The 55,893-nt window shown below is 68.6% G+C and carries 57 protein-coding genes and 2 pseudogenes (1 of these 59 only partly in view); 31 read left to right on the forward strand and 28 right to left on the reverse strand.

Annotated elements, in window-relative coordinates:
- Window positions 1-110, forward strand: a pseudogene (locus BS329_RS44695) (HNH endonuclease); the annotation flags it as partial.
- 551 nt (window positions 111-661) lie between these two features.
- Here BS329_RS44695 and BS329_RS23860 read toward each other — a convergent pair.
- Window positions 662-1,030 (reverse strand): nuclear transport factor 2 family protein, encoded by a 369-nt coding sequence (locus BS329_RS23860; RefSeq protein ID WP_076163486.1) that lies wholly within the window; start codon window positions 1,028-1,030, stop codon window positions 662-664.
- A 93-nt stretch (window positions 1,031-1,123) separates the two neighbouring features.
- Between BS329_RS23860 and BS329_RS23865 the strand changes: the two genes are divergently transcribed.
- Window positions 1,124-2,056, forward strand: coding sequence for an RNA polymerase subunit sigma-70 (locus BS329_RS23865; RefSeq protein ID WP_076163487.1), 933 nt, complete (start codon window positions 1,124-1,126; stop codon window positions 2,054-2,056).
- Here BS329_RS23865 and BS329_RS23870 read toward each other — a convergent pair.
- From BS329_RS23870 to BS329_RS23890, 5 genes are read right to left on the reverse strand one after another with little or no spacing between them, the layout of a single operon-like run.
- Complete coding sequence (locus BS329_RS23870) at window positions 2,026-2,994, reverse strand: acyl-CoA dehydrogenase family protein (RefSeq protein ID WP_076163488.1); 969 nt, start codon at window positions 2,992-2,994, stop codon at window positions 2,026-2,028. The genes BS329_RS23865 and BS329_RS23870 overlap by 31 nt on opposite strands.
- On the reverse strand, window positions 2,991-3,920 hold the full coding sequence (locus tag BS329_RS23875) for an acyl-CoA dehydrogenase family protein (RefSeq protein WP_076163489.1): 930 nt from the start codon (window positions 3,918-3,920) through the stop codon (window positions 2,991-2,993). Before BS329_RS23875 ends, BS329_RS23870 begins: the two co-directional genes overlap by 4 nt.
- Complete coding sequence (locus BS329_RS23880; RefSeq protein ID WP_076163490.1) at window positions 3,917-5,050, reverse strand: acyl-CoA dehydrogenase family protein; 1,134 nt, start codon at window positions 5,048-5,050, stop codon at window positions 3,917-3,919. Before BS329_RS23880 ends, BS329_RS23875 begins: the two co-directional genes overlap by 4 nt.
- Window positions 5,050-5,883 (reverse strand): enoyl-CoA hydratase, encoded by an 834-nt coding sequence (locus BS329_RS23885; protein WP_076163491.1) that lies wholly within the window; start codon window positions 5,881-5,883, stop codon window positions 5,050-5,052. Before BS329_RS23885 ends, BS329_RS23880 begins: the two co-directional genes overlap by 1 nt.
- Window positions 5,880-7,370: a FadD3 family acyl-CoA ligase gene (locus BS329_RS23890; RefSeq protein WP_076163492.1), complete on the reverse strand. Its 1,491-nt coding sequence runs from the start codon at window positions 7,368-7,370 to the stop codon at window positions 5,880-5,882. Before BS329_RS23890 ends, BS329_RS23885 begins: the two co-directional genes overlap by 4 nt.
- A 234-nt stretch (window positions 7,371-7,604) precedes the next feature.
- On the opposite strand from BS329_RS23890, the gene BS329_RS23895 reads away from it, so the two are divergent.
- The 4 genes from BS329_RS23895 to BS329_RS23910 are packed head-to-tail and all read left to right on the forward strand — an operon-like array spanning window position 7,605 to window position 11,283.
- Window positions 7,605-8,723: an acyl-CoA dehydrogenase family protein gene (locus BS329_RS23895; RefSeq protein ID WP_076163493.1), complete on the forward strand. Its 1,119-nt coding sequence runs from the start codon at window positions 7,605-7,607 to the stop codon at window positions 8,721-8,723.
- Window positions 8,720-9,487: an SDR family oxidoreductase gene (locus BS329_RS23900; protein ID WP_076163494.1), complete on the forward strand. Its 768-nt coding sequence runs from the start codon at window positions 8,720-8,722 to the stop codon at window positions 9,485-9,487. The genes BS329_RS23895 and BS329_RS23900 overlap by 4 nt, the downstream gene beginning before the upstream one ends.
- Window positions 9,480-10,100: a TetR/AcrR family transcriptional regulator gene (locus BS329_RS23905; RefSeq protein ID WP_076163495.1), complete on the forward strand. Its 621-nt coding sequence runs from the start codon at window positions 9,480-9,482 to the stop codon at window positions 10,098-10,100. The genes BS329_RS23900 and BS329_RS23905 overlap by 8 nt, the downstream gene beginning before the upstream one ends.
- A gap of 4 nt (window positions 10,101-10,104) precedes the next feature.
- A complete protein-coding gene (locus BS329_RS23910; RefSeq protein ID WP_076163776.1) occupies window positions 10,105-11,283 on the forward strand; it encodes an acetyl-CoA C-acetyltransferase in 1,179 nt (392 codons plus the stop codon).
- On the opposite strand, the gene BS329_RS23915 is transcribed toward BS329_RS23910, so the two are convergent.
- Complete coding sequence (locus BS329_RS23915) at window positions 11,267-12,412, reverse strand: MFS transporter (protein WP_208619265.1); 1,146 nt, start codon at window positions 12,410-12,412, stop codon at window positions 11,267-11,269. The two genes, BS329_RS23910 and BS329_RS23915, sit on opposite strands and share 17 nt — an antisense overlap.
- A gap of 68 nt (window positions 12,413-12,480) precedes the next feature.
- Here BS329_RS23915 and BS329_RS23920 point away from each other — a divergent pair, with 68 nt between their 5' ends.
- A complete protein-coding gene (locus BS329_RS23920; RefSeq protein ID WP_076163497.1) occupies window positions 12,481-12,933 on the forward strand; it encodes a winged helix-turn-helix transcriptional regulator in 453 nt (150 codons plus the stop codon).
- A gap of 148 nt (window positions 12,934-13,081) precedes the next feature.
- Here the strand turns inward: BS329_RS23920 and BS329_RS23925 are convergent, their stop codons facing one another.
- From BS329_RS23925 to BS329_RS23940, 5 genes are read right to left on the reverse strand one after another with little or no spacing between them, the layout of a single operon-like run.
- On the reverse strand, window positions 13,082-14,404 hold the full coding sequence (locus BS329_RS23925) for an NAD(P)/FAD-dependent oxidoreductase (RefSeq protein ID WP_076163498.1): 1,323 nt from the start codon (window positions 14,402-14,404) through the stop codon (window positions 13,082-13,084).
- Entirely contained in the window at window positions 14,397-14,633 is a 237-nt protein-coding gene (locus tag BS329_RS41980; protein WP_005164337.1) for a ferredoxin, read from the reverse strand. The genes BS329_RS23925 and BS329_RS41980 overlap by 8 nt, the downstream gene beginning before the upstream one ends.
- 30 nt (window positions 14,634-14,663) lie before the next feature.
- Window positions 14,664-15,269: a ferric reductase-like transmembrane domain-containing protein gene (locus BS329_RS23930; protein WP_084750136.1), complete on the reverse strand. Its 606-nt coding sequence runs from the start codon at window positions 15,267-15,269 to the stop codon at window positions 14,664-14,666.
- Entirely contained in the window at window positions 15,262-15,993 is a 732-nt protein-coding gene (locus BS329_RS23935) for a DUF4142 domain-containing protein (RefSeq protein WP_244197272.1), read from the reverse strand. The genes BS329_RS23930 and BS329_RS23935 overlap by 8 nt, the downstream gene beginning before the upstream one ends.
- Before the next feature lie 22 nt (window positions 15,994-16,015).
- Window positions 16,016-16,567: a hypothetical protein gene (locus BS329_RS23940; protein WP_244197273.1), complete on the reverse strand. Its 552-nt coding sequence runs from the start codon at window positions 16,565-16,567 to the stop codon at window positions 16,016-16,018.
- A gap of 268 nt (window positions 16,568-16,835) precedes the next feature.
- Here BS329_RS23940 and BS329_RS23945 point away from each other — a divergent pair, with 268 nt between their 5' ends.
- From BS329_RS23945 to BS329_RS23955, 3 genes are all read left to right on the forward strand, one after another.
- Window positions 16,836-17,387, forward strand: a complete 552-nt coding sequence (locus tag BS329_RS23945) for a sigma-70 family RNA polymerase sigma factor (RefSeq protein WP_076163501.1) — start codon at window positions 16,836-16,838, stop codon at window positions 17,385-17,387.
- Entirely contained in the window at window positions 17,384-18,130 is a 747-nt protein-coding gene (locus tag BS329_RS23950) for an anti-sigma factor family protein (RefSeq protein WP_076163502.1), read from the forward strand. Before BS329_RS23945 ends, BS329_RS23950 begins: the two co-directional genes overlap by 4 nt.
- 666 nt (window positions 18,131-18,796) lie before the next feature.
- Window positions 18,797-19,354 (forward strand): sugar O-acetyltransferase, encoded by a 558-nt coding sequence (locus BS329_RS23955; RefSeq protein ID WP_076163503.1) that lies wholly within the window; start codon window positions 18,797-18,799, stop codon window positions 19,352-19,354.
- 3 nt (window positions 19,355-19,357) lie between these two features.
- Here BS329_RS23955 and BS329_RS23960 read toward each other — a convergent pair whose 3' ends face one another.
- The gene (locus tag BS329_RS23960; protein ID WP_076163504.1) at window positions 19,358-19,825 is read right to left on the reverse strand and encodes an Lrp/AsnC family transcriptional regulator; all 468 of its coding nucleotides are present in this window, start codon (window positions 19,823-19,825) and stop codon (window positions 19,358-19,360) included.
- A 103-nt stretch (window positions 19,826-19,928) separates the two neighbouring features.
- Between BS329_RS23960 and BS329_RS23965 the strand changes: the two genes are divergently transcribed.
- Window positions 19,929-20,405 carry a DUF2000 domain-containing protein gene (locus tag BS329_RS23965; protein WP_076163505.1) on the forward strand — a complete coding sequence of 159 codons (477 nt, stop codon included), beginning with the start codon at window positions 19,929-19,931 and terminating at the stop codon, window positions 20,403-20,405.
- A 90-nt stretch (window positions 20,406-20,495) separates the two neighbouring features.
- Here BS329_RS23965 and BS329_RS23970 read toward each other — a convergent pair whose 3' ends face one another.
- The 5 genes from BS329_RS23970 to BS329_RS23990 are packed head-to-tail and all read right to left on the reverse strand — an operon-like array spanning window position 20,496 to window position 24,693.
- A complete protein-coding gene (locus BS329_RS23970; RefSeq protein WP_076163506.1) occupies window positions 20,496-21,287 on the reverse strand; it encodes an alpha/beta fold hydrolase in 792 nt (263 codons plus the stop codon).
- A gap of 31 nt (window positions 21,288-21,318) precedes the next feature.
- A complete protein-coding gene (locus tag BS329_RS23975) occupies window positions 21,319-22,365 on the reverse strand; it encodes an NAD(P)H-dependent flavin oxidoreductase (RefSeq protein ID WP_076163507.1) in 1,047 nt (348 codons plus the stop codon).
- The gene (locus BS329_RS23980) at window positions 22,362-23,087 is read right to left on the reverse strand and encodes a CoA-transferase subunit beta (protein ID WP_076163508.1); all 726 of its coding nucleotides are present in this window, start codon (window positions 23,085-23,087) and stop codon (window positions 22,362-22,364) included. Before BS329_RS23980 ends, BS329_RS23975 begins: the two co-directional genes overlap by 4 nt.
- Window positions 23,084-23,944: a CoA transferase subunit A gene (locus BS329_RS23985; protein ID WP_076163509.1), complete on the reverse strand. Its 861-nt coding sequence runs from the start codon at window positions 23,942-23,944 to the stop codon at window positions 23,084-23,086. Before BS329_RS23985 ends, BS329_RS23980 begins: the two co-directional genes overlap by 4 nt.
- Window positions 23,944-24,693: an enoyl-CoA hydratase family protein gene (locus BS329_RS23990; RefSeq protein WP_076163510.1), complete on the reverse strand. Its 750-nt coding sequence runs from the start codon at window positions 24,691-24,693 to the stop codon at window positions 23,944-23,946. The genes BS329_RS23985 and BS329_RS23990 overlap by 1 nt, the downstream gene beginning before the upstream one ends.
- Before the next feature lie 89 nt (window positions 24,694-24,782).
- On the opposite strand from BS329_RS23990, the gene BS329_RS23995 reads away from it, so the two are divergent.
- The 3 genes from BS329_RS23995 (at window position 24,783) to BS329_RS24005 (ending at window position 27,994) form a co-directional block, all read left to right on the forward strand.
- Window positions 24,783-25,580: an SDR family oxidoreductase gene (locus BS329_RS23995; protein ID WP_076163511.1), complete on the forward strand. Its 798-nt coding sequence runs from the start codon at window positions 24,783-24,785 to the stop codon at window positions 25,578-25,580.
- The gene (locus BS329_RS24000) at window positions 25,577-26,482 is read left to right on the forward strand and encodes an SDR family oxidoreductase (protein ID WP_076163512.1); all 906 of its coding nucleotides are present in this window, start codon (window positions 25,577-25,579) and stop codon (window positions 26,480-26,482) included. The genes BS329_RS23995 and BS329_RS24000 overlap by 4 nt, the downstream gene beginning before the upstream one ends.
- 579 nt (window positions 26,483-27,061) lie before the next feature.
- Window positions 27,062-27,994, forward strand: a complete 933-nt coding sequence (locus BS329_RS24005) for a hypothetical protein (RefSeq protein ID WP_076163513.1) — start codon at window positions 27,062-27,064, stop codon at window positions 27,992-27,994.
- 114 nt (window positions 27,995-28,108) lie between these two features.
- Here BS329_RS24005 and BS329_RS24010 read toward each other — a convergent pair whose 3' ends face one another.
- Window positions 28,109-28,975 (reverse strand): GNAT family N-acetyltransferase, encoded by an 867-nt coding sequence (locus BS329_RS24010; RefSeq protein ID WP_076163777.1) that lies wholly within the window; start codon window positions 28,973-28,975, stop codon window positions 28,109-28,111.
- Between the two features lie 66 nt (window positions 28,976-29,041).
- On the opposite strand from BS329_RS24010, the gene BS329_RS24015 reads away from it, so the two are divergent.
- Both BS329_RS24015 and BS329_RS24020 read left to right on the forward strand, forming a co-directional pair.
- Complete coding sequence (locus BS329_RS24015) at window positions 29,042-29,887, forward strand: SCO6745 family protein (RefSeq protein ID WP_076163514.1); 846 nt, start codon at window positions 29,042-29,044, stop codon at window positions 29,885-29,887.
- A gap of 40 nt (window positions 29,888-29,927) precedes the next feature.
- Entirely contained in the window at window positions 29,928-30,413 is a 486-nt protein-coding gene (locus tag BS329_RS24020) for a pyridoxamine 5'-phosphate oxidase family protein (protein WP_076163515.1), read from the forward strand.
- A 4-nt stretch (window positions 30,414-30,417) separates the two neighbouring features.
- On the opposite strand, the gene BS329_RS24025 is transcribed toward BS329_RS24020, so the two are convergent.
- Complete coding sequence (locus BS329_RS24025) at window positions 30,418-31,581, reverse strand: steroid 3-ketoacyl-CoA thiolase (RefSeq protein ID WP_076163516.1); 1,164 nt, start codon at window positions 31,579-31,581, stop codon at window positions 30,418-30,420.
- Between the two features lie 244 nt (window positions 31,582-31,825).
- Between BS329_RS24025 and BS329_RS24030 the strand changes: the two genes are divergently transcribed.
- The 3 genes and pseudogenes from BS329_RS24030 to BS329_RS24040 all read left to right on the forward strand — a co-directional run bounded on the left by BS329_RS24030 (window position 31,826) and on the right by BS329_RS24040 (window position 34,826).
- Window positions 31,826-33,052, forward strand: a complete 1,227-nt coding sequence (locus BS329_RS24030; protein ID WP_076163517.1) for a cytochrome P450 — start codon at window positions 31,826-31,828, stop codon at window positions 33,050-33,052.
- Window positions 33,053-33,077: 25 nt separating this feature from the next.
- Window positions 33,078-33,755 (forward strand): annotated as a pseudogene (locus BS329_RS24035) (transglutaminase-like domain-containing protein).
- A 48-nt stretch (window positions 33,756-33,803) separates the two neighbouring features.
- Window positions 33,804-34,826 carry a YhjD/YihY/BrkB family envelope integrity protein gene (locus BS329_RS24040; RefSeq protein WP_076163518.1) on the forward strand — a complete coding sequence of 341 codons (1,023 nt, stop codon included), beginning with the start codon at window positions 33,804-33,806 and terminating at the stop codon, window positions 34,824-34,826.
- Between the two features lie 9 nt (window positions 34,827-34,835).
- Here BS329_RS24040 and BS329_RS24045 read toward each other — a convergent pair whose 3' ends face one another.
- Genes BS329_RS24045 through BS329_RS24055 form a run of 3 tightly spaced genes read right to left on the reverse strand, consistent with a single transcriptional unit; the run spans window position 34,836 to window position 38,039 of the window.
- Complete coding sequence (locus BS329_RS24045) at window positions 34,836-35,996, reverse strand: thiolase domain-containing protein (RefSeq protein ID WP_076163519.1); 1,161 nt, start codon at window positions 35,994-35,996, stop codon at window positions 34,836-34,838.
- On the reverse strand, window positions 35,993-37,048 hold the full coding sequence (locus tag BS329_RS24050; protein ID WP_076163520.1) for a thiolase domain-containing protein: 1,056 nt from the start codon (window positions 37,046-37,048) through the stop codon (window positions 35,993-35,995). Before BS329_RS24050 ends, BS329_RS24045 begins: the two co-directional genes overlap by 4 nt.
- Before the next feature lie 7 nt (window positions 37,049-37,055).
- Window positions 37,056-38,039, reverse strand: a complete 984-nt coding sequence (locus tag BS329_RS24055) for a Zn-ribbon domain-containing OB-fold protein (RefSeq protein WP_076163521.1) — start codon at window positions 38,037-38,039, stop codon at window positions 37,056-37,058.
- A gap of 98 nt (window positions 38,040-38,137) precedes the next feature.
- On the opposite strand from BS329_RS24055, the gene BS329_RS24060 reads away from it, so the two are divergent.
- Window positions 38,138-39,697, forward strand: a complete 1,560-nt coding sequence (locus BS329_RS24060) for an acyl-CoA synthetase (protein ID WP_076163522.1) — start codon at window positions 38,138-38,140, stop codon at window positions 39,695-39,697.
- A gap of 118 nt (window positions 39,698-39,815) precedes the next feature.
- Here the strand turns inward: BS329_RS24060 and BS329_RS24065 are convergent, their stop codons facing one another.
- Window positions 39,816-40,604 (reverse strand): crotonase/enoyl-CoA hydratase family protein, encoded by a 789-nt coding sequence (locus BS329_RS24065; protein WP_076163523.1) that lies wholly within the window; start codon window positions 40,602-40,604, stop codon window positions 39,816-39,818.
- Between the two features lie 58 nt (window positions 40,605-40,662).
- On the opposite strand from BS329_RS24065, the gene BS329_RS24070 reads away from it, so the two are divergent.
- A complete protein-coding gene (locus BS329_RS24070; protein ID WP_208619266.1) occupies window positions 40,663-42,279 on the forward strand; it encodes an acyl-CoA synthetase in 1,617 nt (538 codons plus the stop codon).
- A gap of 24 nt (window positions 42,280-42,303) precedes the next feature.
- Window positions 42,304-43,410, forward strand: a complete 1,107-nt coding sequence (locus BS329_RS24075) for an NAD(P)H-dependent flavin oxidoreductase (RefSeq protein ID WP_143253188.1) — start codon at window positions 42,304-42,306, stop codon at window positions 43,408-43,410.
- A gap of 77 nt (window positions 43,411-43,487) precedes the next feature.
- Here the strand turns inward: BS329_RS24075 and BS329_RS24080 are convergent, their stop codons facing one another.
- Window positions 43,488-44,294 (reverse strand): S1 family peptidase, encoded by an 807-nt coding sequence (locus BS329_RS24080; RefSeq protein ID WP_084750139.1) that lies wholly within the window; start codon window positions 44,292-44,294, stop codon window positions 43,488-43,490.
- Between the two features lie 124 nt (window positions 44,295-44,418).
- On the reverse strand, window positions 44,419-45,672 hold the full coding sequence (locus tag BS329_RS24085; RefSeq protein ID WP_076163526.1) for an APC family permease: 1,254 nt from the start codon (window positions 45,670-45,672) through the stop codon (window positions 44,419-44,421).
- Between the two features lie 73 nt (window positions 45,673-45,745).
- Between BS329_RS24085 and BS329_RS24090 the strand changes: the two genes are divergently transcribed.
- From BS329_RS24090 to BS329_RS24130, 9 genes are all read left to right on the forward strand, one after another.
- Complete coding sequence (locus BS329_RS24090; RefSeq protein ID WP_076163527.1) at window positions 45,746-46,522, forward strand: GntR family transcriptional regulator; 777 nt, start codon at window positions 45,746-45,748, stop codon at window positions 46,520-46,522.
- A gap of 182 nt (window positions 46,523-46,704) precedes the next feature.
- Window positions 46,705-47,817, forward strand: coding sequence for a TIGR03364 family FAD-dependent oxidoreductase (locus BS329_RS24095; protein WP_076163528.1), 1,113 nt, complete (start codon window positions 46,705-46,707; stop codon window positions 47,815-47,817).
- Window positions 47,811-48,485, forward strand: coding sequence for a phosphonatase-like hydrolase (locus tag BS329_RS24100; RefSeq protein ID WP_076163529.1), 675 nt, complete (start codon window positions 47,811-47,813; stop codon window positions 48,483-48,485). Before BS329_RS24095 ends, BS329_RS24100 begins: the two co-directional genes overlap by 7 nt.
- A 16-nt stretch (window positions 48,486-48,501) precedes the next feature.
- Window positions 48,502-49,521 (forward strand): 2-aminoethylphosphonate ABC transporter substrate-binding protein, encoded by a 1,020-nt coding sequence (locus tag BS329_RS24105; protein WP_076163530.1) that lies wholly within the window; start codon window positions 48,502-48,504, stop codon window positions 49,519-49,521.
- Window positions 49,518-50,579: an ABC transporter ATP-binding protein gene (locus tag BS329_RS24110; RefSeq protein WP_076163531.1), complete on the forward strand. Its 1,062-nt coding sequence runs from the start codon at window positions 49,518-49,520 to the stop codon at window positions 50,577-50,579. Before BS329_RS24105 ends, BS329_RS24110 begins: the two co-directional genes overlap by 4 nt.
- Window positions 50,576-51,430 carry a 2-aminoethylphosphonate ABC transporter permease subunit gene (locus tag BS329_RS24115; RefSeq protein ID WP_076163532.1) on the forward strand — a complete coding sequence of 285 codons (855 nt, stop codon included), beginning with the start codon at window positions 50,576-50,578 and terminating at the stop codon, window positions 51,428-51,430. Before BS329_RS24110 ends, BS329_RS24115 begins: the two co-directional genes overlap by 4 nt.
- Window positions 51,408-52,205, forward strand: coding sequence for an ABC transporter permease (locus tag BS329_RS24120; RefSeq protein WP_076163533.1), 798 nt, complete (start codon window positions 51,408-51,410; stop codon window positions 52,203-52,205). Before BS329_RS24115 ends, BS329_RS24120 begins: the two co-directional genes overlap by 23 nt.
- A gap of 37 nt (window positions 52,206-52,242) precedes the next feature.
- Window positions 52,243-52,713 carry a hypothetical protein gene (locus BS329_RS24125; RefSeq protein WP_076163534.1) on the forward strand — a complete coding sequence of 157 codons (471 nt, stop codon included), beginning with the start codon at window positions 52,243-52,245 and terminating at the stop codon, window positions 52,711-52,713.
- Window positions 52,714-52,756: 43 nt separating this feature from the next.
- The gene (locus tag BS329_RS24130; RefSeq protein ID WP_244197274.1) at window positions 52,757-53,272 is read left to right on the forward strand and encodes a hypothetical protein; all 516 of its coding nucleotides are present in this window, start codon (window positions 52,757-52,759) and stop codon (window positions 53,270-53,272) included.
- Between the two features lie 96 nt (window positions 53,273-53,368).
- On the opposite strand, the gene BS329_RS24135 is transcribed toward BS329_RS24130, so the two are convergent.
- On the reverse strand, window positions 53,369-55,039 hold the full coding sequence (locus BS329_RS24135; RefSeq protein WP_076163536.1) for a fumarate hydratase: 1,671 nt from the start codon (window positions 55,037-55,039) through the stop codon (window positions 53,369-53,371).
- Between the two features lie 369 nt (window positions 55,040-55,408).
- Window positions 55,409-55,893: the 3' end of a sigma-70 family RNA polymerase sigma factor gene (locus tag BS329_RS24140; RefSeq protein WP_076163537.1), read on the reverse strand. Its footprint extends 547 nt past the window's final position; only the last 485 of its 1,032 coding nucleotides appear in the window; the start codon falls outside the window, past its right edge; the stop codon is at window positions 55,409-55,411.

Consider the following 55,893-nt stretch of genomic DNA (forward strand, 5'->3'; position numbering starts at 1 on the left):
GCAACGGCGGCATGACCATCACCACCCCCAGCGGACACACCTACCAGGCAACACCAGAGCCCCTGCACGACCCACGCACGGTGGAGGAGGACGACACCCCGCCCTTCTGACCAACGCGCCCCGGGCACGCCGCAATCGGTCGCCTGCTTGCGGCCTGCTGAGAACGCGCCTCGCGGCGAGCGACCACAAATAGATGACCGAACGCGGTCTGAGGTCGCAGATGGGGTGAGTGTGGATTCGCTTTCTAGTGAAGGGGTACGGCAAAGTTCGCGTCGGTCACCGAGGCTGGCGCACTGGACCGTGTGGATTCGGGTCATTCAACGCACCGAAATCCACGCGGTGAGAGATGCGGTCCGGCATCGGGCCGGACAGCGGCCCGCGCCCGGGCACGCCACCTTTGCCTGACCCCTCAATAAGTCCCACGCGGGCGCTTGCGTCTGAGGGACAGTGACCGCGGCCTTCACAGACTTCAGGCGGGGCGCCGCCGTCACGTACGTCCCAGTGTCACCAGGGATCACAGAGGTGGTGGCGAAGGCCCTTTTCCCTACCCTCAGGGGAGGCAAGGAGGCCTTCACCGTCAGGTGAATGCGTACACGCGGCGGCCACGCCACCGTCGCCCTTCCCTTCACCAGCCAAATCCGCACTAACGACCCACCATGCCCTATGACCCCGCCGCCGCCTCCCGAGCCGCGTCGAAAGGAGCCCGATCGAACACGATCCGCATCTCCACGATCTTCCCCTCCCGCACGGTCACCAACTCGGCCCCGGGCGCGCTCGCCACCGGCAAGGTCGCCGTGTCGTACATCAGCAACGCCGTCGTCTCGTCCCCGAATGCCGCGAGCAGGGTCGAGCCGGTCAGGATCCGGGTGAAGGGCCCCATGAACCCGCGAAACGCTTCCGCGCCGTCAAGGCGTCCGGACGGCGCGTGACACACGATGTCGTCGGCGACGTAGGTCATCGCGGTCTCGAAGTCCTTGCCGGTCCAGGCTCGGTGGTAGGAGAGCGCGGCGTCCAAAGCTGGGCTGGTCATGACGGTTCCTTTCGTCGACGGTCACCAGGTTGGACACCGCCCTTGCCCGAAACGGAACGGTGCGCGGCGAAAAGGTCGTGACAAGATCGGCCGGTGAGCACCAGGACCACGGACGAGCGGGCGTTTCGCGAGCTCGCCGACACCTACCGTCACGAGCTGCACCTGCACTGTTACCGCATCCTCGGCTCTTTCGCCGACGCCGAGGACGCCGTCCAGGAGACACTGCTCGCCGCTTGGCGCGGCCTCGACGGCTTCGAGGGCCGCTCCTCGCTCCGCACCTGGCTGTACCGCATCGCCACCAACCGCTGCCTCAACGTCCTGCGCGACGCGGGTCGCCGTCGCCCGCCCGAGCCGGTGCCACCGTTCGACCCGCCGGAGCCCAGCCGCCGAAGCGAGGTCACCTGGCTACAGCCGTACCCGGACGAACTCATCGAGGACAGTGAGCCCGGGCCCGAAGCGCGCTACAGCACTCGTGAGGCTGTCGAGCTCGCGTTCATCACCGGCCTCCAGCTCCTCCCGCCCAGACAGGCCGCCACCCTGGTCCTGCGGGACGTCCTGTGCTTCCCCGCCGACGAGGTAGCGAGCATGCTCGCTACCACCGACACCGCGATCAAGGGCATGCTCCAACGCGCCCGCGCCTCGCTCGACAAGCACCGGGCCCGCGCGGCACACCGCCCGTCACCACAGGAGCGCGCGCTGACCAGGCGATTCGCCGACGCGTTCACCGCAGGCGACCTCGACGGCGTCATCCGCCTGCTCACCGACGACGCGTGGCTCGCCATGCCGCCGGCGCCGCACGAGTACCACGGCCTCGACGCGATCGCCGGCTTCCTGCGCGTCACGATGGCCGTGCCGGTCTGGCGGGGCTTCACCATGACGCCGACACGCGCGAACAACCAGCCTGCCTTCCGCTGCCGCCACGGCGACAGCCCGGCCGGGCTGATGGTCCTCACCCTCGACGGTGAGCGCGTCCGGGCCATCACCCGGTTCCTGGCTCAGCCGGAGCCGCGCACCCGGCCGAGATGATCGCCCGGCGAACCGAAAAGGTGCGCCGCGCCGTGCGCTCGCTTGAAATAGCGGTGCGCCGGATGTTCCCAGGTGATCGCGATCCCGCCGTGCAGCTGGATCATCTCGCCCGTCACCGTCGCCAGCGCCTCCGAGCAATGCACCTTCGCCACCGCGGCCAGCCTGCTCGACTCCGGGGCCGCGTAGGCCGCCGAACGGGCGGTCTCCACCAAGACGTAGAGGTCCGCCATCCGGTGCTTCAGCGCCTGGAAGCCGCCGATCGGCCTGCCGAACTGGTGCCGCTGCCTGCTGTACTCCACCGTCAGCTCGAACGCGCGTGCCGCGGCTCCGGCCTGCTCGGCGGCGAGCACCGCGCACGCGACGTCTCGGAGCGCGCCGAGGTCGACCGATCCGATCAGCCGGGCGGGCGCGCTGTCGAAGTGCACGCGAGCCAGCCGCCGGGTTTCATCCATCGCCGGGGTTCGGACGCGAGGGGCGTCGGAGACCTCGTAAAGCGAACCCCCGGCGAGGACCAGCAGAATCTCCGCCTCGTCGCCGTGCAGGACATAATGTGCCTCACCGTCCACAGTGGACTCGGAGGCGACACACGCCGGTACGTCCCATCGGCCGTCGGCACCGGTCCAGGCCACCGCCCCGACGGCACCTTCGGCGAGCCGGGGGAGCAGGCGCTCGCAGGCCTCGTCGTTGCCGGTGGCCAGCAGGGCGTGCACGGCGAGCACGGCCGAACCGAGGAACGGGACGTCGGCGAGTACTCTGCCCAGTTCCTCGGCGACGATCTGGAGTTCCGCCATTCCGGCACCGAGACCGTTGAACCGTTCGGGAACGGCCAGCGCCGCCACTCCGATCTGTTCGCACAGCTCCGGCCAGGGGTCCGCTTCCCGGTCCAGCAGCTTCCGGACGCTGTCCCGCAGCGCGTCCTGCTCGGCGGTGAACGTCACGACAGCACCCGCTCCCGGTGAAACCGTGGCGTGCCCCAAGCGCCGACCAGGGCACGGACCCGGGTCAGCCGCAGGCCGAGCGCGTGTTCCGCGGTGTAGCCGATCGCGCCGTGAACCTGTAGCCCGGTCCGGGCGGCGAGGTGCGCGGCGTCGCCGCACGCCACCTTGGCCGCGGAGATGTCGCGCCGGTCCAGGGTGACGGCCGCGCCGAACAGCAACGGTTCGGCCAGCGCGAGTCCGGTCGCGACGTCGGCGAGCAGGTGTTTGACCGCCTGGTACCCACCGATCTCCCGTCCGTACTGCTTGCGTTGTGCGGCGTACGCGACGGACGTGTCGAGCAGCCATCGCCCCGCGCCGAGGAGGTGCGCGGCGGTGGCGAGGCAGCCCAGTTCGAACGCGTGGTCCGCGTCGAGCGCCGTGCCGAGGTCGTCGCCCGCCACCGGCGGGAACAGCCGCCGTGAACCGTCTATGGAGGACAAAAGCGGGCCGGGAGTGAACGCGCGCAGCCTGCCGTTCTCGACCGCGAGACGTGCGTCGGCGACGTCGGCGTCCAAGGCGTACGGAACGTTCGGCGCGAACGCCACCGACGCCAGCGTTTCGCCCGAAGCGACCGAGGTGAGCAGTTCGTCGTCCAGCAACGACGGCAGTACGGCCACGGTGTCGGTCCACGGGCCGGGAACGGAGTGGTAACCCAGCCGTTCGAAGCCGACGGCCAGATCGACAGGGGTGGCACCGAGCCCGTCGTACCGTTCGGGGACTGCCAGGGCGGTCACGCCGAGCTCCGCCAGCCGTCGCCAGATCTTGAGACCAGGGCCGGGATCGCCCGCCGCCCAGGACCGATTGGCCGAATCGGTGTCCAAACCGGACAGAAGATCGTGCAGGCTGCGGGAGAACTGCTCCTGCTCGACGGACAGCGCGAACCTCATCGGGCCCCCTTCGGCAGGCCGAGCAACCGTTCGGCGACGATGGACCGCTGGATCTGGTCGGTGCCGCCGTAGATCGGGCCCGCCAGGGAGAACAGCCAGCCGTCGCTCCACCGGCCGCGCAGTTCGGCGTCCTGGCCGAGGACGTCGAGCGCGGTTTCGTGCAGGGTGACGTCGAGGTGGGACCAGAACAGCTTGTTGACACTCGATTCCGGCCCGAGTTCGGCGCCGTCCGCGAGACGGGTGACCGTGCCCAGGGTGTACAGCTGGTAGGCCCGCGCGCCGATCCACGCGTCGGCGACCCGATCGGCCAGGTGGGCGGGACGTCCGGCATCGGCCCACAGTGAGACCAGCCTGTCGGCCGCGGCGAGGAACCGGCCGGGACTGCGCAAGGACAGCCCGCGTTCGTTGTTCGCCGTCGTCATCGCGACCCGCCAGCCCTCGCCCGGCGCGCCGATCACGTCCTCGTCGGGGACGAAGACGTCGTCGAAGAAGATCTCCGCGAACCCCGGCTCGCCGTCCAGTTGGGGGATCGGCCGGACGGTGACCCCCTCGGACCGCAGATCCACCATCAGATAGGTGAGACCCTTGTGCCGTACCGAATCCGGATCACCGCGGAAGAGACCGAAGGCCCGGTCGGCGAACGCCGCCCGCGAACTCCAGGTCTTCTGCCCGCTGACCAGCCAGCCGCCGTCGCAGCGGGTCGCGGTGCTCCGGAGCGCGGCGATATCGCTGCCCGCTTCGGGTTCCGACCATGCCTGGGCCCAGACTTCTTCCGAGCGCGTCATCTTCGGCAGGATGCGACGTCGCTGTTCTTCCGTGCCATGGGAGAACAGCGTGGGCGCGAGCATGAAGATGCCGTTCTGGTTGACCCGCGCGGGCGCGCCGGCCGCGTAGTACTCCTCCTCGAACAGCACCCACTCCAGGAGGCTCGCGTCCCGACCACCGTACTCGCGCGGCCACGAGACCACCGACCACCGGGCGTCGGTCAATTTCGCTTCCCATGCCCGGTGTTGCGCGAATCCCTCGGCGGTGTCGAACGACCGCAGCGGCTCGGCGGGAACATTCGCGGCGAGCCAGGAGCGGGCTTCGTCACGGAAAGCGAGTGCCTGCTCGTCCAAGTCGAGGTTCATCACGAACGCGCGTCCCGCATCGAACGCGCGTCCTGACCGCCCAGGGAATCCCCGCCGGACATCTCGGCGTTGTGCGCGTGCGCGAAGTGGTGCAGGCCGAACACGGAGTCCATTCCGGACCGCAGGCCCATCAGATCCTCGGCCTGGTTGACGGCCTTCTTGGCGAGTGCGAGACCCATTCGCGGCATCACCGCGATCTTCTCCGCCAGCGCCATCGTCTCGGTTTCGAGGTCGGCGCGGGGGACGACGCGGTTCAGCATGCCCCACTCCTTGGCCTGCTGTGCGGTGAAGCGCTCACCGGTGAACAACACTTCCTTGGCCGCACGCGGACCGAGGACCCAGGGATGCGCGAAGTACTCGACACCGGGAATCCCCATGCGTACCACGGGATCGGCGAAGAACGCGTCATCGGAGGCGACGATCATGTCGCACACCCAAGCCAGCATGAGCGCGCCCGCGATGCACGCACCCTGCACACTCGCGATGGTCGGCTTCGGGATCTCGCGCCACCGGCGGCACATGCCGAGGTAGACTTCCGACTCGCGGGCGAACCGCTGGTCGCCGCCCTCGGCGCCGACATGGTCCCACCACAGGACCGCCTTGCGCTCGAAGGAGACGTCCACGTCGCGTTCCGGGGTGCCGATGTCGTGCCCGGCGGAGAAGTGCTTGCCTGCCCCGGCCAGCACGATCACCTTGATCACGGGGTCGTCCACAGCGCGGGTGAACGCGGCGTCGAGCGCGTAGGTCATCGCCGAGTTCTGCGCGTTCCGGTACTCCGGCCGGTTCATCGTGACGACGGCCACCGGCCCGCGTCGCTCGTACTCGACGGTCATCCGTTCTCCTCCCGCAACACACGTTTGAGTACTTTCCCGGACAGGGTGCGCGGAAGATCCGCCACGAACTCGATGTACCGGGGGAGCTTGTAGTTGGCCAGATCGCGCTTGCAGTGCGCCATTACGTCCTCTGTGGACAGTTCGGCTCCGGGACGAAGCCGGATGTAGGCCTTGCCCGCCTCGCCGTACACCGCGTCGGGAACGCCGATCACCGCGGATTCCGCGACACCGTCCAGCCGGCCGAGTGCCTGCTCGATCTCGGCCGGGTAGACGTTGAACCCCTTGGAGACGTACATGTCCTTGATCCGGTCGACGATCCGCAGGTAGCCGCGGTCGTTGAGCACGCCGACGTCGCCGGTGTGCAACCAGCCTTCGGCGTCGATGGCTTCCGCGGTGGCCGCCGGATCATCGAGGTAGCCGAGCATCACATTCGGCCCGCGTAGCAGGACTTCGTCGTGTTCGCCCAGTTTCACCTCGAAACCCGCGGTCGCGCGGCCGGAGAAATGTGCCACCAGTTTCGCGTCGTCCTCGGGGCGGGACATCGTGGCGACCACGGCCTCGGTGAGCCCGTACGCGGTGAGCACGGTGTCGAAACTCAGTTCGGTCTGCATCCGTTCCACCAGTGCGACGGGCACGCTCGCCGCCCCGGTGACGGCGAGCCGGAGGCTGGACAGATCGTGCGCCCCGCGTTCCGGTGCGTCCACCAGGGCCTGGTGGATCGTCGGCGCGCCCGGGAGCACGGTGATCCGCTCGGTTTCGATGAGACGCAAGGTCCCGCGGACGTCGAAGGTGAGCTGCGGGACGATCGTCGCACCGCGCAGGAGGGCCGCGAGAATCCCTGCCTTGTAGCCGAAGCTGTGGAAGAACGGGTTGATCACCAGGTAGCGGTCCTGTTCGGTCAGGCCACCGCAGTCCGCCCAGGCCTCGGCGACGCTCAGTGCCTGCCGGTGGCTGCTCATCGCGCCTTTGCTGCGGCCGGTGGTCCCGGAGGTGAACAGGATGTCGCTGACGCCGCCCGGTTCCGCGGGACTGACGAAGTCGCTGTCGAGGCCGGTGAGCGCGTCCCACTCCGTGACGCCGTCGACCGGTTCTTCGACGCCTTCGACCGGGATGCGCACCACGGTGCCGGGGCGAGCGGAGCCGAGGTCCGCCAGCCGGTCCGTGCCGAGGAACGTGCCGGTGATCGCCAGCGCGGAAACCCGCGCGCGCTCGAGGACGTCGATGGTCTCGCGGGCGGTGAAACGGGTGTTGACCGGGACGAGCGCCGCTCCGGCGTACAGCGCGCCGAGCCCGGCGACGACCCAGTGCCAGGTGTTGGGGGAACAGATGGCGACTCGTTCGTGGCCCTCGAAGAACCGCGCCGCCTGCCGCACCCGCCGCGCCAGTTCGGCATAGGTGAGCCGGACTTCGCCGTCGACGAGTGCTTCTCGTCCGGCGAAGCGTTCCACGGCCCTGTCGAGCGTCGCCGGGATGGTTCCTTCGACCATTGAAGTCTCCCTAGCTTCTCGCCGGCCTGCGCGCGGCCGCGATCGTGTCGCCAGGACGCGGTTGACCGACGAACTCGCCATTTGGCGCCCTGCCGCGTCGAAAGCGGGGCCTGTCGGCCAGGGCGCGCGCTCTGTCGTCGTCCGAGTGCCGCGGAGTCCGCATCATTTCTCCCTAGCAAGTGCTTGGTAGGGTAGCCTACGCAGCAGGCTCTGGTTTGGCTAGAGGAGGCATGCGTGACCCAGGACGGCTTTCGTGACCGTGTGCGCACCTGGCTGGCGGGCAACCTGCCGCCGGAATTGCGCGGTCTGGGCGGTCCCGGCCGGGAGCACGAGGCGTTCGACGAACGTGTCGAGTGGGAACGCAGGCTCGCCGCCGCGGGCTGGACCTGCGTCGGCTGGCCGGTCGAGCACGGTGGACAAGGCGCGACGCTGGAGCAGCAGGTCGTCTTCCACGAGGAGTACGCGCGGGCCGGTGCGCCGGCGAGGGTGAGTCACCTTGCGCAGGAACTCCTGGGCCCCACGCTGATCGCGTTCGGCACGCCTGAACAGCGGAAGCGGTTCCTGCCACCGATTGTGGCCGTCGAGGAACTGTGGTGCCAGGGCTATTCCGAACCCGGCGCCGGTTCCGACCTCGCCGCCGTGTCGGCCACCGCGACCCTCGAAGACGACGAGTGGGTGCTCAGCGGCCAAAAAGTGTGGACGTCGCTCGCGCACGTGGCCGACTGGTGTTTCGTCCTCGCCCGCACCGAACCCGGCTCGAAGCGCCACAAAGGATTGTCCTATTTGCTCGTCCCGATGCGGCAGCCCGGGGTCGAGGTCCGCCCGATCCGGCAGCTCACCGGGACTTCGGAGTTCAACGAGGTGTTCTTCGACGGCGCCCGCACCGCGAAGGACCTGGTCGTCGGCGAACCCGGCGACGGCTGGCGGGTGGCGATGGGCACGCTTTCCTTCGAGCGCGGCGTCGCGACGCTCGGACAGCAGGTCGGCTTCCGCCGGGAACTCGAGGAACTCACCAGGATCGCGCCGGACGACCCGGTCGTCGCCGAGCGGATCGACCGTGCCTGGGTCGGCCTGGAGGTCATGCGGGCGCACGCGATCCGTACCCTCGGCGACTCCTCGCCCGGCGTGGCCGAAGTGTCCAAACTGGTCTGGGCGAACTGGCACCGGGACCTGGGAGAGCTGGCGATGCTCGTCCGCGGCGCGCGGGGCATGCTCGCGGAAGACGGCCTCGACGCCTGGCAGCGCCTCTTCCTCTTCACCCGCGCCGACACGATTTACGGCGGCTCCAACGAAATCCAGCGCAATGTCCTCGCCGAGCGCGTGCTCGGGCTTCCCCGGGAGGTACGACCGTGATTCCGGTTCCGAAATACCCCGAAGGCGCCGGCCTCCTGCGGGACAAGGTGGTCGTGGTGACGGCGGCGGCCGGTACCGGGATCGGTTCCGCGGTGGCGAAACGCGCCAAGGAGGAAGGCGCCCGCGTCGTGCTCAGCGACTGGCACGAACGGCGTCTCGCCGAGAAGGCAGCCGAACTCGGCGACGTCCACGCGATCCCCTGTGACGTCACACAAGAAGAACAGGTCCAGGCGCTCATCGACGGTGCGGCCGAGCGCTACGGCCGGATCGACGTGCTCATCAACAACGCGGGCCTCGGCGGCACAAAGTCCATAGTGGACATGTCCGACGACGAGTGGTCCCGGGTCATCGACGTCACCCTCAACGGCACGTTCCGCGCGACGAGGGCCGCGGTCAACCGGTTCATCGCCCAAGGCGACGGCGGGGTCGTCGTCAACAACGCTTCGGTGATCGGCTGGCGCGCGCAGGCCGGGCAGGCGCACTACGCGGCGGCGAAAGCGGGCGTCATGGCGCTCACCCGGTGCGCGGCCGTCGACGTCGCCGAGCACGGCATCCGCGTCAACGCCGTCGCGCCGAGCCTGGCGATGCATCCGTTCCTGGCCAAGGTGACCAGTGAGGAACTGCTCACCGAACTCACCGCGCGCGAGGTCTCGGGGAGGGCGGCGGAACCCTGGGAAGTGGCGAATGTGATGGTGTTCCTCGCCAGTGAGTACTCCTCGTACCTCACCGGCGAGGTAGTGTCCGTGAGTTCCCAGCATGCGTGAGGTATCAGTGAAAGCCACCCCGGGTTCCCGCCGCGCCGAACTGCTCGCCCTGGCGGCGGAACTGTTCGCCGAGCGCGGTTACGTCTCCACCACGGTGCGGGACATCGCGGACGCGGCCGGGATCCTTTCGGGCAGCCTCTACCACCATTTCGACTCGAAGGAGTCGATGGCGGACGAGATCCTCACCGGATTCCTCGACGAACTCTTCGGTGCCTACGCCGAGATCGTCGCGGAAGGCAGAGGCCCGAGGGAGACCCTCGAAGCCGTCGTCGTGGCCTCGTTCGAATCCATTCACCGGCGGCCCGCCGAGGTGGCGATCTACCAGTCCGAAGCGAAGCACCTGACGCAGTTGCCGCGGTTCGGCTACCTCGCCGACCGCAACACCGAATTCCGCGAGCTGTGGAACGGGATCCTCACCGACGGCATCGCGGCGGGCGTCTTCCGCGCCGACCTCGACGTCGAACTCACCTACCGGTTCATCCGCGACACCGTCTGGGTCGCGGTGCGCTGGTACAACCCCGAAGGCTCGCTGAGCGCGGACGACGTCGCGCAGCAGTACCTCGGGATCCTTTTGGACGGAATCGCAACGGCGAAACGGAGGCGGCGTGGCTGAATCGATGAGCCCTCGGCGGGAGAACGTGCCTCGGGCTGAAGCCTACGTCCTGGACGCGGTCCGGACCCCGGTCGGCAAACGCGGGGGCGCACTCAGCGGCGTCCACTCCGCCGACCTCGGCGCCCACGTCATCCAGGCCGTCGTCGAACGAGCGGGGGTCGACGCCGACCTGGTCGACGACGTCATCCTCGGCTGCACCGACACGCTCGGCCCGCAGTCCGGGAACATCGCGCGGACGGCGTGGCTCGCGGCGGGATTCGGGCATCACGTACCGGGTGTGACGATCGACAGGCAGTGCGGTTCGAGCCAGCAGGCCGTGCACTTCGCCGCGCAGGCGGTGCTGTCCCGGACGATGGACCTCGTGCTCGCCGGTGGCGTGCAGAACATGAGCGCGATCCCGATCAGCGCGGCGATGCTGGCAGGGCGGGAGTACGGCTTCGATGATCCTTTCTCCGGCTCGAAGGGCTGGCAGGAGCGCTACGGCAGCGTCGAGGTGTCGCAGTTCCGCAGTGCCGACATGATCGCCGAGCACTGGGACCTGACCCGCGAAGCGATGGAGGAGTACGCCTACCGCAGTCATCAGCGCGCGATCGCGGCCATCGACGAAGGGCGGTTCGCCGCCGAGATCGCGCCGTTCGCCGGTGTCGGCCTGGACGAGGGGCCCAGGCGTGACACCACTTTGGCGCGGATGGCCGGACTGAAACCGCTGAGCGAGGGATCGCGCATCACCGCGGCCGTGGCCAGCCAGATCTCGGACGGCGCCAGCGCGACGCTCATCGCGTCCGGAAGTTTCATCGAAGAGCACGGCCTCACCCCGCGCGCCAGGATCCATCACCTTTCGGTGCGGGCGGCCGATCCGGTGTGGATGCTGACCGGGCCGATCCCGGCGACCGCGCACGCGCTGCGGAAAACCGGGTTGCGCATCGAAGACATCGACCTGTTCGAGGTCAACGAGGCGTTCGCGAGCGTCGTCCTGGCGTGGATCGAGGAGACGGGCGCCGATCCGGACCGCGTCAACGTCAACGGCGGCGGTATCGCGCTCGGTCATCCCATCGGGGCGACCGGGACGAAACTGTTCGCGACGCTGCTGCACGAACTCGAACGGCGGGGCGGCCGCTACGGGTTGCAGACGATGTGTGAAGGCGGCGGGACGGCGAACGTCACGATCATCGAGCGGCTCTGACGCTCCACACGATGAGTGCCAAGGCGCTGAAACCCGCGCCCAGCAGGCAAACCCCGGTCCAGCCCGCGACGGCGTAGACGGCCGTGGAGCCGATGGCGCCGATGCCGCTGCCGACCGAGTAGAAGATCATGTACCCGCCGATCAGCCTGCTGCCGGCGTCCGGCCGGAGCGGGTAGATCAGCGTCTGGCTCGTGACGTGCACGGCCTGGACGGCGAGGTCGAGCAGGACGGCGCCTGCCACCAAGGCCCACAGTGACGTGCGCGTGAAACCCAGTGGCACCCACGAAAGCAGGAGCAGGCTCAGCGCCATCCCGGTCGTCCACCGTGCCCGGCCGCGATCGGCGAGCCGTCCGGCGGGGGCCGCCGCCAGCGCGCCCGCCGCCCCTGCCAGCCCGAACGCGCCGATGGCCGTATGCGACAGGCCGTCCTCGCTCAGCGGTAAGGCGACGGAACTCCAGAGAGTGCCGAAAGCGGCGAAGATCAGCAGCGCGAGCGTTCCGCGCGTCCGGAAGACACGTTCCTCGATGAAGAGGGACAACGTGGACCGAAGCAGTCGCCCGTAGCTCATGCCCGCTCCGGCGGGGACCGCGCCGGGAAGCACGCGGTACAGCACGACCGCGATCACCACCGTCACCCCCGCGGACACGACGTACACCGCGCGCCAGCCCGCGAGGTCGGCCAGCGTGCCCGAAACCGTCCGCGCGAGCAGGATCCCGAGGACGACGCCGGTCGTCACGAGACCGACCACCCGCCCGCGTTCGGCCGGGGCGGCCAGCGAGGCCGCGAACGCGACGAGGAGTTGCGTGACCACCGCGAGAACGCCGATCGCCGCCATCCCGGCGAGCAGCACCACACCGTTCGCGGCCGTGGCGGCGACCAGCTCGGCGATCGCCAGCGACGCCAGCATCCCGGCGACGAGCCGCCGCCGGTCGAGCAGGTCACCGAGCGGCACCAGGAGGAACAGGCCGAGGCCGTAGCCGAGCTGGGTGAGCGTGACGATGCCACCCACGGTCGACGCGGCGATCCCGAGATCGGCGCCCATGGTGACGAGCAACGGCTGGGCGAAGTAGATCGTGGCGACGGCCGTCCCGGCGGCCACGGCGAACAGCAGGACGACACCGCGATGCACAGACCCTCCAATTGGTTTCAACTTGCTACCAGTCGGACGGTAGAGCATCGTGGTTGTAAGATGCAACCATGGTGAAGAGGACCACGTTCGACGAAGCTTCTTGCCCGGTGGCGCGCTCGGTCGACTCGATCGGCGACTGGTGGTCACTCCTGATCGTGCGCGACGCCTTCGACGGCGTCCGCCGCTTCGGTGAGTTCCAGCGCGGCCTGGGCGTCGCGAAGAACATCCTCTCGGCCAGGCTGCGAGCGCTCGTCGGGCACGGGGTGCTCGACGTCGTCCCGGCTTCGGACGGGAGTTCGTACAGCGAGTACGTCCTGACGGCGAAGGGCCGTGATCTGTTCCCGGTGATCGTCGCGCTGCGGCAATGGGGCGAGGCGCATTTCTTCGGCGCCGACGAACCGCGGTCGGCGCTGGTGGACCGCGCCGATCAGCGTCCGCTGCCGGCGTTGGCGGTCCATGCCGCGGATGGGCGCGTCGTCGGTCCGGACGACACCGTGGTGGTGAAAGCGCCGATCTCGTGACGTGACCGCACCTCTCGCAAGTAGTCGGCTACTTGCGAGAGGTGCGGGAAGCCAAGGGGTGGCGGTGGGTGCGGAGGCCCAGCAGCCCACCGCCACCTGAGGGGACCGCGGCCGCCGCGCGCGGCCCCGGCCCGGTCGCGTACCCGGGTCACCCGGCGGGAACGCGAGCCCAGGGCATCCTTTCCGGCGCGGGAACGGCCTCGGTCGGGGTTTCGGAAAGGAAGTCCCGCTCGAACGGGGCCAGGATGTCCTCCCCGATCGGCGTCGCGGCCAACGAAGGAGTCGCGGGGGCCGGGAACACCGGCTCGGGCACCGGCAGCCGCCGGTCGAGTTCGGCGGTCCAGTGGATCATCGCCTTCGGCCGGTCCCAGCCCGCCGCGCCGATGAGCCTGCCGTCGCGGACGAAACCGGTGACGCGATCGGACAGTTCGATCGTGTCCTTGCCCAGCGACGGCATCCCGACGGTCTGCAGCCGCGCGTCGTAGAGCGACGACCAGGCACGGGGGAGCGGCGTGTACGGCCGCGCGTTGCCCCGGCCCAGCATCAGGCTTTCCGCCGCCGCGCGCCCGGATTCGACGCCGTTCATCCAGTGCTCGACCCGTCGCGGGGTCTCGTCGATCCGCAGGTTCGGCCATTTCGCGACGTCACCGGCGACCACGACGTCCTCCGCCCCGACGGCGAACAGGGTCGATTCGCACAGGACGCCGTCGTCGATGGTCAGTTCCGAACCGCGCAGCCAGTCCACGGCGGGCACACTGCCGATCGAGAGCACCACGCAACTGGCCACCAGGAACTGGTTGTTGGTCAGGTGCAGCCCGACCGTCTCCTTGGTGCTGATCCAGTTCCGCACCTCGGTGTTCATCGCCAGCTTGGCGCGGTGGTGCTGGTGTTCCTTGGTGAGCGCCGACGCGATCCGCTCCCCGAAGCGGTGCAACGGCGCCTTCGCGTGGCCGATGAGTGTGACGTCCCGGCCCAGATACCGCATCGACGCGGCGAACTCGTTCCCGATCAGGCCGCTGCCGATCACCACGACGGCCTTGTTGCTGTTCCCCAGGGCTCGCCGCACGGCGAGGGAATCCTCCACGGTGCGCAGCACCCGGACCCGGGGGTCGTGGCGCGGCGAGCCGGGGAGGTGCCGGGGGTGGACGCCGGTCGCGACGATCAGGCCGTCGTACCAAAGGGATTCCCCGCCCGGCAGGTGCACCGTGCGTTCCTTGGTGTCGAGCCAGGTCGCGCGGGTGCCGAGCCGCCAATGGACGTCCAGGTCCAGGTACGGCTCCAGGCTCGCCGCCACCGGTTTCACCCCGCCGGTGATGAGTTCCTTCGACACCATCGGCCGGTGATACGGCTTGCGCGGCTCGTCGCCGACCAGCACGATCTCGCCGTCGAAACCGAGTTCCCGCAGGCGTTCCGCGGAACGGAGCCCGGCGACGCCCGCACCGACGATGACGATCCGATCCCCGTCACTCATCGTCGTACGCTCCCTCTCCCTTGACTCTGATGGCTTGTTTCGGGCAGAGCCGGGCGGCGGAAATGGCCTGGTCCAAACCGTCCCGGTCGACCATCCGGCGGATGCGGAGCTTGCCGTCCGGCCCGATCTTGAACGTCGCGGGCGCCTCCATCTCGCAGAAGCCGAAGATCTCGCACCGCTCGTTGTCGACGCTGACGCGGGTGCCGCGCCGCACACTTCCGAAGATCATTTTCCGTTCCTCCAAGCCGTTTCACGGCGATCAGACGAGTTCCTCGACCAGGCCCAGCCGTTCCAGGTACCGGGTCGGCATGAACCGCAGCGTGGTCAGCACCACGACCGGGACCAGCAGGGTGATCCCGCCGAACCACAGGAGGCCGAGGTGCCCGTTGGCCATGGCACCGAAGAACGCGTGCAGCGCCGTGATCGCGACCGCCGGATAGGCGAGCCGGTGGATCCACAGGAAGCGCCGGTAGGAACTGAACCGGCTGATGCCGCCGGTCAGCGCGACGGCGATCATGACCTCGAGCCCGATGACGCCCAGTTCGTGCCGCGCCAGCGTGCCCGGCAGGAGCGGGATCGTGACCTGCGCCAGGGTGAAACCGTCGGGCAGGAACAGGAACGACATCGCGTGCACCACACCGAACGACAGCGTCAGGATGCCGAGCACCATATGCGAGTTGCGCAGGGCCTTCCGCCCGGTCAGCGACTTGATCCAGCCGGTCGCGGTGAACACGCCCCAGCACAGCGTGAGGCACATGAAGCCGTAAGAGATCCGGGCGGAGGTCTGCGCCATGCCCTTGATGCCGGGGTCCGTGTCCGACTTCTGGGTCAGGACGATCACCACCTCGGACCACTGGTCATACATTGCTCTCTCCTGGGGCACTGGGAACCGGGTCCGGTTCGGCGGCGGCCGCGCGGTCGCGGGTCCGGATGTTCTTGCCACGCAGGGTCCGGAGGCCGAAGAACAGCCCGCCACCGAGCACCACCGCGAGCAGCAGGCCGAGGCCGAAGTCGCCGTACCCGACGTCCATCGCGGCGTTGGCCGTATTCGACTGCGGCACCGGCGCTTCCGGCAGCAGCGACTGGTCGACGACGCCGGTGCTCTCCAGCAGGGTCATATGCCGCAGCACCGCCTGGTTGGCCGTGGTGGCGTAGTCGCGCACGACATCGTTGCGGGTACCGGCCCTGACCTGGGCGATGACGGGGAACAGCACCCCGTGCGCGTACCGGAGCCGGGTGGCGAAGATCCGGTCGAACTCGCTGTCGTCGCGGGCGGCCTTCATCTCGCCGAGCCACGCCGACTGCTGGTCCGAGGGTTCGTCCGGCAGTGCGATGCCGAACCGGTCGGCGATGGCGTGCGTCGCGGTGTCGAGCCTGCCGTGGTCGATCATCAGTGTCCGGCCGACTTCGCGGGTCCGCTTGCTCTTTCCGCGCTCCTGCGCCCACATCCCGGCGGGCATTTCCCACAACCCGGCCAGTTTGACGTTGACGATCAGGTTCTCGTCCGCCGCGGACAGTTCTTGGGCCTGTGCGTCACCGACGGGGCCGAGCAGCGTCGCCGCGGCCGTCGTCAGCAGGACGAGGAGCAAGCGGGAGAGCACACCCGGGGGGTCAGAGGCCGAGGTCATCGGCCTGCCAGGTGTCCGCGGTGAGCAGCACTTTCGTGCCGTCCGGCTTGACCGGGAACCACGCGTCGTCGACGCCCTGCCCGCCGGTGTTGCCGGGCATCGCGTCCTTCGCGTTGCGGTACAGCGGCCAGCCCGCGAGCGTGACCTGGTCCGTACCGTCGTCCCTGGTCACGGTGCCGACCAGGGCGCGGTCGATCCCGGTGACCACGAGGTCGCCGTCGGCCTTGGCGGGAATCCAGGTCCTCGAGCAGGTTTCGGTGCAATTCGACTTCGGCGGATTCACCGTGTCCTTGTCGTAGCGGTAAAGCGTGAAACCTCCTGTGTCGGTGACGATCGGTCCGAGGTCGAACAGGATCGCCGCCGTGACACCGGGGGCGGGTTCGGCCGCGGGGTCGGGCATTCCCGGGATCTGCCCGGTACCGGCGGTGGAGGCCGCGCCCGGAGAGCCGTTCGGTCCCGCGGTACCGGTGGTGCAGGCCGCGGTCGACGCGACCGCGGCCAAGGCGAGGGTCAGAGGTATGACCGAGCGTGACACGGGGTTCACGGAAATCCTCCTGTCGGGGCCAGAGGAGAACGCCATCGCCGCGGGGCGACGGTGTGCGGGCAGGTTCAAGTCCACTGTGGATGTTCATGCGCCACAGTGGATTCGGCGGTGCGGGGGACAGCGCCGGGTCGGGGGTCTTCGGTAGGGGATACGGTCACGAAGCGGAAACGGTTCAAAAAACTTTCCCGGGCGCCGGAACCGGGGACGGAACGGTTTTGGCACTGGACTTATCGCCCCTGAGCGCACAAAGATGTGCCGCGTGGGACGCCACTCTCGGATACTGCGGCCAATAGTCGATCATGAACCCGTGTCGAACGGGCATGACGACCTCATCAGGGCGTTGTACCAGGAGTTCGGGTCGAGCCTGATGGCGTTCGTGCTGAAACTGACCGGACACGATCGCCAGTGGGCCGAGGACGTGGTCCAGGAGACGCTCATCAAGGCGTGGCGCAACGCCGGCAAGCTCGACCGGCAGCCGGAAATGCTGCGTGCCTGGCTTTTCACCGTCGCCAGGCGCATCGTCATCGACGGCTGGCGGAGCCGGAGCGCCCGCCCTCAAGAGGTGGAGGAACTCGAGTCGGATTCGATCGGAGTGCCGGACGAATCGGAGAAGACGCTCGCGGCCATGATCGTTTACGAGGCCCTGCGCGATCTTTCCCCGGAACAACGTGAAGCCGTCCAGCAGACCTACCTGCGTGACCGCACCGTGAACGAGGTCGCGGCGACGCTCGGGGTTCCGCCGGGTACGGTGAAATCGCGGATCCACCATGCCGTGCGTGCGCTGCGCAGGGCGTTGCAGGAGCGGGGGTGAGCGAGGTGTCCGGAGCGCCGCACACGGATATCGCCGCCTACGTCCTCGGTGTCCTCGGCGAGGAGGATCACGCCAGGTTCGAGGCGCATCTGCTGGAGTGTCCCGAATGCCAGGTCGAACTGGTGGAGATGTACCACCTGCCCGACATCCTGGACATGGTCAAGAAGAGCTGGCCGGACCCGCCCGTGAAGGGGCCGGGGCCGCGGGTGCTGCGGATGCTGCTCGCCGACGCCGCCAAGGCAGGCCGCCGGCGCAAGGTCATCCGGCTCGCGGTCGCTGCCGCCGTGCTCGTGCTCGTCGTCGGCGGACCGCTCACCGTTCTTTCGCTCACCGATCGTGAACCGGTCATCACGCAGGCCGCGCCCACCGTCATCACGTCGGTGGTGCCGTCGTCGCCGTCCAGGGAACCCGGCCCGGACGGCGGCGCCGCCCCGTTCGGCTGGTCCGAGGCGGGCAACGCGGTCGCCGCCGAGGTCACGGTCCAGGAGAAGGAGTGGGGCAGCGCGGTCGAACTCGAACTGCGCGGCCTCACCGGCCCGATGACCTGCCAGCTTTTCGCCTACTCCCACGGCGGAGAGGCCTACGTCGTCAACAACTGGAGCGTGCCGTCCAAGGGATACGGCGTTCCCGGTTCCCCGGATCCCCTCGTCATCACCGGTTCGACGGCATTGCAGAAGGCCGACATCGAACGCTTCGAGGTCCATAAGCGGGACGGCACCGTACTGGCCATCGTGCGCCGGTAGTTCTATAACGGAAAGATAACGTCGGGGTCGCGTTTTGAACCGGCTTCCGACCGGAACCGTATCTCTCATTAGCCGGATCTCCCCCGGCGGGCGAACAGAAGGTTCGCCGCGAATTCGGCGGCCCCGAATGCGGCGAATGCGTCGCTCATGCCTGCGTACGACTGGTGGTTCCCGGTGCCCGGAAACGAATGAGGTGAGCAAGTCGTGGCACGGCCTGTCGATCGCGGTCGGTGGACTGGTGGTGTCCACCACGACCGCGGCACCAAGGTGCGGCCGAACGTCGACAAGCCGGAACCGGGTGAGAACGCGTCGGGAACCTTTTCACGAAAGCGGATTCGGGCAGCGACAGCCTGCTGGGCGCCGGTACCACCTGCGAGAACGGTGACGTCTGGCTCGGAACGGTAATTCCCCGAAAACAATCGGGTCGTAGTCGTCCTCGGCTCACTCCGACAGCCGAGGCGGTTCAACGGAAGCGAGAACCGGCGAACAGGAGGAAATACTCCGGCCCGGCGGGTCCCCCCTACACCTCACCCACCCGCCGGGCCGGCCCTACTCGGAAAGCGATCGACACAACCGAAGAACGCTCCGCAAGCGTTTATCCGCCCTGCCGGCGGCTTCCCGAGAGGGCGGCCCGCCGGCAGGGCTCTTTCCGGTACGTTTGGCGGCATGGGTGAGCAGAAGGACCGCATGCTGCGAGGCGAGCTGTACCGGGACAACGACCCCGAACTGGTCGCGGACCGCGAACGCGCACAGGGGCTCGTCGACCGGTTCAACGGCACGGGCGCCGAGGAGACCGGTGAGCGGGACGCGGTTCTTCGTGCACTGCTGGGAAAACTCGGTGAGGGTTCCTGGATCATGCCGCGGTTCCAGTGCGACTACGGCTATCTGATCGAGATCGGCGCCAACAGCTTCCTCAACTACGACGCCATCCTGCTCGACTGCGCCCCGATCAAGATCGGCTCGGACTGCTCGATCGGCCCGCGCTGCCAGCTGCTCACCGCGCTGCATCCGATGGAGGACCACGAACTGCGGCGGCAGCGCTGGGAATCGGCCGCGCCGATCACCATCGGGAACAACGTCTGGTTCGGCGGCGGCGTCATCGTGTGTGCCGGGGTGACCATCGGGGACGACGTCGTGGTGGGCGCGGGCAGTGTCGTCACCCGGGACCTGCCGTCGAAGGTGTTCGCCGCGGGCAATCCGGCCCGCGTCATCCGGGAGCTTTGAGACCTATCCGGTCACCGGAGTGATCCGCGTGCGCCGGACGTGCTCGAAGACCATCGAGGTCCGCACGTCGGCCACCTCCGGCCGTTCGGTCAGCTTGTCGATCACGAAGGCGTAGAGGCTCTCGTTGTCGGGAACGGCCACGTGCAGGATGAAGTCCTCGGTCCCGGTGGTCACGTAGAGACCGGCGATGTCGGGCAGCGCGCTGACGAAGTTCCGGAAGTTCTCGATGTTCCGCCGCGACGGTGGGCGCACCCGGATCGCGATGAGCGCCTGTACCCCGCGGCCGATCGACGGCAGGTCCACGTCCAGCAGCGCGCCGCGGATCACGCCACGCTCGCGCAGGCCGCGGGTGCGGTCGAGGGCCGTGGTCGGCGAAACGCCCACCGCGGCGGCGACTTCACGGTTGGTCTTCCGTGCGTCCGACTGCAATTGGGCCAGGATCGCCTGATCAAGTTCGTCCAGATGCGCCATGTCGAGCCTCCCGCCGTATTAAGTACGAACTCGATGGACTGTACCCGTATGCGGACTTAGCTTGACCTTGTTCATCCGTTGATGTGAGCAGGAGACCAGCTGTATGTCCGAGCACGATACGGCCGTCGGGTTCACCCCCGAGGAGATCGATCCCACCGCGTCCACCCGATCGGCCAGGCTGAAATGGGTCATCGTGGTCAACAGCGACCTGCCGCCGGGGCGCGCGGTCAACGCGGCCGTGTGCACCGCCGTGGCCACCGCGACCGGGGTGAGCGGCCTCCTTGGTGATGACGCGTTCGACGCCGACGGCGAGCGGTACACGGGCCTGCCGTGGACCGGATGCTCGATCCTCTCGGCCGACGCCGAGAAGCTGCGGGCCATCCGCGCCAAGGCCGCGGCCTCGCCCGGCTGCCATGTCGCCGACATGCCCGCGGTCGCCCAGCAGATCCGGGTCTACGCCGACTTCCTCGCGACGATGAAGGAGTTCTCGACCGAGGAGATGGACTACTGCGCCGTCGGCATCGTCGGACCGCGGAACCGGATCGACAAACTGGTCGGGAAGCTTCCGCTGATGGCTTGAGTGGGGGTGCTCACGACGCCTGAAGTACCGGAAGGGGTCCCCTTGAGTTCCTGGCGCCTAGCGCAGGCAAGGGGTCCGGCCCGGCCGGTCTCACGACTCGAGGAGGTCTCGGAGTGCTTCGGTGAACTGGACCGGATTCCGTTGCGGCGCCAGATGAGCCCCCGGCATCTCGGTGAACGGCAGGCCCAGTTCCAGCGCGAGGATCTTCGCGGGGTGGTAGTGGTAATGCCCTCGGCTGCCGACGCCCGCGACCGGGAAGATCTCGGTCCTCGCCTTCCGCAACGCCCGCAGATCGGGAAGGTAGTCGAGGATTTCGGCCAGCTCGCGGCCGAACAACCGCTTCCAGTCCTCCTCGTTCGGCAGCCGGATCGCGCGCAGTTCGGGCAGCGCGGCACCGGCGATCCCGTCGGTGAACCGTTTGAACGCCCCCATCAGGTCGCCCGCCTGCGCGAGCCGGACCTGCGCGTTGGCCTCGTCGAGCCAGCCGAGCGCGTCCGGGAGCAGCTGGACGGCCGGCGGTTCGTGGGCGACCAGCACACTCGCCGCGTCCGGGTGGCGGGCGACGAGGTCGAGGCCGATCAGGGCGCCCGCGCTGGTCCCGAACACCCGCGCGGGCCCGCCGCCGACGTGCTGAAGGACGGCGTAGGCGTCGTCGGCCTGCTTCGGCACGCTGACCGGGCCGGTGCTGGTGTCGGTGCTGCGGAAGTGGCCGCGCCGGTCGTAGCTGACGACGGTGTGGTCGTCGGCGAGCAGCTTCGTCATCGCCCGGAAGGTGTCGGCCGAACCCAGCCCGCCGGCGATCAGGAGCAGAAGCGGCCCTTCGCCGGTGCTGCGGACGTACAGCTCACCGTCCTCGACCGGACAACGACTCTCCGAGATCATGGCCGAAGTCAAGCACAGCGCGTCCGTCCCCTCATCCGGAGGCCAGCCCCCGCAGGATGCCGGTGGCGTCGGCCACGATCGTCTCGATCAGCTCGCCGACTCCTGGCAGGTCGTCCAGCAGGCCGACGACCTGCCCGGACGCCAGCACCCCGGCGCTCCGGTCGCCCTCGACGAGTCCGGCGCGCAGCAACATCGGCGTGTTGGCGGCCATCAGGACCTGGGACCACGTCCGGTCGCCGCCGCGTTTCATGCGCAGTCCTTCGGTGGCCAGCGAGCGCCACGACAGTCCGGTCAGCCTCCGGAACTTCGCGGCGTTGCGGGTGGCCCGGGTGAGCCCGCTCACCGGACCGGCGGACTCGAGCGCGTCGACCAGTTCCGTGCGGAGCACGCGATGCGGCATCCCGTCCACCTTCCGGGTGACGACGGTGCCGTTGAGGTCACGGGCGAGGTAGTCCTGCTTGATCTCGTCGGGAACGGTGCTCTCCCGCGTGAGCAGGAACCGGGTGCCCATGGCGACCCCGGCGGCCCCGTACGCGAGAGCGGCCGCCAGCCCCCGGCCGTCGAAGAAGCCACCCGCCGCGACCACCGGGATGTCGACGGCGTCCAGGACCGAGGGCAGCAGCAGGGTCGTCGCGACCCCGCCGGTGTGCCCGCCGCCTTCGCCGCCCTGCATGATGACGGCGTCCGCGCCCCAGCCCGCGACCTTCTCCGCGTGCCGCGCGGCGCCGACCGACGGGACGACGAGGACGCCGTTGTCCTTCAGCCGCGCGATCATGTCCTTCTTCGGCGCGAGCGCGAAGGAAGCGACCCGGACTTCCTCGCTGATGAGCAGCTCGACCCGGCGCGTGGCGTCTTCGGCGTCCGCGCGGAGGTTGACGCCGAACGGTCGCGACGTGCGGCTCTTGACCTCCTTGACCGCCGCCGCCAGCTCGTCGTAGCTCATCGTCGCGGACGCGAGGATGCCGAGACCACCGGCTTCCGCCGTCGCGGACACCAGCCGCGGCCCGGCGACCCAGCCCATCCCGGTCTGCACCACCGGGTGCCGGATCCCGGCCAGTTCGGTCAGCGCGGTCTTCACGACGGGACTTCCTTGTCCCGCTGGGATTTCGGATCGAGACTGGTCCGGATCAGCAGCAGTTCGGACGCGGTCGGCAGCCGGGACTCCGCGACGTCGCCGGTGATCAGCGGGAACGACGTCGCCTCGACGACCTCGTCCACGGAAACCCCCGGATGCACGGAAACCAGCCTCGGCGCGTGGTCCTCGCCGCCGAAATCGAGGACGCCGAGATTCGTGACGACGCGGTGGACGTCGTGGTAGCGCAGCCCGGCCTCGTGCGCCCTGGCGTAACCGACACCGGACACGACGTCGACCTGGTCGACGAAGACCCGCTTGCTGTGCCGTGGTACCCAGTAGCTCGTGCGGTGGTTGGCCGTGTTGCCCGGTCCGCCGCGCACGCCGAGGAGTTGCTTCTTCGGCTGGGAATGCTCGCCGATCGCCGAGATGTTCTGGTTGCCCTCGCCGTCGATCTGGTTGGCGCCCATCACGACATGCCGTTTTCCACGTGGTACCACGGTGTCGAGGACCTTGCGGAACGGTTGCCAGCCTTCGACGACGGCTTCGGGGGTCATCAGGTACGCCTCGCCGTCGGACAGCAGGATGTCCGGCTCGAAGGTCAACCTGGCGAGCCTGGCACCCAGCGACGGGATGAAACCCATGGGGCTCACCACGATCTCGCCGTCGCCGCGGAACAGTTCGGCGCAGGCCACGACGGCGACCTCGGCGCGTGTCGCGTCACTCATGCGGACTCCCCGAATTCGGCGACGGCCTTCTGGTAGTGGGCTTCGTCCCCCGACAGGAACCGATCCACGAAACCGGGCCACGCGTCGAGATCCTTGGCCGCTTCGGCATAGTGACGCTGGAAGCGTTCGTCACGTCCGTAGTCCGGGACGGCGGTGGTGAAATGCGCGCCGTTCGGCGTTTCGGCGACCCCGGTGACGAGCATCCGGTTCAGCAGCAGGCTTTGCACCGGTCCCGCTTCGCCGAGTTCGGCCGTCTTCACGATCTTTTCCGTGGACACGTAACACTTGCCGGCGGCGAGCGCGAACAGTTCGTCGAAGTACGGGTCCGGTCCGAGGTACTGCGCGTTCCCCCGGGCGTCGGCACGGTTGAGGTGGACGAACGCGACGTCGAGTTCGAGCGCGGGCACGGCCAGCAGTTCTTCGGCGTCGGCGTACGGAGAGCGGACGGTGCGCAACGACGGGTTCAGGTCCATGACGCCCGAACCGAGGCCCGCACGGGTCGGCAGGAACGGAAGTCGTTGCGCGGCAGCGGAAAGACCGGTGCCGAAAACACCTTCGTCGTACTCGGTGACGGTGATCGCCCCGGATTCCCGCGCCCGGGAGAACCACGGGTCGTAGGGGATCGTGTCCAGCGTGACGAAGCCGAAGACGAGGTGCCCGATCTTGCCCGCCGAGGCCAGCAGCCCGACGTCCGGGCCGCCGTACGAGACCAAGGTGAGATCCTTGACCGGAGAGCGCAGGATCGCACGCACCAGCGCCATGGGCTTGCGCCGGGAGCCCCAGCCGCCGATCCCGATCGTCATGCCGTCCTCGAGTTCGCCGGCGATCTCGTCCGGCGTCATCCGCTTGTCGGCCATCACTTCCCCTTACCATCCAAGAATTCCTGACGTGCGCCGTCGGAGACGCCCGCCAGGTTGAGTTCGAAGGTGAATCCCTGCTCGAAGCGATAGCTGCGGTGCACGGGCTGGACGTCGATACCGTTGATGGCCTGTTTCGCCGCGCGGATCACACGGGTGTCCTTCGCCGCGATCTGCCTCGCCAGGGCGAGCGCGGTCTCGTCGAGTTCTTCCCGCGAGACCACGGCGTAGACCGAACCGTGGTGGTGCAACTGGGCCGCGGTGATCGTCGAAGCCGTGTAGTACAACGCCCGCATCAGGTGCTGGGGGACCAGCCGCGCGAGATGCGTCGCCGCGCCCAGCGCGCCGCGATCGACCTCGGGGAGCCCGAAGGTCGCGTCCTCGCCGGCGACCACGACGTCCGCGTTACCGACCAGGCCGACGCCGCCGCCAAGACAGAAACCCTGCACCGAGGCGATCACCGGGACCGCGCAGTCGTACACGGCGGAAAACGCCGCCGCGCAGCCCTCGTTCGCGCCGATCAGCGCGCCGTACCCCGGATCTCGCTGGATCTCCTTGATGTCGACGCCCGCGTTGAACCCGCGGCCTTCCGCGCGCAGCACCACGACGTGGGTCGCCCGATCGCGCCCGGCGTCGGTGATCGCGGAGGCGAGGGCGAACCAGCCCTTCACGTTCAGCGCGTTCACCGGGGGCGCGTCGACCGTGACCACGGCGATGCCCGGCTCCGGTGAATGGGTGGAAACGCTCATCGTGCACCCTCCTGCTACCAAACCTAGCACTTGCTTGGTAAGTTAGCAGGGCGCCCGGCCCGGGTACAGCGATGTGAAGGAGGCCCGGCATGGCACTCGAACTCCGGCTCGACGGCGCCGTGGTGCTGGTGACCGGCGGGGTACGCGGCGTCGGCGCCGGTGTCACCAGGACTTTTCTGCGGGCCGGTGCCGAAGTCGTCACCTGCGCGCGAACCGAACCCGAGCGGCCGGTCCGCGCCGAAGACAAGGCGTCGACGTTCATCTCCTGCGACGTCCGCGACGAAAGTGAGGTCGACGCGCTTTTCGAGGAGATCCTCCGGCGGCACGGCGGGCTCGACGTCGTGGTCAACAACGCGGGCGGCGCGCCGTTCGCCGACGCGGCGAACGCTTCGCCGCGGTTCCACGAGAAGGTGATCGGGCTGAACCTACTGGCCCCGCTGACCGTCGCCCGCGCGGCGAACGCGATCATGCAGCGCCAGGAGCACGGCGGCGCCATCGTGAACATCAGCAGCGTCAGCGCGACGAGACCGTCGCCGGGAACGGCGTCCTATGGTGCGGCGAAAGCGGGTTTGGACAATCTGACCGCGACGCTCGCCGTGGAGTGGGCGCCCAAGGTGCGGGTCAACGCGCTCGACGTCGGCATGGTCGAGACGGAGCACACGCATCTGCATTACGGCGACGAGGCCGGAGTCGCCGCGGTGGGCGCGACAGTCCCGTTGGGACGGTTGGCCGAGCCGGACGAAATCGGTTGCTGCGCGGTGTTTTTGGCTTCCCCGCTGGCTTCCTATGTCAGCGGTGCCTGCCTGACCGTGCACGGCGGGGGAGAGGTCCCTGCCTTCCTCGCCGCATCCACTTCCGTGGCAAAAGAACGAAAGGAGCCGGTGTGAGCGGGATCGCCGACGGCCGGATCGTGGTGGTGACCGGAGCCGGTCGTGGCATCGGACGGGCGCACGCGCTCGCGTTCGCCGCCGAGGGCGCTCGGGTGGTGGTGAACGACCTCGGCGCCGGGATCGACGGCAGCGGCGGATCGGCGGGGCCTGCCCAGGACGTCGTCGACGAGATCGAGGCGCTCGGCGGCAAGGCGGTCGCGAACACCGACGACATCGCGTCCTGGGACGGCGCCGCCGCGCTGGTGCGGACCGCCGTCGAAACCTTCGGCGGGCTGGACGTCCTGGTCAACAACGCCGGTTTCCTGCGCGACCGGATGCTGGTCAACCTCGGCGAGGACGAATGGGACGCGGTCATCCGAGTCCATCTCAAGGGGCATTTCGCGCCGACACGGCACGCCGCCGAGTACTGGCGGACGGAGGCGAAGGCGGGCCGGACGAGGACCGCGCGGGTGATCAACACCAGTTCCGGCGCGGGTTTGCTCGGCAGCGTCGGACAGGGGAACTACGCGGCGGCGAAGTCCGGGATCCTGGGCCTCACCCTGGTCGCGGCCACCGAATTCGGGCGCTACGGCGTCACCGTGAACGCGATCGCCCCGGCCGCCCGCACCCGGATGACCGAAGAGGCGTTCGCCGACGACATGGCCGCGCCGGAGGACGGTTTCGACGCCATGGCACCGGAAAACGTGTCACCACTGGTGGTGTGGCTCGGCAGCGAGGAGTCGTCCGGGGTGACCGGGCGGGTGTTCGAGGTCGACGGCGGACGCGTCTCGATCGCGCAGGGCTGGCGGCACGGGACGGTGCGGGACAAGGGATCCCGGTGGGCACCGGCCGAACTCGGCCCCGTCGTCGCCGAGTTGCTGGCCGATGCTCCTGCACCCGAACCTGTCTACGGCGCATAGGAGTGTCTTGATTCGGACTCCAGCTGATCCTCTCTTTGTCGGTTTATGGCGATCGGTGTGGTTCGGCGAGCGGCATGACCGCAAGCAGGCGCCACACGGGACGTACTACTCAAGATCGCTTCCGGCGACGTGTGCTCTTGCCGAGGCGTCGCCGAGCCACGGCGAGCGCTCCGGCCGGCCCACCGAGGGCCCCCAGTAAGCCGATCGCGATTCCTGGCGAGTGAAGCATCGCGACGATAGTTGTCACGAGCACCGCGAATGTCGCGAGAAGCAGCGGACGAAGAAGTTGCAAGACCCGACGAGTCCGATCGTCATCAGCCACGACCCAGCCGAAGAACCCGCCGGGTGGGGGCGCCGATGAGACGGCACCATCATCACCCGCTCGTTGGTGAAGCTGCGGGGCTTCGCCCGTCGACACTGACTCCGCCATTGTTTCTCGCCTTCGATTCACCACTCCGCCGAGGGGACATCCTCCGCTCGGTTCCATAGCAGCACCGCGGCTGGCGATCAGTCCAGAGAACGAGGTCCACGATCGGTGGACCTCGCCCTCGTATCTTCCAGCGGCGGTAATGTCAAGGGGTGAGTGCCCAAGAGCAGAGCCCGTGGCCTGGCGTGCCGTGTGATTCCGAGGCGTGGCCCGTTGCGGCCGATATCGCGCTGTTCGAGGTGAGGCGCGCTATCGGGCAATTGGTAAGGACGACAACCGGTATCGTCAAGAAAGAGGATGACGGCCGTGTAGTCGCAAAAGCAGGACAAGTCGTCGATCCAGTTCTGATTTATCTGGCCTGCGCCCGCAGTCTCGAAGATGTTCTCAAGCAGGTGACCGGTGAACTTATCGCCGAGGCTCGAACTCGTGGAATTATCTGGGAGGAAATCGGTCGCAGTCTCGGGATCGGAAAGAAGGGTGCCCAGAAGCGATCCAGTGAGAATCCGATAAAGTCTGCGCGGATCGCGGAACTGAAGCGGGAAGCGGTGATAGCGGAGTACGCGGCCGGAATGGCTGCCGGTGAGTATGAGGAGGCGGATGTCATTCTCGCGCGGCACGGCGACATGACCGGCCGGGAACGGATCGTCTTGTCCGTCAATCTCATCGTGGACCTTGTCGCCTGGTACGAAGAAGTGGACAGTGATCTTGAGTCCGATCGATATGAGCCGAAGAGTGTCGTGCTCAAGCTGACTCGTATCGCCGGGTCGGTGCAGAAGCTGGCCGAGATGTTGATCTTGGACCCGTCTGTGTGGATGGCCATCGCGGACGAGGCGAGAGCGCCGGAGACTCCGGATGAGGCCAATTACTATTCACCGGTGATGTATGGGCATCTCGTGATGCGTGAGGTCTTGTTCGCATTGGATTACACTCTTGACGCCATCTCGGAAAAGGAGAGGTTGCCAACCGGGGAAATAGATATGGAGAGATTGGGGGGATTGTTCAAGAGATCCAAGCAATCCTTGTTTCAAGCTGCGGCTCTCTTGTCGCGCGTCGATGTCAGTGAAACGATGAACAACATCGACTAGTCCCGCATTCGACCAAGGCCAGGCCTGCCGCTGTACCCCGATCGTGCCCGCGCAATACCGAACAGGATGCCTGCGTGGAGATTCGAAACATCGACGCGGCACCGGATCAGTGCGTCAGGCGTCCCGGGCCAGGTCCCGGACCTCGGGAAGCCGCTGGAAACCGCCCGATTCATAAGTAGCGACGGCGGCGACATGGGAGCTCGGCGTGGCCACGACCGCGCTCGACGCGCCGAGTTTCTGGAGCGCGACCGCCGCCGCGGCGGTGATCTTCCGGCCGTAGCCGTGTCCGCGGTGGTCCCGGTGCACACCCATCGGTTCGATCACCCCGGGCTTCCCCGGTCCGGCCGACCACACCGTCACGGTCGCCACGGCGTTGTCGTGGTCGTCGTAGGCGACGAGACACCGTGCGTCGGCGTACGGCACGCCCGAAGCCATCGCCTGCCAGCGCTCCGCCGAGAACTTCGACCCGTCGAACGCCGCTCGCTGGACCTCGGCCCGCACTGCCGCCTGCTCCGGCCCGATCACCTCGATCCGCAGCTCCGGGGCCTTCACCGGCTCGGTGAGGTCGCGGTGCAGCGGTGTCCACGGCTCGCCGGCGCGCCAGCCTCGTGCGGGGAGCAAGTCTCGGATCAGCGCGTCTTTCGGTGCCTCGATGGCCACCTTCCCCGGCGGAAGCACTCCTCGCTCCGGCTCGATCACGTCCTCGACCAGTCGCCGCGCCAGTTTTTCGTCCTGCCGAGCGTCCGGCGCGGTCGTCAGGCGCAGCAGATCGGCGCCGTCCTGCAGTCCGACGGCGAGAATCCGGCCGTCCCGGCGCCAGATCCGGATCGCCGCGGCCGCCGTTTCCGCGCCGAACCGCCAGAACCAGCCCAGGTCCCCGGGATGCAGCTGCCACGGCGAGCCTTCACCCTGCCACTCTCGGAGCGCGTCCACGGCCTCGATCAGTCCGTCGACTCCCGGCTTCTCCACGATGATCGCCATACCCGTGATCACACACCCCCACGCGTGGCGTTCGCATCCGGTTTTCGGTACGGCCAGAATGGAGGCGTGAAGTCACTTCAGCGCCGTCTCTGGGAAGCGGTCGAGCCGCTGCACGCCGTCGTCTACTTCGCCCCGGAAACGGCGGCCGCGGCGAAGGCGGCGGGCTTGCCGGGCTGGTGGATGGGCTATTTCGCCGGCCGGGTCGCGCCGCTCGGGCCGGTGCCGGAGCCACCGGTGACCGCGATGCTCTTCGGTTTCGCCCCGCGAATGGTCGCGCGATCCCTGCCCGATGCCTGGGAATACGCCGAACCGGCGGTCGTGCTGCGGAGTCGGATGGACGCCGTCGAGGCCGCGCTTGGCCGGATCCTGCCCGCCGACGCGCCGTTCGAAGAGCTGGCCGACCTGCTCGAACAGGCCGTCATCGGCTGCGATTTCGCGGCAAGGCCACTCGCCGCCGCCTGGTCTTCGGTCGCCCGTCCCGCGAGTGCGGCCGCCCGGGTCTGGCTGGCGGCGACGGTGTTGCGTGAGCATCGCGGGGACGGTCACGTGCTCTCCGCGGTCGCCGCCGGGCTGCGCGGTCTCGACACCACGCTGACGCACATCGGTACCGGCGCGATCACTCGTGAGGTCATCCAGATCAACCGCGGCTGGTCCGACGACGACTGGGACGAGAGCGTCGGGCGCCTGACCGGCAGGGGCGTCCTCGACGGCGAACTGCGGCTCACCGAGGCGGGAATCGCGCTGCGCCAACGGATCGAGGACGAGACCGACCGCCTCGCCACCGGCCCTCTCGAAGCACTCGGTACCGGTGGTGCCGCCGAGATCGAGCGGATCGCCGTCCCGTTGAGCCGCCGGATCTTCGACGACGGCGCGATCCCGCTGCCGAATCCGATGGGGGCGCCGCGGCCCTGACCGCTCGAAACTGTCGGACCGCGGTGGGACGCTGTTCCCCATGGCGACGTGGCAGCGGTTCAGTGAAGAGGCACCCGTGCTGGCGGGGAAGATCAAAGAGCGGTTCACCGCCGAGAAGTCGCATGTGCTGGCGACGGTCCGGCGGGACGGCTCGCCCCGGGTCAGTGGCAGTGAGGTCGATTTCCGTGAACAGGACCTGCTGATCGGTTCGATGATCAACGCGGTGAAGGCGGAAGACCTGCGACGTGACGGCAGGTTCGCGATCCACGCCGCCTCGGCGATCGACGAGGGCGGCGCGGACGCGAAGGTGGCGGGTAAAGCCGTCGAGATCACCGATCCGGCGGAGGTCGCCCGCCTCCAGGGCGACGACGAACCGGCCCATGTGTTCCGCCTCGACCTGACCGAGGTGGTGCTGACCTGGGTCGAAGGCAATTCCCTGATGGTCGAGGTCTGGAAGGAGGGCCAGGGGAGCAAACGGCTCGCGAGGCCGGACAACGGTCCGGTGGTGGAGGTCGCGCTGGACTAGGTCGTTAGATCCGCTCGATGATGGTGCCGGTGGAAAGCGCGCCCCCGGCGCACATCGTCACGAGAGCGGTACCGGCGTCGCGGCGTTCCAGTTCGTGCAGTGCCGTGGTCAGCAGCCGCGCGCCGGTACTGCCGACGGGATGTCCGAGCGCGATCGCGCCACCGTTCACGTTGACCTTGTCCTCGTCGGGCTGGTGCACCCGTTGCCACGACAACACAACCGAAGCGAAGGCCTCGTTGACTTCGAAGAGGTCGAGGTCGCCGATCGCCATGCCCGCTTTGGCCAGGACCCGTTCGGTCGCCCGCACGGGACCGTCGAGGTGGTAGTACGGTTCCGCGCCGACCAATGCCTGCGAGACGATCCGTGCCCGCGGTTCGAGGCCCAGTGCCTTGGCCCGGCCGGAGTCCATCAGGAGCAGCGCGGCCGCGCCGTCGGAGATCTGCGACGACGTCCCCGCCGTGTGCACGCCGCCATCGAGGACGGGCTTGAGCTTGGCGAGGCCTTCGACGGTCGTCTCGCGCAGGCCCTGGTCGCGGGTCACCAGCCGCGTCTCGCCGGTCGGCGTGCCGTCCTCGCCGAGGACGGGTGCCTTCACCGCGACGACCTCGCGGTCGAAGTGCCCGGCCGCCCACGCGGCGGCGGCCTTGGCCTGCGACGCGGTCCCGAACCGGTCGACGTCGGGTCGGGTGATCCCGCGGCGTTCCGCGATCCGCTCGGCCGCGCCGTACTGGTTCGGCATGTCGATCGACCAGGACTCCGGCCGGGGCGTGCCGATGCCTTCGCCGCGGTTCGCGCCCAGCGGTACCCGGCTCATCGCCTCGACGCCGCACGAGACTCCGGCGTCGATCGCGCCGGCCGCGATGAGCCCGGCGATCAGGTGGGTCGCCTGCTGCGCCGAGCCGCATTGGGCGTCGATGGTGGTCGCGCCGGTGGTCTCGGGGAGTCCGGCGTGCAGCCACGCCGTCCGCGTGACGTTGCCCGCCTGCTCGCCAGCCTGGGTCACGGCACCGCCGATCGCCTGCTCGACCAGCGCGGGATCCAATCCCGCGCGTTCGAGCAGGGCGCGCTGCGCCGCGCCGAGGATCTCGGCGGCGTGCAGTCCCGCCAGCCGGCCCCTGCGCTTGCCGACAGGGGTGCGGACCGCCTCGACGATCACCGGATTACCCACGTTCGCCTCCTGGGGAAACACCGTTCACTACCGAAAAAGTAGAACACGTTCTTAATTTGAGCAAGTCACCCCAGGGTTGACCGGGTTTTGATCACTGGTCACCGTTCCTGCTTCTCGCTGGGCTTCCATAATCTTCCGGGATCGAGTTAACAGGTTTCACTAAAAACTCTTCACTTGGTAAACGCCGTATGCTTCAATCGGCTCTAGAACGTGTTTCATTGGCGAACCGCGTAGGAGGTAGCCCGTGGCCGCTCCGCTGATCCCCGCCGGTTTCGATTTCACCGATCCGGATCTGTACGCCACCAGACTGCCTCTGGCGGAGTTCGCTGAACTCCGCCGTACGGCACCGGTCTGGTGGAACCCGCAGCCGCACAACACCGCGGGTTTCCGCGATGACGGCTACTGGGTCGTCAGCCGGCTCGAGGACGTCAAGGCGGTGTCGAGGGACAGCGAGCTGTTCTCCTCACGGGAGAAGACCGCGATCATCCGCTTCGACGAGAACATGACCGACGACAGTCTCGAAGCGAACCGCCTGGTCCTGCTCAACATGGACGCCCCGCAGCACACCAAGCTGCGGCGCATCGTGTCGAAGGGCTTCACGCCGAGGTCGATCGCGAAACTCGAGGACACCCTGCGCGACCGCGCGGAGAAGATCGTCGGCGAGGCCAAGAAAAAGGGCTCCGGTGACTTCGTCGTCGACGTCGCGTGCGAACTTCCCTTGCAGGCCATCGCCGAACTGATCGGCATCCCGCAGGAAGACCGGATGAAGCTCTTCGACTGGTCCAACCAGATGGTCTCCTACGACGACCCCGAGTACGAGGTCGAGCCGCTCGCCGCGTCCGCGGAGATCGTCGGCTATGCCTGGAACATGGCCGAGGAACGCCGCAAGTGCCCGATGGACGACATCGTCACGAAGCTCATCCAGGCCGACGTCGACGGTGAATCGCTGGCTTCGGACGAGTTCGGCTTCTTCGTCATCTTGCTCGCCGTCGCGGGCAACGAGACGACGCGCAACGCGATCACCCATGGCATGAAGGCGTTCCTCGATCACCCGGACCAGTGGGAGCTCTACAAGAAGGAGCGGCCGAAGACCGCGCCGGAAGAGATCGTCCGCTGGGCCACCCCGGTGGTCGCCTTCCAGCGCACCGCGACCCGCGACACCGAACTCGGCGGGCAGCTGATCCGCAAGGGTGACCGGGTCGGGATGTTCTACAGCTCCGCGAACTTCGACCCGGACCACTTCGACCAGCCGGAGAAGTTCGACATCCTCCGCGAGGACAACCCGCACGTCGGTTTCGGCGGCACGGGCTCGCATTACTGCATCGGTGCCAACCTCGCCCGGCTGGAGATCGACCTGATCTTCAACGCCATCGCCGACGTCATGCCGGACATCAGCGAGGTCTCCGAGCCGGACCGGTTGCGGTCGAGCTGGCTCAACGGGATCAAGCACTACCAGGTGCGCTACGGCTGATCCGTCGCGAACGCCGTAGGGCGCCATGGGTCCCCACGTGCGGGTCGACGTCGAAATGTCCTTCCGGGTCACCAGACCCGGCCCCGCCGCGTTCGAACACAGGACCCGGGCGCAGGTCCTCGCCCTGCCGCTCGGCGAACACGTCGTGCGGTACCGGGCCGAGGCCCGTCACCATGGACGACCTCATCCGGTACACCCGGCCGAGCAGGTACTGCCCCTCGGACCGGATGGGCGGGCTCACGCTGCCGGGGTTCGGTCACCTGCCCGGCGCGCGGACCCAGGCCGAGGCGATCGTCCGGCACGTGGGGGAGCACCTGTCCTCTGTGGTCGGTTCCGGTTCGCCGACCGACGACGCCGTCGACACCTATCTCGCCGGGAAGGCGTGTGCCGCGACTTCACGCACGTCTGCATCTCACTGTGCCGCGTGATCGACATCCCCGCCCGCTTCGCCGCGGTCTACGCGCCGAGACTGTCCCCAATGGACTTCCATGCCGTGTTCGAGGCCGCGATCGACGGCCACTGGTGTGTGTTCGACGCCACCGGCCTCGCACCGAGGCAGAGCCTGAGCCGGATCGCGGCCGGACGCGACGCCGCCGACTCCGCCTTCCGCTGTGAGCTGGACTTTCTCGGCGACACCGTGCTGGCGACCGTGGGCCCGTCGCTGCCGGAGGACGACGGCTCGGATCTGATCGCGCTCGCCTGATCGCGTGTTGCCCCCGAGCCGTGACCTCGCTGAGGTAGACATTGGCGGGTGAGGGAGAAGCAAGCACCGACGAAATGGAAGCGGCTGCGTGCCCGCTACCGCTGGCTGGACCATGTGGCGCGGGCGGTGAACCGCTATGTCGAGTACGGCGGTTACCACTACGTCGCGTCGATCACCTACTTCAGCCTGTTCTCGCTGGTGCCCATTCTCATGGTCGCGGTGTCGGTCGCGGGTTTCGTGCTGGCGAGCCAGCCGCAGCTCATCGAATCGATGCTGAACGCGTTGACCGGCACGCTGCCCGGCGGTCTCGGTGACAAGGCGGGGGACCTGCTCACCGGGTTCGTGGAGCAGCGCACCAGCGTCGGGCTCATCGGTCTGGTGATCGGCTTGTACTCCGGCTGGAACTGGATGAACTCGCTGCGGGACGCGCTCACCGCGCTGTGGGGCCAGAACCGGTCGGATCTCCCGCTGCTGCGCACGATCGCCGCCGACCTGCTGGCGCTGCTCGGGCTCGCGAGCGCCCTGCTGGTCTCCTTCGCCATCACCATTTCCGGGTCCGCCCTCGGCCGGTACCTGCTGGGACTGGCCGGGGTGGACGACACCGCCTGGGGGCACAACGTGCTGTCGGCGATCTCGATTCCCTTGGCACTGCTGGCCAACTGGCTCGTGTTCCTCTGGGTGCTCACCCGGCTGCCGCGGAAACCGGTCGGCGTCCGCAGCGCGGTGCGCGGCGCGGTCGCGCTGGCGCTGGGCTTCGAACTGCTGAAGCAGGCCGGTGGGATCTACCTGCGGTTGATCGGTGATTCGCCGACCGGGGTCGCGTTCGGCTCGATCATCGGCCTGATCTTCTTCATCTCACTGGTGGCCAGGATGCTGGTTTTCGTCACCGCGTGGACGGCGACCGCGCGGGACGCACCGCCGGACCCGGTCCGGCCGCCGCCGCCCGTGGTGGTCCGGCCCGTGGTGGCGCAGCCCGATCGGCACGGTCTCAAGCCGATGCTGGTGGGTGCGGTGACCGGTGTGGTCGCCACCCTCGCCGCGCAACGCCTGCGCCCGCGCCGACGCCCCTGACACGTGCCGTCAGCTCGGCTTGGCCGAGCCCACCACCCACATCGAGAAGAACTGCGAGCCGCCGCCGTACGCGTGCCCGAGCGCGACCCGCGCGCCGTCGACCTGGTAGTCCCCCGCCCGGCCCATCACCTGCTTGGCCGCTTCGGAGAACCGGAGCATCCCGGACGCGCCGATCGGGTTGGACGACAGCACCCCGCCCGACGGGTTGACCGGCAGCCGCCCGCCGAGCGCGGTCTCACCCGCCTCGGTGAGCTTCCAGCCCTGGCCCTCCTCGGTGAACCCCAGGTTCTCCAGCCACATCGGCTCGAACCACGAGAACGGCACGTAGATCTCCGCGGTGTCCACTTCGGACAGTGGATCGGTGATGCCCGCGTCACGCCACAACGCGGCGGCGGCGTCGCGGCCGGCCCGCGGGTTGACCTGGTCGCGTCCGGCGAACGTGGTCGGTTCGGTGCGCATCGCGGTCGCGTGGATCCACGCCGCACCACCGGGAACGGCGTCGCCCGCGGCCTCGTCACCGATCACCATCGCGCAGGCGCCGTCCGACGACGGGCACGTCTCGTCGTAGCGGATCGGGTCCCACAGCATCTGCGACGCCTGCACGGTTTCCACCGTGATGTCGGCCTGTCGCAAGTGCGCGAAGGGATTCAGGGCACCGTTGCGCCGGTCTTTGGCCGCCACGATCGCCCCGATGTGGTCCGGCGCGCCGGACCGCCGGATGTACGAGCGCACATGCGGCGCGAAATAGCCACCCGCACCGGCGCCCACCGGCATCTGGAACGGCGGCAGGATCGACAAGCCCCACATCGCGTTCGACTCGGACTGCTTCTCGAAGGCCACGGTGAGCACCCGCTTGTGCACACCCGCCTGCACCAGCGACGCCGCCACGAGCGCGGTCGAGCCGCCGACCGAACCCGCGGTGTGCACGCGCAGCAAGGGTTTCCCGGTCGCGCCGAGCGCGTCGGCGAGGAACAGTTCGGGCATCATGACGCCCTCGAACAGGTCCGGCGCCTTGCCGAGGACGACGGCGTCGATGTCGTCCCAGCCGGTTCGAGCGTCGAGCATCGCCCTGTCGATGGCCTCCCGGAGCAGTCCGGGCATGGACACGTCGGTGCGCTTGGCCTTGTGGTGGGTCTGGCCGGTTCCCAGTACGGCCGCGAGGTGCTTCACGAGAGGACCTCCAAGGTCGCGACCAGGTTCTGCTGGAGGACGGGACCGCTGGTCGCGTGGGCGAGGGTCTTGCGCGCGCTGCCGTCGAGGATGTGGCTCGCCGCCTCGCCGATCCGAGCCAGCCCCGCGGAGAACATCGGGTTGCCGGTCAGCACCCCGCCGGAGGGATTGATCCGCACCCGCTCGTCCAGTCCCAGCGCGTCGCGCAGGATCAGTTCCTGGTGGGTGAACGGCGCGTGCAGTTCGGCGAGTTCGACACCGTCGAGGTCGAGCGCCCGGCCGGCGGCCGCCGTGGACGGTGACCGGGTGAGGTCCCGCACGCCGAGCGAGGGGGAGTCGACCCGATGCTCGATCCCGGTGATCATCGCGGGGCTGTCGACGAGGTCCGCCGCCCGCTCCGCCGAGGCGAGCACGAGAACGGCGGCGCCGTCGGTGACCGGGGCGATGTCATGGGCGCGCAAGGGATCCGCGAAGTACGGGGCGTCGAGGAGGTCGGCGACCTCGACCGTTCCGGAGAACTGGGCGGCGGGGTTCGAGGCGGCGTCGGCGCGGCTGCGCGCGGCGACCTCGGCGAGGTTCTTTTCCGACCACAACCCCGCTTCGAGTCCGAGCCGGGCCTGGATCCCGGCGACGCTCACCGAGTCCGGCCACAGCGGCGCGACGACGTACGGGTCCATCTGCAGCGCCAGCACCCGCCGCAACTGCCCGGCCGACGACTTGCCGAAGCCGTAGACGAGTGCCGTTTCGACCTCGCCCATCCGGATCTTGAGCCACGCCTCGTACAACGCCCAGGCGGCGTCCATCTCGACGTGCGACTCGTGGATCGGCGGGAAGGCCCCGATGGCGTCGACGGCCGCGATGAACGAGAAGGCGCGGCCGGCGAGGTAGTCCGAGGAGCCAGAACACCAGAACTCGATGTCCTCTTTGGACAGACCCGTCTTCGCGAAGACCTCGGCGAAGATCGGCACCAGCATTTCCACGCCATTGGTGGTGCCGGGGGTGCTGCGGACGTTGGGGGCCTGCGCGAAGCCCACTACTGCTACATCTGGCACGGCGTCCTCACAGATGGTGGGCGAAGGATTCGTACGGCGCGTCGGGTTCGCCGGTCGGTTCGAAATGGCCGATGTTCTCCAGCGACGTCCACCACTCGTCCCGCGGTTTCCAGGCGGCGCGCACCCGCATGCCCATCCGGACGTCGGCGGCGTCGCAGCCGAGCACCAGGTGCAGGAACGCGATGTCCGCGCCGTCGAGCAGGATGTACGCCGCCACGTACGGCGGTTTGATCTTCTGCCCGAGGAACGGCACGTTCACGATGCAGAACGTGGTGACGATGCCGGTGTCGGGCAGTTCCACCTCGTCGGTGGTCGGGACGCCGTCGGTCGGGCAGGCGCCGCGTGGCGGGAGGTAGACCTTGTCGCAGGAGGGGCAGCGCTGGCCGATCAGCTTCCCCTCGGCGAGTCCGCGCAGGTACCGGCTCTCCTCCGGGGACGCGGAATGTTCGTAACGCAGGTGGATCGGCGTGATCACCACGCTGACGGGCACGCCGTCCTCGCGTTTCGCGATCGGGGGAGGCGCCTCGGTGGGTTCGGTGTCGGGCCCGTCAGCGGGGACGAAATAGGCGATGTCCCTGATGTGACCGACCGTCTCGTCCGCCCAGCGGATCCGTACGCGCTGTCCGGTGTGGACTCCTCCCGGCGTGCCCGCGTCGACGGCGTGCAGGATCGACGTGTCGGCGCCGTCGAGCCGGATCAGCGCCCAGGCGAACGGCCGGGACAGCGGCTGGCCGTCGAGTGGTTCGGCGATCCAGGACCAGGACACGACCTCGCCCTCGGCGGCGACCGGTACGAACTCGGACAGCGCCTCGGCGGTCACGGGATCGTATTCCAGCGGCGGCACGTGGACGCGGCCGTCGCTGCCGCGGACGCCTTCGACACGGCGCTCGCGCAGGGCGTTGACGAACCGGCCGAGCACGGGGCCGACCGAGCGGGTGTAGTCGAAGCCCACGTTGAGCGGGGCCGACAGCGGAAGTTCGGGTGCGCTCACATCCTGAGTGAAACATGTTCTCGAAATTCCGGCAAGATCGGTCTTCTCGGCCTTGCTGGCGGTTGCTCTTGAATGGAACGCGTTCTAGATTTGCGCGTATGTCGACTGCTGCGGGGACACTTGGGGTCTGGAACATCGCCGCTCGGGAGCCGGAGCGGGTCGCACTCGTCGATCCGGACGGCCGTTCGAACGGATATGGCGATCTGGCCGCGAAGGCGAACGCGTACGCCCGGGGTTTGCAGGCCCTCGGGCTGGAGACCGGGGACGTGGTCGTCGTCCTCCAGCCCAACGGCGACGAACTCGTGGCGGCCTATTTCGCCGCCATCCAGTCCGGTTTGTACATCGTGGTGGTCAACTGGCATCTGGTCGGCCCCGAGGTCGCCTACATCCTCGCCGACAGCGGCGCCAAGGCGTTCCTCGCGCACGAGCGGTTCGCCGACGTCGCGATCGCCGCCGCCGACGAGGCGGGGATCCCGGAGCGTGGCCGGTTCGCGGTGGGCGACGTCGCGGGCTTCCGCCGGATCGAGGAACTCGGTTCCGGTGAGGGCGACGGGCGTCCGGAGCGGCGTACGGCGGGCTCGCCGATGCTCTACACGTCGGGGACCACTGGACGGCCCAAGGGGGTCCGGCGGCCGCTGAGCGGTGCGGATCCCGACGACGTTCCCGCTGCCTCGACGTGGTTCTTCGGGATCTTCGGGCTGGCGCCGCACGACGAGCACGTGCATCTGTGCGGGTCGCCGCTCTATCACACGGCGGTGCTCAACTTCGTCGCGATTTCCCTGCAACTGGGGCATACGGCGGTGCTGATGGACCGCTGGGACGCCGAGGACATGCTGCGGTTGATCGACCGGCACCGCGTCACGCACAGCCATATGGTCCCGACGCAGTTCCGCCGCCTGCTCGGGCTGCCGGACGACGTCCGCGCGGCCTATGACCTGAGTTCCCTGCGCGTGATGATCCACGGCGCCGCGCCGTGCCCGCTCGAGGTCAAACGGCGGATGCTCGACTGGTGGGGGCCGGTCGTCACCGAGTACTACGCGGCCACCGAGGGTGGCGGCACGGCGATCTCGGGGGAGGAGTGGCTGAAGAAACCGGGTTCGGTGGGGCTGCCGTGGCCGGGTTCGAAGATCAAGATCCTCGACGACGAGGGCACGGAACTGCCCGCCGGCGAGACCGGCACGGTGTACATGAAGATGGGCGACTCGAAGTTCGAGTACCACAAGGACCGGGCCAAGACGGACAAAGCGCGGGTCGGGGACCTGTTCACCCTCGGCGACGTCGGGCATCTTGACGAGGACGGCTACCTCTTCCTGCACGACCGCAAGGCGGATCTGATCATCTCGGGCGGGGTCAACATCTACCCGGCGGAGATCGAGGGCGAACTGGTGATGCACCCGAAGATCGCCGACGTCGCGGTGTTCGGCGTCCCGCACGAGGACTGGGGCGAGTCGATCAAGGCCGTCGTCCAGCCCGCCGACGGCGTCGAGCCCTCCGGGGACCTGACCGCGGAGATCCTCGAGTACGCCGCCGCCCGCCTGGCGAAGTTCAAACTCCCGCGTTCGGTCGACTACTTGCCCGAACTCCCGCGCGACCCGAACGGAAAGCTCTACAAGCGCAAGCTCCGAGACCCCTACTGGGAGGGCCACCGCGTGCCGTAACCCGTATCTCGCGTGATTGAAGGCGCAACTCGCGTGATCACACGAGTTGCGCCTTCAATCACGCGAGTCACGGCCTCAATCACGTGAGATACGTGTTCGATCACGCGAGTTGCGGGGGTCAGCGGCCTTTGAAGACGGGCTTGCGCTTCTCGGCGAAGGCGCGCGGGCCTTCCTTCGCGTCTTCGCTGGCGAAGACCTCGATGCCGTACTGGGCGTCGAGCTTGAAGGCCGCCTCTTCGTGCATGCCCTCGGTGTCGCGCATGGTCTTGAGGATCGCGCGGACCGCGAGAGGGCCGTTCGCGGCGACCAGGCTCGCCAGCTCCAGGGCCTTGTCCAGCGCCTTCCCGTCCGGGACGACGTGCCCGATGAGGCCGATCTCCAACGCCTCACTCGCCTTGATATGCCGTCCGGTCAGCAGCAGGTCGGCCGCGACGGTGTACGGGATCTGCCGGGGCAGCCGCACGGCCGAACCGCCCATCGGGAACAGGCTCCATCGCGCCTCGGACACCCCGAACCTCGCGCTCTCGCCCGCGACACGGAGGTCCGTGCCCTGCAAGATCTCCGTCCCGCCCGCGATCGCCGGGCCTTCGACGGCCGCGATCAACGGTTTCGTCAGCCGCCGCCCCTTGAGCAGGCCCTCGATGCGGCTGGGGTCGAACGTGCCTTTTTCGAACGAGTCGCTGGGCGAGTTCTTCGACATCGACTTCAGATCCGCGCCCGCGCAGAACGCGCCACCCGCGCCGGTGAGCACGCAGCACCGGACGTCGTCGTCCTCGTCGACCCGGTTCCACGCCTCGGCCATGATCCCGAGCATCTCGCCGCTGAGCGCGTTGCGGGCCTCTGGCCGGTTCATCGTGACCACGAGGATGTTTTCGATCTTTTCCACCAGTGCGTGCGGTTCGCCCACCAGAACCTCCCCAAGAGCGGCCATTGCCCAGAACAATAACATGTTCTACTTTGGGCAAGTGGCACTCAACATCGCGGATCTACTCGAGCACGCCGTCGACGCCGTGCCGGAGCGCATCGCGGTCGTCTGCGGCGATCGGCGGGTCACCTTCGCCGAACTGGAAGAGCGCGCCAACCGGCTGGCGCATCACCTCGCGGCACACGGCGTGGGGCCTGGATCCCACATCGGTGTCTATTCCCGGAACTCGATCGAGGCGCTGGAATCGATGATCGCCGCGTACAAATTGCGCGCGATCGCCGTCAACGTCAACTACCGCTACGTCCACGGCGAACTGCGGTACCTGTTCGACAACGCCGATCTCGTGGCGCTGGTCCACGAGCGCGGGTATGCGGACAAGGTCGCCGCCGTCCTGCCGGAAGCGCCAAAACTGAAACACGTTGTAGTCGTCGACGACGGAAGCGACGGCGACTACTCGTCCTACGGCGGCGTGGACTACGAAGCCGCGCTCGCCGAAGGCTCACCCGAGCGCGACTTCGCCGAGCGCAGCGCCGACGACCTCTACATCCTCTACACCGGCGGCACCACCGGGTATCCCAAGGGCGTCCTGTGGCGGCACGAGGACATCTGGCGCGCACTCGGCGGCGGCATCAACTTCGTCACCGGCGAATACGTCCCCGACGAATGGACGCTCGCCGAACAGGGCAAGTCGGGCAGTCTGGTCCGGCTCCCGGCCGCGCCGCTGATCCACGGTGCCGCGCAGTGGGCCGCGTTCGGCGCGCTGTTCACCGGCAGCCCGGTCGTGTTCGTGCCGCGGTTCGACGCGCACGACGTCTGGAAAGCCGTGCAGGAGAACAAGGTCCAGGTGCTCACCATCGTCGGCGACGCGATGGCGCGGCCGTTGATCGACGCTTTCCGCGAGGGCGACTACGACGCGTCGTCGCTCGTCGCGGTGTCGAGCCACGCGGCCCTGTTCTCCCAGTCGGTGAAGCAGGAATTCCTCGCGATGGTCCCGCACGTGGTGATCACCGACGCGATCGGATCGTCGGAAAGCGGGTTCACCGGCATCGGCATGGTCAGCAAGGACAGCGACCATTCCGCCGGTCCCCGGGTCAACTTCGGCAAGGACGCCATCCTGGTGGACGACGACGGCGCGCTCGTCCACCCGAAACCGGGAGCGATCGGGCTGATCGCGCGACGCGGCCACGTCCCACTCGGGTACTATAAGGATCCCGCGAAGACGGAGAAGATCTTCGTCGAGGTCGACGGCAGGCGTTACGTCGTTCCGGGTGATTACGCGCGCTACGAAGACGACCTCACGGTGACCCTGCTCGGCCGGGGATCGCAGTGCGTGAACACCGGTGGCGAAAAGGTGTACCCGGAAGAAGTCGAGGGTGCGCTGAAGTCGCATCCGGACGTCTTCGACGCGCTCGTCATCGGCATCCCCGACGACCGGCTCGGCCAGCGGGTGGCCGCGGTGATCCAGCCGAGGACCGGCAAGGAGCTGGACTTCGCCGTGCTCGAAGCGCACGTGCGGACCGAGATCGCCGGGTACAAGGTGCCGCGCACGCTGTGGCTCGCCGAGGAGATCGGCCGGTCGCCCAGCGGGAAACCGGACTACCCGTGGGCGCAGCGCTACGCCTCCGAGCACGAGCCCGTCACCAGCCAACCGGCGTAAAGGAGTTTCATGCGGACGTCGCGGATTTGGACACCACTGTGCGACCGCCTCGGGATCGACCTGCCGATCGTCGGGTTCACCCCGTCCGAACACGTCGCCGCGGCGATCAGCCGGGCGGGTGGGCTGGGCGTGCTGGGCTGTGTGCGGTTCAACGACGCCGCCGAACTCGACTCCGTCCTGTCCTGGATGGACGAGCACACCGGCGGCAAACCGTACGGGGTGGACATCGTGATGCCCGCCAAGATCCCGGCCGAGGGGACGTCGACCGATCTCGCGAAACACATTCCGCAGGGGCATCGCGACTTCGTGGAGCGGACGCTGCGCGACCTCGCGGTGCCGCCCTTGCCGGACGACACCGACGAACGCGCCGGGGTGCTGGGCTGGCTGCATTCGGTCGCCAGGGCGCATGTCGAGGTCGCGCTGAAACACCCCATCCGGTTGATCGCCAACGCCCTGGGGTCACCGCCGGTGGACGTCATCGAACAGTGTCACGCGAAGGATGTGCCGGTCGCGGCACTGGCGGGTAAGGCGGAACACGCCGTCCGTCATGTCGACAACGGCGTCGACATCGTTGTGGCGCAAGGCTACGAGGCCGGCGGGCACACCGGCGAGATCGCGTCGATGGTCCTGCTGCCCGAAGTCGCCGACGCCGTCGGCGACCGCGTCCCGGTGCTCGCCGCGGGCGGGATCGGCTCGGGACGGCAGGTCGCGGCGGCGCTCGCACTGGGCGCTTCCGGTGTGTGGATGGGCTCTTTCTGGCTCGCCACCGAGGAATACCTCCAGACCATGGGGGATTCCGAAGCGATGCAACGCGCGCTGGTCGCGGCGGGTTCGTCCGACACCGTCCGGACCCGGATCTACACCGGGAAGCCGGCGCGGCTGCTCAAGACGCGGTGGACGGAGGCGTGGGCCGCGCCGGACGCGCCGGAGCCGCTGCCGATGCCGTTGCAGAACCTGCTGGTTTCCCACGCGCACAACAGGATTCACCACGCGTCGGATCCGAGTGTGGTCTCGATGCCGGTCGGGCAGATCGTCGGCCGGATGGACCGGGTGCGCCCGGTCACGGAGGTGATCGCGGAACTCGTCTCGGGTTACGGCGAAGCACTGTCGCGTTTGGACAAGACCCGCTGAAACAGAAGGTCCCCTCCACCACGCCGTTGTGGTGAAGGGGACCTTCAGCGCATGCCGTGCGCGAAAGTACGACGAAGCTACAGACCGGCCGCCGCGTTCTTGATGGCGGTCGCGAAGGTGCTCACCTCGGCGTAGACGCCGGGAGCGTGCGCCCGCGCGCAGCCTTCGCCCCAGCTGACGATGCCGACCTGGATCCAGGCGTTGGCGCTGTCACGGCGGAACATCGGGCCGCCCGAGTCACCCTGGCAGGTGTCGACGCCGCCGGAGTTGACGTTGCCCGCGCAGATCTCGGCGTTCGCGATCAGGTCGGCGTAGCTGCCGCCCTGTGCCTTGCAGGTCGCGTCTGAGACGAACGGGACGGTGGCCTTGAGCAGGTAGCGCTGCTGCGCCCCGCCCTCGGACGCCGCGCCCCAGCCCGCGACGGTGAACGTGCCGCTGTCGTAGGCCTTGGTGGTCGCGATCGGCAGCGTCGCGATGCCGGTGACCGGGCTGGCGAGCTTGATCAGCGCCCAGTCACCGCCGGTGGAGGTGGGATAGGTCGGCGACCGGTGCACGTAGGTCGACTTGACCTTCTTGGCCGCGGTGCTCTGCAGGTCCACGACACCGAGGGTGGCGGTGATGCTCGTGTTGGCCCCGGTCCGCGACACGCAGTGCGCGGCCGTCAGCACGATCTGCGGGGTGTAGAGCGCACCGCCGCACCCCATCGAAAGCCTTACCATCCAAGGGAATTCGCCCTGGGCGGCTCGGGTTCCACCGACCACGTCGGTGGACGGCGGCTGAGCGGCCGCGGCAGGGGGAGCCGTGGCGAGACCCGCCAGGGTTCCGGCCGCCGCGACGGCGATCAGGGTCTTCTTGAGCAGGCTGAACCGACGCTTGATGTCCAAGGGTTCATTCCTTCCGGCTGTCCACAGTGGAGGCAGGGAGACTGACTGCGGCCAACTGACTACAGCAGGTGGACGGACACCGGGACAACCGACTTTCTTCGGATCTTTGGGCCGATGATGGTGATTAACAGACGTTCGCGCCGAATCGCCGACGAATGGCGTAGCCAAGGGCGCCTACCGCCAGTACTCCGGAACCGGTCAGCACCGAAACCGCCGGAAGGCTGAACGCGAGCACGGCACAACCGAGCAGGCCGAGGACGGCGACCACGCGACGCACGGGCCGCAAGGTCAACGCGCTGGCGTTCGTCACGGCGTAGTAGGCGAGCACCGCGAACGACGAGAAACCGATCGCGCCACGAAGATCGAGAGTGCTCGCGAGCAGGGCGACGACGACACCGACGGTCATTTCGGCCCGGTGCGGTACGCCGAAGCGAGGGTGGACGGCGGTCAGATAGCGGGGGAGGTGGCCGTCACGCGCCATCGCCAGCGTGGTCCGCGACACACCGAGGACGAGCGCGAGCAGCGAACCCAGCGCGGCGAGGACGGCACCCACCCGCACCAGGGGTGTGACCCAGGACCACGACGAGATCTCGACACCTTCCGCGATCGGATCCGCGCCGCGGCCCAGCAGCTCCGGCCCGAGCTGACGCAGCAGGACGAAAGCGAGCACGGCGTAGACGACGAGTGCCAGCCCGAGCGCGATCGGCACGGCGCGGGGGATGGTGCGCGCCGGATCGCGGACCTCCTCACCGAGCGTCGCGATCCGCGCGTAGCCGGCGAACGCGAAGAACAGCAGACCGGCGGACTCGAGAACGCCTCCGACACCGGGTGTCACCGCCGTCCCCGGCGTACCGCTCCGCAGCGTGCCGCCGAAGAGCATCGCCGCGACGGCCAGCGCCAGGATCGTGAGCGTGATGGACACGATCAGCCTGGTCGCGAACGCCGAGCGCTGGACGCCGCGGTAGTTCAGCCCGGTCAGCGCCGCCACGACGGCCACCGCGAACAGGCTCCGCCACGGCTGCCCGAGTCCCGGCGCGGCATAGGTGACCACGGTCAGCGTCATCGCGGCGCAGCTGGCCGTCTTGCCGACTACGAAGCCCCAGCCCGCCAGGTAGCCCCAGAATTCGCCCAGCCGTTCGCGTCCGTAGACGTAGGTTCCGCCGGAAGCCGGATACCGCGCCGCCAGCCGGGCCGACGACGTCGCGTTGCAGTAGGCGATCACGGCGGCGATGGCGAGGCCGGCGGGGAGCCACGCTCCGGCGGCCCGCGCGGCGGGAGCGAAGGCGACGAAGACCCCCGCCCCGATCATCGAGCCGAGTCCGATGAAGACGGCGTCGCGGGTGCCGATCCGCCGAATGAGTGTGCCCGTTTCGTCCACGAGTGTGAGCGTGGCATGAACACTTCGTTCGGGTCAGTACAGGGCAGGTGAATTCGGCCTAGGATCTCCGATTGTGAAAGCGCGTTCGCCCAGACTTCATCCGCCCGCCGACGGCCCGGTTCGGGACGGAATTCCCGAACATGGCCGCATTCCACGCTATTACGCGGTCAAAGTCGATCTGCTCGACGTGATCTCCGAATTGGGGCAGGGAGCGGTACTTCCCACCGAAAGGGAACTATCCGAAAGATTCGAGGTTTCCCGCGCCACGGTCCGCCAGGCCGTCGGTGAACTCGTGCTCGAAGGGCGGCTCAGCAGGCGGCAGGGGAGCGGCACGTACGTCGCGGGTCCCAAGCTCGTCCAGCCGCTCGCCTTGGTGAGTTACACCGAAGGACTCAGGAGGCAGGGCATTCGGCCGGGCCGGAATCTGATCTCACTGGAACGGCGTGAGGCGGGTCCGTCGCTGGCTTCGGAACTGGAAATCGATCCCGACGACGACGTCATCCACATCGAGCGGGTGCTGCTCGCCGACGACGAGCGGGTCGGGCTGGAATCGACCTATCTCACCGCCGAGCGATTCCCGACGCTGATGGATGTGTTCGATCCCACACAGTCGCTCTACGCGTGTTTGCGGGAGCGGCTCGGTGTGGTCTTCGACGGCGCCGAGGAGCGAGTCGAGACCGTGCTCGCCACGCCCCGGGAGGCTCTGCTGATCGGGACGAACCCCGCGCTGCCGATGCTGCTGATGCACCGGACCTCGTGGGGTACCGACGGGGTGCCCTTCGAGCGCGTCCGGTCACTGTTCCGGGGCGACAGGCTCTCCTTCGAGACCAGGCTCGGCCGCGTGGAGTAGCCCGCCCGCGCGACCAGTCCTCCAGTGGCGGTGCTTGCACTTTCAACGACCGCAACAAGAGGACTACTCGCGGTGAAATATAACGTAATGATAACAGGTCTGGTCCAAACTTCGGAGGTACTTCACCTGGGGTTAGGGCCGTCGTCACGGAGCGTTGGTGCGCGCAGGCGACCGTCTGCGGGGTGCGAATCCTCATCATCGGCGGCGGAGTGCTCGGCACTCAGCACGCCTGGCAGGCCGTCGAACGCGGCCACGAAGTCGTCCAGATCGAACGCGAACCCGAGGCCAGGGGCGCGTCCGTGCGCAACTTCGGGCTGGTCTGGGTCGGCGGTCGCGCCACCGGCCCCGAGCTGGAGACGGCGGCCAGGGCGCGGCTGCTGTGGGAGCGCATCGGCGAACGGGTGCCCGGGATCGGCTTCCGGCCGAACGGCTCGCTCACCGTCGTCCGCACGGAGGCCGAACTCGCCGTCGCCCGTGCCGCCGCGGCGAGCACGGAGGATCGTGGCTTCGAACTGCTCGACGCCACCGAGACCCGCGCGCTGAACCCGGCCCTGCGCGGCGACTTCCTCGGCGCGCTCTGGTGTGATCGCGACGGCGCCGTCGAACCGCGCGTCGCCCAGCCCGCCCTGCGCGGCGAACTGGCGAAGTCCGGCCGCTACACCTGGGTGCCCGGTCGCGAGATCCGCGACCTGACCGATCGTGGCGTCGTCGACGACACGGGCGAAACCCATGAAGGCGACGTCGTGGTGCTGTGCACCGGCGCCTGGACCGGTGGCCTGGTCAAGGAACTCGCCGGGCGGACCCCGGTCCGCCGGGTGCGGTTGCAGATGGCGCAGACCGAGCCGCTCGGCGAAACCCTCACCACCACGGTCGCCGACGCCGACAGCTTCCGCTACTACCCGGCGTACCGCGGCGAAGCGCTCGACAGCCTCAACGCCGGGCAGCCGCAGGGCGAGATCGCCGCGGCCAACGCCATGCAGTTGCTCATGGTCCAGCGTCTCGACGGCTCACTGACCATCGGCGACACCCACGAATACGACGAGCCGTTCTCCTTCGACACCACCGAAGACCCGTACGACCATCTGGCCGAGGTCGCCGGTGCGCTGCTCGGACGGCCGCTCCCGCGCATCGCCCGCCGCTGGGCAGGCGTCTACGCCCAGACCACCGACACCACCCGGATCGTGCATCGCGCCCGCGTCGCGGACAACGCGTGGCTCGTCACCGGCCCGGGTGGCCGGGGCATGACCTGCTCGCCCGCCATCGCCGAAGACACCGCCGAGGAGCTTTCATGGTGAACACCGAACTCGTCGTCCTGGACATGGCCGGGACCACCGTCGCCGACGACGGCCTGGTGATCCGCGCCTTCACCGCCGCGATCGCCGCCGCCGAAGTGTCCGAAGAGGACAGCCGCTTCCCCGGCATGCTCGACTACGTCGCCGAAACGATGGGGCAGTCCAAGATCGTCGTCTTCCGCGCACTGCTGGACGGGGACGAGGTCCTCGCCCAGCGCGCGAACACCGCCTTCCAGGACGCCTACGAGAAACTCGTCGCCGACGGCCACTGCGAGCCGGTCCCCGGCGCCGAGCAGACGATCCAGGAACTGCGCGCCCAAGGGGTGAAGGTCGCCCTCACCACCGGTTTCGCACCGGCCACGCAGAACGCGATCCTGGACACGCTGGGCTGGCACGGCCTCGCCGACGCCGTACTGGCGCCGGGCGAGGGCGTCCGCGGCCGCCCGTTCCCCGACCTCGTCCTCGCCGCCGCGCTGCGGCTCGAAATCAGTGACGTCCGCCGGATCGCCGTCGCGGGCGACACCCCGTCGGACGTCCAGACCGGCCTCTCCGCCGGAGCCTCGATCGTGGCCGGCGTGCTCACCGGATCGGCGAAGAAGCCGGAACTGGCAGCCGCCGGTGCCACCCACGTCCTCGAATCCGTCCGCGATCTCCCCGCCCTGCTGTCCTAAAAGGAGCTTTGACGACATGAAGAAACTCGCGGCCGCCGCCCTCGCCGGGCTGCTCACGATCACCTTGGCCGCCTGTGGCGGCACCGCCGGCGGCGCGTCCGGCGACCAGACCGTCACGATGTACACAGTGGACGGTCTCGAAGACTGGTACGCCCAGCGCGTCGAGGAGTTCAAGGCCAAGACCGGCATCACCGTCCAGGCGGTGACCGCCGGATCGGGCGAAGTCGCCTCGCGGGTGGAGAAGGAGAAGGCCAACACCCAGGCCGACATCCTGGTCACCCTCCCGCCGTTCATCCAGCGGGCCGCGTCGCAGGGGCTGCTCGCCATCACGGCGCCGTCCGGGATCGACCAGGTCCCCGCCGGGCAGAAGGACGGCCAGGGCCGCTACTTCGCCATCATGAACAACTACCTCAGCTTCATCCGCAACCCGCAGGCCTCGCCCAAGACCTGGGACGACCTCCTCGCGCCCGCGCTCAAGGGCAAACTCCAGTATTCGACCCCTGGCGAGGCCGGCGACGGCACGGCGGTCCTGCTGCAACTCCAGCACGTCCTCGGTGAACAGGGCGCGCTCGAATACCTCGCGAAGCTCGAAGCCAACAACGTCGGCCCGTCGTCCTCCACCGGCAAGCTTCAGCCGAAGGTGGCCAAGGCCGAGATCCTGGTGGCCAACGGCGACGTCCAGATGAACCTCGCCTCGATCGAAAAGAGCGGCGGCTTCGAGATCTTCTTCCCCGCCGACGCACAGGGCAAGCGGTCCACGTTCGCGCTCCCGTACTACGCCGGTCTCGTGAACAACGCGCCGCACGCGGAGAACGCCAAGAAGTTCCTGGACTTCCTGCTCTCGCCCGAGGTCCAGGGCAAGGCCGTGGACGCCTTCGGCGCACCGTCGCGGACCGACGTTACTCCGTCGGGCCCGCTAGCGGACAAGGTGAAGGCGGCGCTCGACGGCGTCGAGATCTGGCAGCCGGACTGGGACGCCGTCCTCGCGAAGCTCGACGCCGACCTCGCCGCGTACAAGAAGGCCGTTGGCCGATGACCCCGGCGGTCGAATTCCGCGGGGTTTCCGTCCACTTCGGACAGACGACCGCCCTCTCGCCACTGGACCTCACCGTGGCGAGAGGGGAGACCCTGGCCATGCTCGGGCCGTCCGGCTCCGGCAAGTCGACGGCTTTGAAGGCACTCGCCGGTTTCGTGGTGCCGAGCACCGGCCGGGTCCTGCTCGACGGCGAGGACGTCACCGACCTGCCGCCGCACCGGCGCGGCCTCGGCGTCGTCGTCCAGAGTTACGCGCTGTTCCCGCACATGCGTGTCGCGGCCAACGTCGCTTTCGGGCTCAAGGCACGGAAAACACCTCGTGCCGAGACGGCGAGCCGGGTCACCGAGGCACTCGAACTGGTCGGCATGGGCAAGTACGCCGACCGTTACCCGCGTGAGCTTTCGGGCGGGCAGCAGCAGCGGGTCGCGCTCGCCAGGGCACTGGCCATCCGGCCGCGTGTGCTGCTGCTGGACGAGCCACTGTCCGCTTTGGACGCCGCACTGCGTGAGGACATGGTCGCGGAACTGCTGCGGCTGCGGGCGGAACTGCCCGACACCACGTTGATCTACGTCACCCACGACCAGGGTGAGGCACTGGCGCTGGCCGACCGGATCGCCGTCATGCGTGATTCGAAACTGGTCGAACTCGGTCCGAGCCGCGAGCTGTACCAGCGTCCCTCGACCGAGTTCACCGCGAGCTTCCTCGGCGCGTCCAACCTGCTCCCGGTGGAACTGATCCAGCCCGACGGCACCCGGGTCCGGCTCGGCGATCGCGAGCTGGCGGCCGACCCGTCCGGTGTCATCCGGGCGGGCCAGCCCGTCGCGCTCGGCGTCCGGCCCCACCGGGTCGCGATCATCGCGGTGGACGCTCCCGGCGCGCTGCCCGCGGTCCTGCGCGGCGTCCAGTGGCGTGGCACGGGCTTCCGGCTCGATCTCGAACTCGCGCACGACGGGGGTGAGATCCGCGCCGAGGTTCCGGACGTCGAGGGGCTGCCGGGCGTGGGGGAGCGGGTCGGTGTGTCCATTCCGGACGGTTGCCCGCTGGTGGGCATCGGATGACCGGCCTCGCGCTGACCGCCACGGCGGCACCGGCGCGGCAGCGGGAGAAGCGGCCGGGCCACGGCTGGTTCCTGCTGCCGCCGGTGCTCGTGCTGCTCGGCTTCTTCGGCTACCCGCTCGTGCTGGTCATCCTGCAGTCCCTGGAATCGAAGACCGGCGAATTCGGCCTGTCGGTGTGGCTGGACGTCTTGGGGTCGGCGGAGTTCCGGGACGCCGCCTGGAAAACGGTCGCCCTCGCGCTGGGCGCGACAGCGGGCTGCGTCGTGCTCGGGACGTTCCTCGCGCTGGTGATCGCGTTCGTGCCGTTCCCCGGCGCGCGGACGCTCTCGCGGCTCGTGGACACCGTGCTCGCGTTCCCGTCGTTCCTGATCGCGCTCGCGTTCACCTTCATCTACGGCAGCGCGGGAATCCTCGGCGCGGGCGGGTTCCTGTACTCGCCGTTCGGGATCCTCCTGGCGGAGATCACCTTCTACACGCCGTTCGTGATGCGGCCGGCGCTCGCCGCGTTCGGCCAGGTCTCCTCGGCACAGATGGAGGTCGCGGCCAGTCTCGGCGCGAAACCCGGCCGCGTGCTGCGCCGGGTGATCCTTCCGGAAGCCTTGCCGTCCCTGGCTTCCGGCGCCTGCCTGACCATGCTGCTGGCGATGAACGAGTTCGGCATCGTGCTCTTCCTCGGTGCCAAGGACGTCACGACCCTGCCGATGCTGGTCTACGGCAAGGGAATCGTCACGTTCGACTTCCCGCAGGCGTGTGTCATCGCGGTGGTCAACGTCGTGTTCTCCCTCGCCCTGTACGGAACCTACCGGCGACTGACGAACGGAGGCCGTCGTGCTGCTGTGGACAAGGCGTAGCCGGATCCTGCTGTGGACGGTGTTCGCGGTGCTGTTCGCCGCGATCGTGCTGGCGCCGCTGCTGATGATCGTGCTGGCGTCGGTCGCGGGGAACTGGACCGGATTGCTGCCGGGGGCGCTCACCGGCTCGCATTTCGCGCAGGCGCTGTCCGGAGAGACGTTCGCGAGTCTCTCGGTGAGCATTCAGACCGGCGTCATCGCTTCGCTGGTCTCGGTACTGCTGGGGGCGTGGGCCGCGCTCGCGGCGCAGTCCGCTGGCCCTAGGGTGCGGAAAGCCGTCGACACCCTGTTCCACCTGCCGATCGCGGTGCCGTCGGTGGTGCTGGGACTGGCGTTGCTGGTCGCGTTCAGCCGTCCACCGATGGCCTTCAACGGCACGCGCTGGATCGTGCTGCTGGGGCACGTGATGATCCTGCTGCCGTTCTCCTACAGCACGGTCTCCGCCGCGATCGCGCGGATGGACCCGCTGCTGGCGCAGGCGGCGGCGAGCCTCGGCGCTGGGCCGGTCCGCGTACTGCTGCGGGTGCGGCTGCCGGTGCTGCTCCCGTCGATCTCGGCGTCGGCGAGTCTCGCGCTGGCGATGTCGATGGGTGAACTGGGCGCGACGATGATGCTGTACCCGCCGGACTGGCGCACGCTGCCCGCGAGCATTTTCGCGCTCACGGACCGGGGACAGGTGTTCCTGGCGTCGGCGAGCACGGTGCTGCTGCTGGCCGTCACCCTCGCCGGGGTGGTGATCCTCGGGCTCGTCCGTGGCCGTGCGGCACAGCGTTAAACGCAACCGTTTGCCCGCTTCATTCCGTCCAGCCGCCATGAAGAACGCAGCGAAGACGCTGGGCGCGGGGCTCGTGCTCGCCGTGACGGCCGCCTGCGGCGCGGGCGGACCGGCGAACACGAGCACCCCTCCGGTCGTCACCACACCGTCGGATCCGCCCACCTCACTCCCGGCGAGCCCGCCGGTCGCGAAACCACCGATCTCGCGGCCGACCGTCGGCCCGCCACCCTCGGACAAGATGCTGCCGCCGTCGCAGGTCGACGCCAAGGTGCCGGCGCAGGTCAGCGCCGAAGAAGGCGCGCTGGTGAAGGTGCACGTCGAGCTGAGCGGCTGCGACGAGGCGACGGCGAACCTGGCCGAGCAGAACGCCAAGCGGGTCGTGATCGAGGTGAAGATCGACCACGGCGAGCCGGGACGGATGTGCCCGCAGGTCATCCGCTACGCCGTCCTGCCGGTGAAGCTCGCTGAGCCGATCGGGCCGCGACCGGTCGTGCTGGAAGCGGGTTGAGATCAGGTGCAACCCCGCAGCGGCCCCGTTCCGTCCTAGCCGCATGAGGTACTTAACGAATGTCATCGGCCTTGGCCTGATCGTCGTTGCGGTATCCGCCTGCGGGGCGCAGAACCAGGCGGCGGAACCCGCGGCCGGACCCGGGAGCGGCACCCTGAGTACCGTGCCGCCGTCGTCGACCGCTCCGCCTTCCTCCGCGCCGACGTCCGCGCCGAGCCAGCCCGGAGTGCCCGGCGCACCACGCCAGGAGGTCCCGGAGGGCAGCACCAAACTGCCCGACAAGCAGCTCGACGCGTCGGCGCTCCCTGCGGACTATCCGCGTGAGGTGTACACGAGCAACGGCGGGACGATCCTGAACATCCGCGGCCAGGAAGGCGGCTGCGGGCACGCCACCGCGGAGGCCGCGCAGCAGGACGGCACCCGGGTCACCGTCAACCTGACCGAACTGAAGGGCCAGACCGACCAGATGTGCACGATGGACATCCGGCATCCGGTGATCTCGGTGTCGCTGGCGGCGCCGCTGGGTGAACGGACCGTCGTGTTGAAGCAGATGCGGTAACGCTCACTCGTGTTATGAACGGACCTTTCATAACAAAATTTGTTATGAAAGGTCCGTTCATAACAGTGCCAGGGCGGCCGGACGCCACGCGAGGGGTCAGCGGAAGCTGATCTGGAGCACCGGTTCCGAGGTGGCCTCGAAGAAGTCGTTGCCCTTGTCGTCGATGACGATGAACGCGGGGAAGTCCTCGACCTCGATCTTCCAGACCGCCTCCATCCCCAGTTCGGCGTACTCGAGGACGTCGACCTTCTTGATGCAGTCCTGCGCCAGCCGCGCGGCCGGGCCGCCGATCGAGCCGAGGTAGAACCCGCCGTGCTCGTTGCACGCCGCGGTCACCTTCTTGGACCGGTTGCCCTTCGCCAGCATCACCAGCGAGCCGCCCGCGGCCTGGAACTGCTCGACGTAGGAGTCCATCCGGCCGGCGGTGGTGGGCCCGAAGGAGCCCGACGCGTAGCCCTCGGGCGTCTTCGCGGGGCCCGCGTAGTACACGGGGTGGTCGCGAAGGTACTGAGGCATCTCTTCGCCCGCGTCGAGCCGCTCGGCGATCTTCGCGTGCGCGATGTCGCGGGCGACGACGAGCGGACCGGTCAGCGACAGGCGCGTTTTCACCGGCAGCTGCGAGAGCTGTGTGCGGATTTCGGCCATCGGGCGGTTGAGGTCGACGGTCACCACCTCGTCGGACAGGTCGTCCTCGGTGACGTCCGGCAGGAACCGCGCCGGGTCGCGCTCCAGTTGCTCCAGGAAGACGCCGTCCGCGGTGATCTTCGCCTTGGCCTGACGGTCGGCGGAGCACGAGACGGCGACGCCGACCGGGCAGGACGCGCCGTGGCGCGGCAGCCGGATCACGCGGACGTCGTGGCAGAAGTACTTGCCGCCGAACTGCGCGCCGATGCCGAACTGGCGGGTCATCTCCAGCACCTGCTGCTCGAGGTCGACGTCGCGGAAACCGTGGCCCAGCTCGGAACCCTCGGTGGGCAGGTCGTCGAGATAGCGGGCCGAAGCCAGCTTCGCGACCTTCAGGTTGAACTCCGCCGACGTGCCGCCGACGACGATCGCGAGGTGGTACGGCGGGCAGGCGGCGGTGCCGAGGCCGCGGAGTTTCTCGTCGAGGAACTTCGCGAGGCGCTTCGGGTTCAGGACCGCTTTGGTCTCCTGATAGAGGAATGTCTTGTTCGCGCTGCCGCCACCCTTGGCCATGAACAGGAATTCATAGCTGGGAACTTCGGCCTGCCCGGCTGTGTCGTCCTTGTGATAAAGCTCGATCTGCGCGGGCAAGTTGGTGCCCGTATTGCGCTCATCCCAGAAATTCACCGGCGCCATCTGGGAATAGCGCAGATTCAACTCCTGATAGGCGTCGAAAATGCCTCGCGACAACGCGCGTTCGTCGTCGGCGCCGGTGAGGACGCCTTCGCCGCGTTTGCCGATCACGATCGCGGTGCCGGTGTCCTGGCACATCGGGAGGACGCCGCCCGCGGAGATGGCCGCGTTGCGCAGCAGGTCCATCGCGACGAACCGGTCGTTGCCGCTCGCCTCCGGGTCGTCGATGATCGCGCGCAGCTGTGCCAGGTGTGACGAGCGCAACAGGTGCTGGATGTCGGTGATCGCGGTCTTGGCGAGCTTGGTCAGCGCTTCGGGCTCGACCTTGAGGAACTTGCGTCCCGCCGCCTCGACGACCTCGACACCTTCGGTGCCGATCAGCCGGTACTCGGTGCGGGTGTCCTTGGCGAGCGGAAGGACTTCAGTGTGCTGGAACGTGGTGGGCGCCACTGCGCGGGCTCCTTTGCCGGCATCGGGAACCCGCCAACGGTACCCAAGCCGGGCGGCGGCTTCCGAGAGGCCACGGCGGACGTAACCAGGGCCACTGCCGGTAGGCGCCGGGCAGGGGTGGGGCCGCGGACTTCAAGAGAAGAATCGGACCGTCTGCAATTCTCGCGCCGCACTTTGTCGCCGCGCCCCACAAAATGGTTCGGGAGGCCGGGCCCACCCCGACGGACCCGACCTCCCGGGGAAAGCGATCCGGGCGCGAACACCCGGCCGCGAAGACTTATTACCTGCTCGACGGTCTCGTGACGCAGGGCATAAGTCAACGCTGCCGAACGGGTGTTGCTTTTTCCGCGCCGAAAGGCCCAGTGAAGACTACGAAGCGTAGGCGCGCAGGCGATCGGCCCGCTCACCCTGACGCAGCTTCGACATGACCTCACGCTCGATCTGGCGAACGCGTTCACGGGACAGTCCGAAGAACTTGCCGATCTGGTCCAGCGTCCGGGGCTGGCCGTCGTCGAGACCGTAGCGGAGACGGATCACCTGGGACTCCCGGTCGTCCAGCGTCGCGAGCACGCGGCGCAGGTCGTCCTGGAGCAGACCGGAGATCACGGCGCTCTCGGCGTCGGTCGCCTCGGAGTCCTCGATGAAGTCACCGAGCGGGGCGTCCTCCTCCGTGCCGACCGGCATGTCGAGGCTCACCGGGTCACGCGAGTGGTCCAGCAGATCGGAGATCTTGTGCGCCGGAATGCCCGATTCGGCGGCCAGTTCCTCGTGCGTCGCGTCGCGCCCGAGCTGCTGGTGCAGATCGCGCTTGATACGGGCCAGCTTGTTCACCTGTTCCACCAGGTGAACCGGCA

The organism is Amycolatopsis coloradensis, from assembly GCF_001953865.1.
Classification (GTDB): domain Bacteria; phylum Actinomycetota; class Actinomycetes; order Mycobacteriales; family Pseudonocardiaceae; genus Amycolatopsis; species Amycolatopsis coloradensis.

Excerpts from the sequence above, each read along its gene's own strand:
- BS329_RS24115 (WP_076163532.1), top strand. The coding sequence starts at position 50,576 with ATGACCGGCCTCGCGCTGACCGCCACGGCGGCACCGGCGCGGCAGCGG.
- BS329_RS24060 (WP_076163522.1), top strand. The coding sequence starts at position 38,138 with ATGTCGACTGCTGCGGGGACACTTGGGGTCTGGAACATCGCCGCTCGG.
- BS329_RS23970 (WP_076163506.1), bottom strand. The coding sequence starts at position 21,287 with ATGATCTCGGAGAGTCGTTGTCCGGTCGAGGACGGTGAGCTGTACGTC.
- BS329_RS23960 (WP_076163504.1), bottom strand. The coding sequence starts at position 19,825 with ATGGCGCATCTGGACGAACTTGATCAGGCGATCCTGGCCCAATTGCAG.
- BS329_RS24105 (WP_076163530.1), top strand. The coding sequence starts at position 48,502 with ATGAAGAAACTCGCGGCCGCCGCCCTCGCCGGGCTGCTCACGATCACC.
- BS329_RS23985 (WP_076163509.1), bottom strand. The coding sequence starts at position 23,944 with ATGGCCGACAAGCGGATGACGCCGGACGAGATCGCCGGCGAACTCGAG.
- BS329_RS23905 (WP_076163495.1), top strand. The coding sequence starts at position 9,480 with ATGCGTGAGGTATCAGTGAAAGCCACCCCGGGTTCCCGCCGCGCCGAA.
- BS329_RS24130 (WP_244197274.1), top strand. The coding sequence starts at position 52,757 with ATGAGGTACTTAACGAATGTCATCGGCCTTGGCCTGATCGTCGTTGCG.
- BS329_RS23885 (WP_076163491.1), bottom strand. The coding sequence starts at position 5,883 with ATGACCGTCGAGTACGAGCGACGCGGGCCGGTGGCCGTCGTCACGATG.
- BS329_RS23980 (WP_076163508.1), bottom strand. The coding sequence starts at position 23,087 with ATGAGTGACGCGACACGCGCCGAGGTCGCCGTCGTGGCCTGCGCCGAA.
- BS329_RS41980 (WP_005164337.1), bottom strand. The coding sequence starts at position 14,633 with ATGATCTTCGGAAGTGTGCGGCGCGGCACCCGCGTCAGCGTCGACAAC.
- BS329_RS23965 (WP_076163505.1), top strand. The coding sequence starts at position 19,929 with ATGTCCGAGCACGATACGGCCGTCGGGTTCACCCCCGAGGAGATCGAT.
- BS329_RS23890 (WP_076163492.1), bottom strand. The coding sequence starts at position 7,370 with ATGGTCGAAGGAACCATCCCGGCGACGCTCGACAGGGCCGTGGAACGC.
- BS329_RS23860 (WP_076163486.1), bottom strand. The coding sequence starts at position 1,030 with ATGACCAGCCCAGCTTTGGACGCCGCGCTCTCCTACCACCGAGCCTGG.
- BS329_RS23910 (WP_076163776.1), top strand. The coding sequence starts at position 10,105 with ATGAGCCCTCGGCGGGAGAACGTGCCTCGGGCTGAAGCCTACGTCCTG.
- BS329_RS24125 (WP_076163534.1), top strand. The coding sequence starts at position 52,243 with ATGAAGAACGCAGCGAAGACGCTGGGCGCGGGGCTCGTGCTCGCCGTG.
- BS329_RS24100 (WP_076163529.1), top strand. The coding sequence starts at position 47,811 with ATGGTGAACACCGAACTCGTCGTCCTGGACATGGCCGGGACCACCGTC.
- BS329_RS24110 (WP_076163531.1), top strand. The coding sequence starts at position 49,518 with ATGACCCCGGCGGTCGAATTCCGCGGGGTTTCCGTCCACTTCGGACAG.
- BS329_RS24010 (WP_076163777.1), bottom strand. The coding sequence starts at position 28,975 with ATGGCGATCATCGTGGAGAAGCCGGGAGTCGACGGACTGATCGAGGCC.
- BS329_RS23875 (WP_076163489.1), bottom strand. The coding sequence starts at position 3,920 with ATGAGGTTCGCGCTGTCCGTCGAGCAGGAGCAGTTCTCCCGCAGCCTG.
- BS329_RS23990 (WP_076163510.1), bottom strand. The coding sequence starts at position 24,693 with ATGAGCGTTTCCACCCATTCACCGGAGCCGGGCATCGCCGTGGTCACG.
- BS329_RS23880 (WP_076163490.1), bottom strand. The coding sequence starts at position 5,050 with ATGAACCTCGACTTGGACGAGCAGGCACTCGCTTTCCGTGACGAAGCC.
- BS329_RS23920 (WP_076163497.1), top strand. The coding sequence starts at position 12,481 with ATGGTGAAGAGGACCACGTTCGACGAAGCTTCTTGCCCGGTGGCGCGC.
- BS329_RS23925 (WP_076163498.1), bottom strand. The coding sequence starts at position 14,404 with ATGAGTGACGGGGATCGGATCGTCATCGTCGGTGCGGGCGTCGCCGGG.
- BS329_RS23955 (WP_076163503.1), top strand. The coding sequence starts at position 18,797 with ATGGGTGAGCAGAAGGACCGCATGCTGCGAGGCGAGCTGTACCGGGAC.
- BS329_RS24020 (WP_076163515.1), top strand. The coding sequence starts at position 29,928 with ATGGCGACGTGGCAGCGGTTCAGTGAAGAGGCACCCGTGCTGGCGGGG.
- BS329_RS23995 (WP_076163511.1), top strand. The coding sequence starts at position 24,783 with ATGGCACTCGAACTCCGGCTCGACGGCGCCGTGGTGCTGGTGACCGGC.
- BS329_RS23930 (WP_084750136.1), bottom strand. The coding sequence starts at position 15,269 with ATGTATGACCAGTGGTCCGAGGTGGTGATCGTCCTGACCCAGAAGTCG.